The organism is Virgibacillus subterraneus, from assembly GCF_900110695.1.
Lineage (GTDB): Bacteria > Bacillota > Bacilli > Bacillales > Amphibacillaceae > Lentibacillus > Lentibacillus subterraneus.
In genome coordinates this window covers 1-43332 of sequence record NZ_FOEH01000011.1, presented here as the reverse complement: position 1 = coordinate 43332, position 43332 = coordinate 1, and the positions used below count along the sequence as shown (strand labels likewise).

The 43332-nt window shown below is 36.6% G+C and carries 40 protein-coding genes and 1 rRNA gene; 16 read left to right on the top strand and 25 right to left on the bottom strand.

Annotation, left to right across the window (positions count from 1 at the left end):
• Nucleotides 1-158: ribosomal RNA gene (locus BMY13_RS18875) — 16S ribosomal RNA — on the bottom strand; the annotation flags it as partial.
• A gap of 512 nt (nucleotides 159-670) precedes the next feature.
• Nucleotides 671-1540 (bottom strand): nucleotidyltransferase-like protein, encoded by an 870-nt coding sequence (locus tag BMY13_RS18870; protein WP_092494254.1) that lies wholly within the window; start codon nucleotides 1538-1540, stop codon nucleotides 671-673.
• Between the two features lie 218 nt (nucleotides 1541-1758).
• Here BMY13_RS18870 and BMY13_RS18865 point away from each other — a divergent pair, with 218 nt between their 5' ends.
• Both BMY13_RS18865 and pabB read left to right on the top strand, forming a co-directional pair.
• Nucleotides 1759-2151, top strand: a complete 393-nt coding sequence (locus tag BMY13_RS18865; protein ID WP_092494255.1) for a YgzB family protein — start codon at nucleotides 1759-1761, stop codon at nucleotides 2149-2151.
• 145 nt (nucleotides 2152-2296) lie between these two features.
• Nucleotides 2297-4018 (top strand): aminodeoxychorismate synthase component I, encoded by a 1722-nt coding sequence (gene pabB / locus BMY13_RS18860; RefSeq protein ID WP_092506474.1) that lies wholly within the window; start codon nucleotides 2297-2299, stop codon nucleotides 4016-4018.
• A 51-nt stretch (nucleotides 4019-4069) separates the two neighbouring features.
• Here pabB and perR read toward each other — a convergent pair whose 3' ends face one another.
• The 6 genes from perR to BMY13_RS18830 form a co-directional block, all read right to left on the bottom strand.
• Nucleotides 4070-4519 (bottom strand): peroxide-responsive transcriptional repressor PerR, encoded by a 450-nt coding sequence (gene perR, locus BMY13_RS18855; protein WP_092494257.1) that lies wholly within the window; start codon nucleotides 4517-4519, stop codon nucleotides 4070-4072.
• Nucleotides 4520-4702: 183 nt separating this feature from the next.
• Entirely contained in the window at nucleotides 4703-5260 is a 558-nt protein-coding gene (locus BMY13_RS18850; RefSeq protein WP_092506472.1) for a cob(I)yrinic acid a,c-diamide adenosyltransferase, read from the bottom strand.
• 1 nt (nucleotide 5261) lies between these two features.
• The gene (locus BMY13_RS18845; RefSeq protein WP_245736159.1) at nucleotides 5262-6209 is read right to left on the bottom strand and encodes a D-2-hydroxyacid dehydrogenase; all 948 of its coding nucleotides are present in this window, start codon (nucleotides 6207-6209) and stop codon (nucleotides 5262-5264) included.
• Between the two features lie 33 nt (nucleotides 6210-6242).
• Nucleotides 6243-6932, bottom strand: coding sequence for a sugar transferase (locus BMY13_RS18840; protein ID WP_092506470.1), 690 nt, complete (start codon nucleotides 6930-6932; stop codon nucleotides 6243-6245).
• Nucleotides 6933-7109: 177 nt separating this feature from the next.
• Entirely contained in the window at nucleotides 7110-7577 is a 468-nt protein-coding gene (bcp, locus tag BMY13_RS18835) for a thioredoxin-dependent thiol peroxidase (RefSeq protein WP_092506468.1), read from the bottom strand.
• A gap of 51 nt (nucleotides 7578-7628) precedes the next feature.
• Complete coding sequence (locus tag BMY13_RS18830) at nucleotides 7629-8066, bottom strand: potassium channel family protein (protein WP_092494261.1); 438 nt, start codon at nucleotides 8064-8066, stop codon at nucleotides 7629-7631.
• Nucleotides 8067-8245: 179 nt separating this feature from the next.
• On the opposite strand from BMY13_RS18830, the gene BMY13_RS18825 reads away from it, so the two are divergent.
• Nucleotides 8246-9541, top strand: a complete 1296-nt coding sequence (locus tag BMY13_RS18825) for a glutamate-1-semialdehyde 2,1-aminomutase (RefSeq protein WP_092506466.1) — start codon at nucleotides 8246-8248, stop codon at nucleotides 9539-9541.
• Nucleotides 9542-10383: 842 nt separating this feature from the next.
• Here the strand turns inward: BMY13_RS18825 and BMY13_RS18820 are convergent.
• From BMY13_RS18820 to mutY, 4 genes are all read right to left on the bottom strand, one after another.
• The gene (locus BMY13_RS18820; RefSeq protein ID WP_092494263.1) at nucleotides 10384-12150 is read right to left on the bottom strand and encodes an ABC transporter ATP-binding protein; all 1767 of its coding nucleotides are present in this window, start codon (nucleotides 12148-12150) and stop codon (nucleotides 10384-10386) included.
• Nucleotides 12151-12266: 116 nt separating this feature from the next.
• A complete protein-coding gene (gene ntdP / locus BMY13_RS18815) occupies nucleotides 12267-12794 on the bottom strand; it encodes a nucleoside tri-diphosphate phosphatase (RefSeq protein WP_092494264.1) in 528 nt (175 codons plus the stop codon).
• 268 nt (nucleotides 12795-13062) lie between these two features.
• The gene (locus BMY13_RS18810; protein ID WP_092494265.1) at nucleotides 13063-13239 is read right to left on the bottom strand and encodes a gamma-type small acid-soluble spore protein; all 177 of its coding nucleotides are present in this window, start codon (nucleotides 13237-13239) and stop codon (nucleotides 13063-13065) included.
• Nucleotides 13240-13612: 373 nt separating this feature from the next.
• Entirely contained in the window at nucleotides 13613-14689 is a 1077-nt protein-coding gene (mutY, locus tag BMY13_RS18805; protein ID WP_092494266.1) for an A/G-specific adenine glycosylase, read from the bottom strand.
• Between the two features lie 108 nt (nucleotides 14690-14797).
• Here mutY and BMY13_RS18800 point away from each other — a divergent pair, with 108 nt between their 5' ends.
• Nucleotides 14798-15784, top strand: coding sequence for a metal-dependent hydrolase (locus BMY13_RS18800; protein ID WP_092494267.1), 987 nt, complete (start codon nucleotides 14798-14800; stop codon nucleotides 15782-15784).
• A 38-nt stretch (nucleotides 15785-15822) separates the two neighbouring features.
• Here BMY13_RS18800 and BMY13_RS18795 read toward each other — a convergent pair whose 3' ends face one another.
• Nucleotides 15823-16155, bottom strand: a complete 333-nt coding sequence (locus BMY13_RS18795; RefSeq protein WP_092494268.1) for a YfhH family protein — start codon at nucleotides 16153-16155, stop codon at nucleotides 15823-15825.
• 91 nt (nucleotides 16156-16246) lie between these two features.
• On the opposite strand from BMY13_RS18795, the gene BMY13_RS18790 reads away from it, so the two are divergent.
• Entirely contained in the window at nucleotides 16247-16906 is a 660-nt protein-coding gene (locus BMY13_RS18790; protein ID WP_092506464.1) for an SDR family NAD(P)-dependent oxidoreductase, read from the top strand.
• A 51-nt stretch (nucleotides 16907-16957) separates the two neighbouring features.
• On the opposite strand, the gene recX is transcribed toward BMY13_RS18790, so the two are convergent.
• Nucleotides 16958-17770 carry a recombination regulator RecX gene (gene recX / locus BMY13_RS18785; RefSeq protein ID WP_092506462.1) on the bottom strand — a complete coding sequence of 271 codons (813 nt, stop codon included), beginning with the start codon at nucleotides 17768-17770 and terminating at the stop codon, nucleotides 16958-16960.
• Nucleotides 17771-17897: 127 nt separating this feature from the next.
• Here recX and BMY13_RS18780 point away from each other — a divergent pair, with 127 nt between their 5' ends.
• From BMY13_RS18780 to BMY13_RS18760, 5 genes are all read left to right on the top strand, one after another.
• Nucleotides 17898-18788: a TIGR01777 family oxidoreductase gene (locus BMY13_RS18780; protein WP_092506460.1), complete on the top strand. Its 891-nt coding sequence runs from the start codon at nucleotides 17898-17900 to the stop codon at nucleotides 18786-18788.
• A 68-nt stretch (nucleotides 18789-18856) separates the two neighbouring features.
• On the top strand, nucleotides 18857-18985 hold the full coding sequence (locus BMY13_RS18775) for a YfhE family protein (protein WP_092494272.1): 129 nt from the start codon (nucleotides 18857-18859) through the stop codon (nucleotides 18983-18985).
• A gap of 579 nt (nucleotides 18986-19564) precedes the next feature.
• A complete protein-coding gene (locus tag BMY13_RS18770; RefSeq protein WP_092494273.1) occupies nucleotides 19565-19783 on the top strand; it encodes a PLDc N-terminal domain-containing protein in 219 nt (72 codons plus the stop codon).
• Nucleotides 19784-20692: an ABC transporter ATP-binding protein gene (locus BMY13_RS18765; protein ID WP_092506458.1), complete on the top strand. Its 909-nt coding sequence runs from the start codon at nucleotides 19784-19786 to the stop codon at nucleotides 20690-20692.
• Nucleotides 20692-21468 (top strand): ABC transporter permease, encoded by a 777-nt coding sequence (locus tag BMY13_RS18760; protein ID WP_092506456.1) that lies wholly within the window; start codon nucleotides 20692-20694, stop codon nucleotides 21466-21468. Before BMY13_RS18765 ends, BMY13_RS18760 begins: the two co-directional genes overlap by 1 nt.
• 661 nt (nucleotides 21469-22129) lie before the next feature.
• Here the strand turns inward: BMY13_RS18760 and BMY13_RS18755 are convergent.
• From BMY13_RS18755 to BMY13_RS18725, 7 genes are all read right to left on the bottom strand, one after another.
• Entirely contained in the window at nucleotides 22130-22831 is a 702-nt protein-coding gene (locus BMY13_RS18755) for a hypothetical protein (RefSeq protein ID WP_092506454.1), read from the bottom strand.
• Between the two features lie 2 nt (nucleotides 22832-22833).
• Nucleotides 22834-23688 (bottom strand): ABC transporter ATP-binding protein, encoded by an 855-nt coding sequence (locus BMY13_RS18750; protein ID WP_092506452.1) that lies wholly within the window; start codon nucleotides 23686-23688, stop codon nucleotides 22834-22836.
• Nucleotides 23678-24052: a GntR family transcriptional regulator gene (locus tag BMY13_RS18745; RefSeq protein WP_092494278.1), complete on the bottom strand. Its 375-nt coding sequence runs from the start codon at nucleotides 24050-24052 to the stop codon at nucleotides 23678-23680. The genes BMY13_RS18750 and BMY13_RS18745 overlap by 11 nt, the downstream gene beginning before the upstream one ends.
• Before the next feature lie 308 nt (nucleotides 24053-24360).
• The gene (locus tag BMY13_RS18740; protein ID WP_092494279.1) at nucleotides 24361-24540 is read right to left on the bottom strand and encodes a type II toxin-antitoxin system antitoxin; all 180 of its coding nucleotides are present in this window, start codon (nucleotides 24538-24540) and stop codon (nucleotides 24361-24363) included.
• A gap of 15 nt (nucleotides 24541-24555) precedes the next feature.
• A complete protein-coding gene (locus BMY13_RS18735; RefSeq protein WP_092494280.1) occupies nucleotides 24556-25404 on the bottom strand; it encodes an SPFH domain-containing protein in 849 nt (282 codons plus the stop codon).
• Nucleotides 25405-25479: 75 nt separating this feature from the next.
• Nucleotides 25480-26352 carry a ComEC/Rec2 family competence protein gene (locus BMY13_RS18730; protein ID WP_092506450.1) on the bottom strand — a complete coding sequence of 291 codons (873 nt, stop codon included), beginning with the start codon at nucleotides 26350-26352 and terminating at the stop codon, nucleotides 25480-25482.
• A 191-nt stretch (nucleotides 26353-26543) separates the two neighbouring features.
• Entirely contained in the window at nucleotides 26544-28673 is a 2130-nt protein-coding gene (locus BMY13_RS18725) for an ATP-dependent Clp protease ATP-binding subunit (protein ID WP_092506448.1), read from the bottom strand.
• Between the two features lie 370 nt (nucleotides 28674-29043).
• Between BMY13_RS18725 and BMY13_RS18720 the strand changes: the two genes are divergently transcribed.
• From BMY13_RS18720 to BMY13_RS18705, 4 genes are all read left to right on the top strand, one after another.
• Nucleotides 29044-30078: an LCP family protein gene (locus tag BMY13_RS18720; protein ID WP_092506446.1), complete on the top strand. Its 1035-nt coding sequence runs from the start codon at nucleotides 29044-29046 to the stop codon at nucleotides 30076-30078.
• 201 nt (nucleotides 30079-30279) lie between these two features.
• Nucleotides 30280-31347, top strand: a complete 1068-nt coding sequence (locus tag BMY13_RS18715; RefSeq protein ID WP_092506444.1) for a Fe(3+) ABC transporter substrate-binding protein — start codon at nucleotides 30280-30282, stop codon at nucleotides 31345-31347.
• 244 nt (nucleotides 31348-31591) lie between these two features.
• Nucleotides 31592-33202, top strand: coding sequence for an ABC transporter permease (locus BMY13_RS18710; protein WP_092506476.1), 1611 nt, complete (start codon nucleotides 31592-31594; stop codon nucleotides 33200-33202).
• A gap of 1 nt (nucleotide 33203) precedes the next feature.
• Entirely contained in the window at nucleotides 33204-33914 is a 711-nt protein-coding gene (locus BMY13_RS18705) for an ABC transporter ATP-binding protein (protein ID WP_092494285.1), read from the top strand.
• Nucleotides 33915-34001: 87 nt separating this feature from the next.
• On the opposite strand, the gene mbcS is transcribed toward BMY13_RS18705, so the two are convergent.
• Nucleotides 34002-35579 carry an acyl-CoA synthetase MbcS gene (gene mbcS / locus BMY13_RS18700; RefSeq protein WP_092506442.1) on the bottom strand — a complete coding sequence of 526 codons (1578 nt, stop codon included), beginning with the start codon at nucleotides 35577-35579 and terminating at the stop codon, nucleotides 34002-34004.
• A 200-nt stretch (nucleotides 35580-35779) separates the two neighbouring features.
• On the opposite strand from mbcS, the gene BMY13_RS18695 reads away from it, so the two are divergent.
• Nucleotides 35780-38767, top strand: coding sequence for an EAL domain-containing protein (locus BMY13_RS18695; RefSeq protein WP_175476871.1), 2988 nt, complete (start codon nucleotides 35780-35782; stop codon nucleotides 38765-38767).
• A gap of 92 nt (nucleotides 38768-38859) precedes the next feature.
• A complete protein-coding gene (locus tag BMY13_RS18690; protein WP_092506438.1) occupies nucleotides 38860-40908 on the top strand; it encodes an ABC transporter permease subunit in 2049 nt (682 codons plus the stop codon).
• A 22-nt stretch (nucleotides 40909-40930) separates the two neighbouring features.
• On the opposite strand, the gene pdaA is transcribed toward BMY13_RS18690, so the two are convergent.
• The 3 genes from pdaA to BMY13_RS19620 all read right to left on the bottom strand — a co-directional run.
• Nucleotides 40931-41731: a delta-lactam-biosynthetic de-N-acetylase gene (gene pdaA / locus BMY13_RS18685; protein ID WP_092506436.1), complete on the bottom strand. Its 801-nt coding sequence runs from the start codon at nucleotides 41729-41731 to the stop codon at nucleotides 40931-40933.
• 55 nt (nucleotides 41732-41786) lie between these two features.
• Nucleotides 41787-43094 carry a Na+/H+ antiporter family protein gene (locus tag BMY13_RS18680; RefSeq protein ID WP_092506434.1) on the bottom strand — a complete coding sequence of 436 codons (1308 nt, stop codon included), beginning with the start codon at nucleotides 43092-43094 and terminating at the stop codon, nucleotides 41787-41789.
• Between the two features lie 51 nt (nucleotides 43095-43145).
• Nucleotides 43146-43332 (bottom strand): hypothetical protein (locus BMY13_RS19620; RefSeq protein ID WP_175476870.1); only part of this gene is annotated, 187 nt, incomplete at its 5' end.

The window sequence follows — 43332 nt, the reverse complement described above, 5'->3', positions numbered from 1 at the left end:
CCAGTCTTACAGGTAGGTTGCCCACGTGTTACTCACCCGTCCGCCGCTCGTTCCACAAACTTCACCCCGAAGGGATCCGTCTGCTTCCCGCGCTCGACTTGCATGTATTAGGCACGCCGCCAGCGTTCGTCCTGAGCCAAGATCAAACTCTCCATAAAAGTTAGTTTGAATATGATTGACACCAATCAATCATCTATTGTCTTAGCTTTAAAAATTGAAATCAGGGTTTAAAAGTTTAACTTTTAACCTGTTTTCTTGACATACTGGTTGTTTTGTTCAGTTTTCAAGGAGCAAATTTCATTTCCGTCGCTCAAAATGGCGACTTTTTAAATATACCATCTTTCAAAGATAATGTCAATAATATAATTGATTAATTTTTAAAAGATGTTTGCGTTGCCGAATACTTTTAAATGAGCAACGTTATTTAATTTACCACGATTTCTTTTCTTAATCAAGGTTAAATTTTAATGAGTTTTGCCAGCGAAATTCGTTATGAATTTTTGCGACAGAATTAACTTTACCATGGCTATTATTTAAAGTCAATAATTATCTTAAGGCAATGAATCGTGCGTAGTATCAACAATAGAAGAGCTACAGTTCTAAGAAACTGAACCATAGCCCTGTATACCAATTTTTAATTAGAGAATTACTAGATTCATCATTTCCATCACTAATCATTAATACGATACTCCCGTTGATATACTCCTGCACCTTTTGTTTGAATTCTTTCCGCAATAAGAATTCCTTTCTCGGTTAAATAACTAAGCATCGCAGTTAAGTCTAATTGATACGGTGAAACTTTCCCGTTCTGTTTTAGTTCACCATGAGACCAACCATCCTCTTTAGTTTCCATAATACATAATAAATGTTTTGCAGATACTTCTGCTCTCGTACTAATAACAAAGTCAGAAGCGATTATCATGAGTTGCAGTCGTTTAGAAATAGCTTCATCACTTTGTATTAATTCGTCATATAATTTATACACTTCAGGATCTATTTGTCTTACTTGATTCCACAATGTTACTTCTGGATGATACCCCTTTTCAATTACTGCTAGTCTTGCTAAATAATGTAGTGAATGTACCATTCTGCTATAAGCATCTTTATATTGTTCTGATGCATAGAGATCCTTAACTTCACTGTAACTTTTAACTAACTTACCAAATTCCATCGCCTTGCGTAAGTCTCTTTTTTCATGTGGAAAGTTTCTCAGTTGATCTTTTAACTGCGAAAGGTATTCATTCCGATCAAAGATAACTTTTCCATCAATTATCCATTCAACTGCCTTCCGATATCCACTCGTATCAATCCATTCCATTAACAACTTTTCTGTCACTGTGTGCATTGCTGCAATTTTACCATCAAATTCGTAATGCTTTTCCTGCCACTCGCTTTCAGATTCGTCAACTATAATCAGTAATATAACATCAAAATTATCTGTAATCGGACTGTTTGGTTTTGTTTTTTCTATTATAACGATTCCTAATGTACTAGCATTCCCAGCTCGTTCTTGAAATATCGGTCTCAATAAATCTTCCATGTCACAAATCCTCCATTTACTTGGCAGCTAAAGAAGTATAAATACTTTCTTACTGCATAAGTGCATCTAAGGCTTTCACCATTAAAGCTTGGTGATAAGCCAAGTTTTCTAAACTACTATAATATATTTCGTTATAATTTTGTGAAATCCTTTTTTTAAAATCAAAAAAAACATGAAAATATGCTATACTACCCATGTAACATATAAGGAGGACAAACATGGCGCAACAATTAGTCTATTCAAGTAAAATTAATAAAATCCGATCTTTTGCTCTAATTCAGATATTCATCGGATTTGCATTCATGTACGGAGGAATCTTAACGAAGAAAATTGAATGGTTAATGGTAACATTCTTTATAATAGGTGTATTATTTGTGATTTTCAGCTGTGTTGTTTATTTCTGGATTGGTTTGTTATCAACTAAGGCTGTTCCAATCATTTGTCCAAACTGCGAAAATCCAACAAAGATGCTTGGCCGTGTAGATGCTTGTATGCACTGTAAAGAACCGTTAACACTTGATAAGGATTTGGAAGGTAAAGAGTTCGATGAAAAGTACAATACAAGAAAATATCGAAAAGAAGCAAAAGCTAATACGAAGAATAATGAATAAATCCGTCACTATGGCGGATTTTTTTAACAGTTAAGAAATACTTTCTGCTAAATTTGTAATAATACAGGCACATCCTGAAGTAGTCCGTACAGAATACGGGCTTAAACTTTTGGCGAAATTTGATAAAGAAAGTGGGCGATAGCTTATGTGCAGATTAACGTTTGATTTTACTGATCATAATGGAAAGAAAAACCCAATACTTTTCAAGGACCCACTGGAAATTATCGATGCTACATGCATTGAGGAAGTAAAACCAGCACTGAAAAAAATCCAGGAAGCTATTGATTCTGGTTTCTATGCAGCAGGATATTTATCTTATGAAGCTGCACCAGCCTTTGATAACGCCTATCAGGTTAATTCAGATTCAAAAATGCCGTTGCTATGGTTCGGGATTTTTCAGGATGCAATTCATGAAATAGAAAGCAAAAAAGCTTCCTATAATGTTAGTGAATGGAAACCAACTGTAGGTATAGAAGAATATAATTCCAATATTGATAGAATAAAAAATCATATTAAATTAGGCGAGACATATCAAGTGAATTATACAATTCGTATGGAATCTGAATTTGAAGGGGATGCTACCGCTTTTTACAATCACTTAGCCAGTGCACAAACTTCAGATTACAGTGCGTATATGGATATTGGTGATTTCTCCATTTTATCCGCTTCTCCAGAGTTATTTTTTAAAATACGAAATGGAAAAATTACAACAAAGCCAATGAAGGGTACAATCGGGCGAGGAAAATCATACAGTGAAGATCTCAAAAACGCTGAATGGCTTCACCAATCAGAAAAGAACCGGGCTGAAAACGTAATGATTGTTGACTTATTACGCAATGATCTGGGTATGATTGCGAAACCGGGTTCTGTGAAGGTACCAAGACTATATTCAATAGAGAAATATCCCACTGTTTATCAAATGACCTCAACAGTAACTGCAGAAATTAAGGATGGCACAAAAATACTCGATATATTTAACGCATTATTCCCATGCGGATCTATAACTGGCGCCCCAAAAGTAAGTACAATGAAGATTATATCTACTTTAGAACCTTCACCACGTGAGGTTTATTGCGGAACTATGGGTTATATCACCCCTAACCAGGAAGCGATTTTTAACGTGCCAATTCGGACAGTCATAATTGATAACCGCGATGGCAGTGCTCAATACGGCGTAGGCGGCGGAATTACTTGGGACTCCACAAAACAAGGTGAATATGAAGAAATTCTACAAAAAACAAAATTGTTAACGATGGACAAATGTGATTTTCAACTTCTCGAAACGCTAGGATTAATCGATGGAAAGTATATCGTTTTAGATTACCACTTAGAACGATTAGAAAATTCAGCTGCCTACTATAACTTTCAGATTGATTTAGCACAGGTAAGGAAGAGATTGATTAAATTTGCAGAATCACTTCCTAAAGATGAATATCGCGTACGTTTACTCGTATCAGCAGATGGAGAAATCTCTATAGAAAGCAATGTTGCTACTGTCCTTGATAAGCCTGTATATGTAAAATTGGCACCTAATCCCATCAACAAACAGAATGAGTTTTTGTATCATAAAACAACTAACCGTACAGTATATGAAAGGTTCGACAAGACTGGTGTATTTGATGTTTTGCTATGGAACGAGGAACGTGAAATAACGGAATTCACCATTGGTAATGTTGTAATCGAATTGAATGACAAGCTATATACACCACCTGTTGATTGTGGATTATTAGCTGGAACGTATCGGAAATACTTATTAGAAGAAGGCATTATAATGGAACGAAAGATATTATTGGAAGAGATTCATTTATGTTCGAAGGTTTGGCTTATAAATAGTGTGCGAAAATGGGTGGAGGTCAGATTTGAATAATATAAATAAACCCAGTTGCCCTCATCAGGCATCTGGATTTTTTATTTTTAATTAATGCTTTTGTGTTTGTAATTGTTGGCAGTCTTCACATTTACCATATATTTCCATTCGATGATGACTAACATCAAAACCTGTTACCTGCTCAGCCAACGATTCCACTTCATCCAAAGTTGGATAATGGAAATCAACTATCCTGCCACATGCGTCACAAATAATATGGTAGTGTTCCGTTGTATTGCAGTCAAAGCGGCTTGAGGAATCTCCATAAGTAAGTTCACGAACAAGTCCAATCTCACGCAATACACGTAAGTTATTGTAGACTGTAGCAACACTCATGTTTGGGAACTTTCCTTCTAAAGCCTTATAAATATCATCAGCTGTCGGGTGAATAGTCGAGTTAAGAAGATAGTCAAGAACGGCATGACGTTGTGGTGTAATCCGAACGCCAGAGTCTTTCAACGTATTAATGGCTTCATTTAATTTATTTTCAGACACCGTCATGCACCTCACTTTCGATTGTATGGTCGAAACTAATAATATTCTTATATTATAATCTTTATAATTAGTTTACCTGCTCGTGCAGTATTCTGTCAATATAAGTATATTGGAACTTTAAAGTTATTATAACCTGAAAAGAAAAAACGAACGATTCCAATATTTGAAAAGCGCTCGCTTTTATATAAATTAGATGTCTGCATTTAATGGTATTTCTTTACCCTTCAAGCTTTGATTAACATACCTGGCGGCGACAAATAAAAAGTCAGATAATCGGTTTAAGTACGATACAACAAGTGGATTAACAGCTTCATCGCCCATTCCAACTGCTGTACGCTCCGCCCTTCTTGCCACAGTTCTTGCCGTGTGTAATGCACTTGATGCACTATGTCCCGACGGTAGAATAAAGTTTCGTAAGGGCTCAAGGGTTTTATCCCATTCATCAATTTGATCCTCAAGCTCCTGAATATGCTCTTTTTTCAGTTTCCAGGTAACTTCCTTATCCTTAGGCGTTGCAAGCTCCGCCCCAACATGAAATAAAATCGTTTGAATGCGGTGCATTTTTTCCAAAAACGCGTCCTTTTCCGACCAATCTTCTTTATCAAGAAAACTTAATGCCAACCCAATCATCGAGTTTGCCTCATCACATGTCCCGTAGGCTTCGACGCGTAAATCATCCTTCGGCACACGTTGTCCGTAAATTAACGATGTTGTTCCCTTATCGCCTGATCTAGTATAGATTCGCATATTAATACCCCCTGGTTAGATCAATTTTATTAACATAATCATTGCGATTTTCCAGATATGTTTGAAGATTTGTTTCAAAAATATCCAATGCACGAGTCTGGTAATGTGGTGAAATACCTGATAGATGCGGGGTTACCGTAACATTATCTTCCTCCCAAAGAGGATGATTTTCTGGAAGTGGTTCCGTTTCAAAAACATCCAATACTGCATGAGCTATTTCCTCTTCCTGTATTGCTTTTAATATATCATCTCCACGAACCGCATCTCCACGTCCCATGTTTAGGAACACTGCATGATTAGGCATCATTTGAAAGTGTTCAAACGTAAAAAAGTCCTTCGTCTCAGATGTGCTGGGCAAAACAGACACAACAAAGTCTGCTTCCTGCAACACTTCTTCCATTGATTCATTTGTAAAATTATAATCAAAATACTCTACTGGACTGCCACTTCTGGAAATGCCGTATGTTTTCATTTGAAACGCTTTCGCAAGTCGTGCTACTTCTTGTCCAATAGCACCTGTTCCAGCAATTAGCAACGTTTTCCCGGTGATTTCATTCATTCGAACTGATCTGTCCCATTTATTTTCTGCTTCATTTTGTATTAGCTGTTTTCCCTGACGATATACTTGAAGCAGCGAAAAAATAGCGTACTCAGCCATTGGTTGCTTATGTATTCCTCTGGCGTTTGTAACAAGAATACCTTTTTCATGAATTGCTTTGAATGGCATTTCGTCCATTCCAGCAGAAATTACCATAATCCATTTCAATTGTGTTGCCTGGCTGATTAAATTCGTTGTAAGATCTTCACCATATGTTAGTAAAATTTCTGCTTTGTCTAAGTGCTCTTTAGCCTCATCCATATTCTTACAAAAAATGAACACTTCATCTGGATATTTTTCGTTAAGTTTTGTTTTATGTTTGTCTGATAGTTTTGCTGAAGATAAAATCACCCAGTCCAATACCTCCTATGTCTCTGTCTACTTCTATAGTAACCGTTTTCTTTTAAAATTTCCATTGATGAAAATATGTTTAATAGTACGGTATTTAATAATCATATCAAATTTAAGCGAACAATTCTTAATATAAAAAAGATCGTCCCTAATTTTCTGATCATGATTTTGATTCGTATTGCCATTTACTTGAGCAAATCCGGTAATCCCAGGTTTCACTTGTAACCGTTGTGCCTGATATTCATTATAGTATTCGACAATCTCTATAATTTCCGGACTTGGCCCTACAAGACTCATGTCTCCTTTAAGCACATTATATAGCAGTGGAAGCCGATCAAGGCGATATTTTTTAAGCCATCTTCCAGTGTGTGTCACATTTTGATAAGGATCGCGGTTAAAATTAAACTGATCCGGAACCCCATTGTTCCATGATTTCGGAAATGGATGCGGTGGTAATGATCGAATTACCTTTGATGGATTTGTGAGCGTACGGAACTTTCTAATTAAAAAAGGGCGATTATCTTTTCCCATACGAACTTGTCGAAAAAGTATCGGCCCCCCATCTTTTTTTAATATCCGATAAAATATTATCAATAGCCATGGCCACAATATAAGTATCAGTATGAAACTTCCTATTATATCAACAACTCGCTTTACTATAAAAAACATATTGATATCTATATATGACGCAGGTTTAGATCGAACATTTTGACGAATTTCCATGCAACACACCCCGCTTTTATTGTATTCACTACATTTTATTCTGGTAAATGGGCTTGTATTACTATAGATACGAAAATGTAATATTAGAAAACCTGACTTTATGCAGTAAGTAAGAATTTATACGTATTTACTGCTAAAAAGAAGGCAGCCCATTTGAGATGAACTGCCCCCGCATAATTATTTATTTTCACGAATAAACTCCAACGCTTTTTCAACATGACCTTCAACTTTTACTTTACGGTATTCCTGCTGAAGATTGCCTTCTTTATCAATGATGAACGTAGACCGTTCGATACCATAATATTCTTTTCCAAAGTTTTTCTTCAGCTTCCAAACATCATAGTCTTCAGCTACCTTATGATCTTCATCTGCCAATAATAAAAATGGAAGATCATGCTTATCAATAAATTTCTGGTGTCGTTCAACTGGATCAGGACTAACTCCTATAATAACTGCATCAAGTTCGCTAAAGCTCTCTTGTGCATCACGGAAATCGCATGCTTCTGTTGTGCATCCTGGCGTCATATCTTTCGGGTAAAAATAAAGCACAACATGTTTTCCTTTAAAGTCGGATAAGCTAACTTCTTTTCCGTCCTGACTTGGTAATGAGAAATCTGGCGCTTGTTTGCCTATTTCTACACTCATTGTTATATCCCTCCATAAATTTTACGATTATCTTCACTATAGCATATCAGTCTACTCGTCTCTATTTTCTTGATTCGACTGTACAAGACGAAGTACGAAAGCAGTTGGAAGGATATAACCGATTATCGCCTGAACTAAGGCTATGAAACGTCCTACTCCAATTGGTGTAATATCACCATACCCAATTGTTAGCAATGTCACCCCACTAAAGTAAAGCGAATGACTGATAGAACCAATTACACTTACCTTCCTCAGCTCCCCATTCTCGACTAATAAAATATTGTTAATGGATAAAATAAAATAGATTAGACCAAAACCAAGAATAACAATAAGATAAATCACTAATAACGTGTAAAAAATTTCAGCAGAAAAACGGCTCTCACGCATCTGTATATTTACTCGCAATCTTCCTCCACGTATAAAATCGACAAGACTAGCCAGCAGTATAATACATATACCTATTATAATAATCCATAGAAATAAGCCCATAAGATCCCCCGCTCTACGATATACATATGCTTATCCACCTGTTCATTTGTCATTTATTTTTCGAGATTAATAAGATAGGATATAAATAGTTCCATAAAGGGGGTTCTCCCATAGAAAGTGGATTTCCATCCATAATACAGCAAAGCTAAAGAAAGCAATGTAATCTAGGAGGCATTTTAATGGATTTCACAAAATCAAAAGAACTACACGAGGAAGCACTTGAACATATTGTCGGCGGTGTAAACTCACCTTCACGTGCCTATAAAGGTGTTGGTGGTGGCACACCGATTTATATGGAACATGCTAAAGGTGCACACTTCTGGGATGTTGACGATAACAGCTACATCGACTATTTAGCGGCATATGGTCCAATTATCACGGGACATGCCCACCCACATATTGCAGAAGCAATAACACATGCTGCAACAAATGGTGTGCTTTACGGTACGCCTACGAGACTTGAAAATAAATTTGCAAAAATGCTTAAATCCGCTATTCCATCATTAGAAAAAGTGCGTTTTGTTAATTCAGGTACTGAAGCTGTAATGACTACAGTCCGTGTCGCCCGTGCATATACAAACAGGAATAAAGTTATCAAATTTTCAGGCTGCTACCATGGTCATTTTGACTCTGTATTGGTCGAAGCTGGTTCAGGACCAGCTACATTAGGAACGCCTGACTCAGCGGGTATCCCCAAGGCTGTAGCTGAGGATATCATTACAGTTCCATTTAATGATCTCGATGCATTCAAAGAAGCAATAGATCACTGGGGTGACCAAATTGCTGCAGTATTAGTCGAACCGATTGTTGGTAACTTTGGAATCGTAGAACCGCATGCCGACTTCTTGCAGGCCGTTAATGACATGACACATGATGCAGGTGCATTAGTAATTTACGATGAAGTAATTACAGCATTTCGTTTCACATACGGAAGCGCGCAGCAGGTTTATGGAATTGAACCTGACATGACTGCAATGGGGAAAATTATCGGCGGTGGATTGCCAATCGGTGCATATGGTGGCCGTCAGGATATAATGGAACAAGTGGCGCCGCTTGGACCAGCATACCAAGCCGGGACAATGGCCGGTAATCCTGCATCGATGGCAGCAGGAATCGCTTGCCTGGAAATATTGCAGGAAGTTGGTGTGTATGAAAAATTGGATCAATTAGGAGCTAGATTGGAAACTGGAATATTGCAAAAGGCTTCTGAAGTAAATATCCCCATCTCTGTAAACAGATTATGTGGTGCATTAACCGTCTATTTCGGTGATGGTGTAATCACAAATTATGCTCAAGCTGAAGCAAGTGACGGCGAGGCATTTGCTCAATTCTTTAAATTGATGCTTGACCAGGGTATTAATTTAGCACCATCTAAATTCGAAGCATGGTTCATAACTACAGAACATACTGAGGAAGATATCGACAAAACAATTGAAGCTGTTGGACATGCATTTCGTGTAATGGCTGACAAGTAAATCAATACTAATACACTCTCCATTGGAGGGTGTATTTTTAATTTACTCTTTTTGGTAAGGTAAGTAATTTAATGCCTCAGTAGATATAAGTTGTGACAAAATATATACCTATCCGGAAATATACTACGCTTTCCTTGGTCAACGCTTCATCTTTCTCGGAAGTAAAACCAGTTGCGTGGTCTCAGAGCCACACTACATACTACGAATTGGTTACACTTAATCTGTGTCGCAATAAATAGAGATAGCATCAGACTATACTAAAAGAGCCTTTACCTAACTAACACTTTAAAATAAAGTCTTCTTTTTACTAGAATCGAAACTCACAAAGAAAAAGTGGCGTCAATTGAAAAATTTTTTTCAGATGCCACTTTTTGCAGCTAGCGTTCGATAGTAGTTATAGATAATAGAAAAGCGGTTCTTTCACTATTATAAAAAAGTGACCTTTTCGAACTTATCCGGACACAGATGCCTTTATTTTAAATTTATCATGGTTAATATATGATATTTGTGTCAAATAAGGTCTCTGGTGTCCGCAAAATCTCCAATTTATTCAACATTATTTGTATGAAAAACACATCTCTAATTCGTTTACAACATTTTCATGATAGATGGTGGCTGCGCATTCAGCAGTCATGGTAGTTTCTTAACTTAATAGAGATTAGGCATTCGTTAAGAAGTTCTTATGAAAGTATATTTTGCTATCTTAGAACCCCTTATACTCATAAGTGCATGCCTTTGGGCGAATTGACTTCATTGCACTTATGCATTAGAAACTGCGAACCCAAAGTGGCTATTTACCAAAAAACCCCTCCACAATCAAATGTGAAGGAGCTTTCTCGAAATTACGTGCCTATAGATTCATGATCATCCAGGTTTTGAACCTGATACAATTTATAATAATTTCCTTTTCGCTTCATTAATTCAGCGTGGGACCCACTCTCCTGAATTTCACCGTTTTCAATGACGACAATTCGGTCAGCGTGGGTAATTGTTGCTAATCTGTGTGCCACAATAAATGTCGTACGATCAGATGCCAGCTTTTCGACGGCTTCCTGAATGGTGTGTTCACTTTCTAAATCAAGCGCGGAGGTCGCTTCGTCAAAAATTAGGATAGGCGGGTTCTTTAAAAATACACGTGCAATTGCAATGCGTTGTTTTTGCCCGCCAGAAAGTTTAACACCTCGTTCGCCAACAAGTGTATCATATCCATGAACTAATCCTTCAATAAAGTCATGAGCGTTCGCAGCCTTTGCTGCAGCAATAACCTCTTCATCTGTGGCATCAGGGTTTCCCATCCGAATATTCATTGATATAGATTCACTAAACAATGTATTATCTTGTAAAACCATTCCGATGTTATCACGTAATGACCTTGCCTTAACATCTCTGATATCATTACCATCAACTTTTATCGATCCTTTTGTTACATCATAAAACCGTGGAATAAGGCTAATGAGGGTTGATTTACCTCCTCCACTCATCCCTACAAACGCTATCGTCTCACCTTGTTGAACATTTAGAGAAACATTGCGTAATACTTCCTCTTCCTCTTCTTCATACTGGAATGAGACATTTTCGATATCAATTTTTCCATCAACACGACCAAGTTGCTTCGCATTTTCCTTATCGACAATATCATATTTTTCGTTCATTAACTCGAAAACACGGTCAATAGATGCAATTGACTGCGTTAGAACAGTTGAGGAACTAACAAGTCGGCGTAGTGGGCTATATACTCTTTCCATATATCCAACAAACGCAACCATTGTTCCCATTGTCAGACTGCCGCTAATAACCTGATAACCGGCGAATGCAATTACTAATAATGGTGCAAGATCAGTAATTGTATTCATTACCGCAAATGTCTTCGCATTCCAGTCTGTATGATTCAATGCTTTTTGTAAGAAATTATCATTCCGTGAATCAAATTGATCTTGCTCATATTCTTCCAAGGCAAAACTCCGTGTAACTGGAATACCTTGTACGCGCTCATGCAGATGGCCCTGGACTTCTGCAAGCGACTGCGAACGATCCCGTGTTAGACGCCTGAGTTTTCCATAAAAGTACTTAACGGAAAACCCGTATAATGGGAATAACATAATCGATACAAGTGTTAACCATACGTTCATTGTTAACATAATTATAATTGCAATTAAAATAGTAATCATATCTAGCCAAATATTCATTAACCCAGTTATCACGAAGGTTTTTGTTTGTTCGACATCATGTATTACCCGGGAAATAATTTCCCCGGTTTTTGTCTTAGAATAGAACCGAAGACTTAGCTTTTGAATGTGGTCAAACAGCTTATCCCTTACGTCATAAAGGATTGTGTTCCCTATCCATTGAGCCAAATATTGTCGAATGTATTCAATGGGGGGACGTAAAACAAGAAATATTACAAAAGCTCCACCCATTAACCAGAAAAGATCATTGAGTTTCGCAGCATCTGTCATATCTTCTGCATTAATAATATCATCAATAACATATTTTAAAATTAATGGCATTAACAACGGAATACCGAATTTAACGATACCTATGAGCACCGTCCAAAGTATTTTCCATTTATATGGTTTAACAAACTGTAAATATTCTTTAGTACTACTCATATACTTCGCTTCCTTATTTGATTAAGACTTTAATTGAAATGCGTTGTAACAAAGGCTTTTTTACACACTTCCTGCATTATAAGACTTTACTGATACGAATTCAATTAATCGGTTTATCACCTATATGTCAGATACCGTTCATACCACTGATCGATAAAGTCAGGTGAAAAAGGACCTTTGCGTTGTCTAACCCAGTGCAGTAAATATTCAATGTTATTATGCAAAATGCGATCTAGAACAGCGGGGTAATTCATCTGCTGCTTATGCTCTTCATATTCATCTTCATCGAGCAAATCATATGTCATATCAGGGTACACTTTTATATCTAAATCATAATCAATATACTTTAATGCCTCATCATCATATACAAATGGAGAACTAATATTACAATAATAGTGTATCCCATCATTACGCAGCATGCCTATAATGTTAAACCAATATTTTGAATGGAAATATGTAATAGCTGGTTCACGTGTGATCCAAGTTCTGCCATCACTCTCTTTTACCATTGTTTTATCATTTGCGCCAATTACAATTAATTCTGTTCCTTTCAAAACAAGACTGTTTTCCCATACACGATGTAGTTGTCCGTTATGTTTATAGCTTTGTATCTCCATTGTTGACCCTGCTTTTGGACAAGACATTCTATCTCTCCTTCTAATCACATCTCTTTATCCTTATATTATAAGGCCAAGAAAAGTATAGATAAAGCAAAGTCTTTTATAAGACTTGGCATTCGTTACAGCGATTCTTATGAAAGCATATTTTGCTTTCTAAGAACCCCTTTTACTTTGGAATGTATTCTTAATGGCAAGCGCCTTATTTGTACTATTTCAGAAAAATGTATTTAATGAAAAAAGAGCTTCCTGAGGCAGGAAGCTCTTTTGTGTCTAAAAATCGGGGATTGGTACGTTATTTTTTCTTTTGCTTAGATTGTTGGTTCTGCTTTCTAACTTCTTGAGCATTTGTTTCAGATGCAAATTCAGTACCGTACTGACCTTGCCCTTGTGCCGCTTTTTGATTTTGCTGTTTTACTTTTTGAACGTTTGTTCCAGCAGCTGATTTGTTAGGTTGTTGTTTCTTAGCCATCAGTATCACCTCCGCAATAATTAATTTCTCCATTTTAAAAATTGTTATCCATAATAACCGTAGTTAAAATTAACTTCAATTGGAATTAAATACCAATATCGAATAAAGGATGTATTTCTACATATAATAAGTAGTACAAGTATTCGTTAACGGAGGTTTTACAAATCGATACACCAAGAGATTTCGCCGAATTATCAATGATAAGCAAAAGACAGTGGAATAATAATGAATTGGATTATTTTCAGCATGCTCTCTCACAGCTTTTACCATATGTAAATGCAGAGGGATTGTCGATATTAAAGGAAATAAATAATGAAATGCATAGAAGAGGATAATCGTTCCATAAGTAAAGCTGCCACAATTAGATGGCAGCTCATTCTTCACGCATATATTTCATCATTTTTTGGTGCGAAACCGGGAAGGGATAATCAGCTAACCTATTTTTATCGACCAACTCAACCCTTTTATCAGTGACCTGTACACTTCCTGTAGTTGCTTCAATAATATCGAGTTGCCATATAAGATGAGAAAATACATGCTTTAATTTTCCTAACTTATTTCCTAAGTCAACCTGTACACCGTATTCCATCTCAACCCAATTTTCGATATGGTCCATCCCAATTTCATCTATAGGCACCATCGGAAATTGCCACATATTAGCAAGAAGACCTGTTTCGGAACGTTTTTCAATAACATATTGGTTCTTTTCATTTCGAATTAATAATGCAACATACGGAATTGTCTTCTGCTTTTTAGCTTTTGATTTTATTGGTAATTCCTGTTCAACACCTTCTTCAAATGCCCTGCATTGCTCTTGAACGGGACACAACATACACATAGGAGATTTTGGTGTACACACTAAGGCACCCAGTTCCATTATCCCTTGATTAAATGCAGATGGATCTTCATCCGAAATCATTTTTTTTGTATAACGCTCAAAATGCTTTTTCACTTTAGGCTGAGCAATATCCTCTTCTATTTTTAAAACACGTGATAATACACGCATTACGTTCCCGTCAACCGCCGGCTCAGGCTGATTGAAAGCAATTGATAGTATAGCCCCTTGTGTATATGGACCAACACCTTTTAAAGCGCCCAATTCTTTTGGATTAGCAGGAACTTTACTTCCATAAGCAGAAACAACTTCTCTGACAGCGTTTTGTAAGTTACGAGCTCGGGAATAATATCCAAGACCTTCCCATGTTTTTAAAACATCTTGTTGGTCAGCATCTGCTAAATCTTGTAACGTTGGATACTTTGTAATAAATCGTTGAAAATAAGGGATAACTGTATCAACTTTTGTTTGCTGCAGCATTATTTCAGAGACCCATACTTTATATGGATCCTGATCTTTGCGCCATGGAAGGTCACGTTTGTTGGCATGATACCAGTTAATTAAATTAGCCTGAAATTTAAAAATGTCGAAATTCTGTAATGTCTTATCAATCATACCTTTACATCCTTTATGTTATAATTATTAAGTGAAAAGTAATTCTCGACAAGTGACAGGCACCACCCGAAATTTGTCGAATTTTTTTGTCTAGGAGGGCCTGGTTTTATGGATACTGGTACCCATATTGCTATGGGCGTTGCACTTGGTGGTCTAGCAACGTTAGACCCAGCAGTGCAAAGTGATCCTACATTGTTCAATGCTATACTTGTCGGTACAATTGTAGGTTCACACGCGCCGGATTTTGATACTGTCTTAAAACTTAAAAATAACGCTGTTTATATACGTCATCATCGTGGGGCAACTCACTCTATCCCGGCTGTGTTAATGTGGGGAGTCGTAATCGCTGGTCTTATCCATGCAGTCTTTCCAAGTGTTAATTTCTTACACCTATGGGCTTGGACTGCTCTGGCTGTCATCATCCACGTCCTCGTTGATATTCCAAATGCCTATGGAACACAAGCATATCGGCCATTCACAGATAAGTGGGTTGCAAAAGGGTTTATCAACACGTTTGACCCATATATTTTCCTGCTTCATATTGGAGGAATTGTTGCCTGGATGCTTGGTGCAAACCCTGGATTCACTATGTTAGTCATCTACGCGGTAATTTTATTATATTATATTAAACGTTATATAGATAAAAAAGATATCGTTCAGAAAATCCATGATTATTTTCCAGATACCGAGCAAATCGCAACTTCGCCTACCATAAAGCAAAATGAATGGCGTGTTGCTATTACAACAACAGACAAATTTTATGTAGGTTCAGTAATACACGGACACATTGAGATATTGGAAGAATTTGAAAAAGTCCAATTACCAAATAACAAATTAATGAATTTAGCCAAAAAAGATAAAAATATCTCAGCCTTTTTATCATTTTCACCTGTTTATCGGTGGGAAATTAATGATTACGATGATTTTACCGAAATTCGGTTTATAGATTTGAGATACCGTTCCAATGAGCATTACCCGTTTGTAGCCGTCGTACAAATAGACGATAACATGAGAATAATGACCTCCTATACTGGATGGATCTTCTCCGAACAAAAATTACAGAATAAATTAGATGTGGAAAATAATCCAATTTAAACAACAGCACGGAATACCCCCGCGCTGTTGTTTTACTTTTACTCCACTTTATCGCCTAGTAGTGAAATTGGAATAGCTTCTTCCTTTTCATACGTTTCATTTAGTAAATTAACTCGATGTCCCCAGGCAAACACACCATTTATATAATTTATTTTAAATTTATGACCAGGATCACCATTCAATTGATGTATGTCTGTAGCTTTAAAATCTTCCGGGTTAAGCATATAAGCCATTGCAACCTGTAATTTGCGCTCATAGATTGCCACTTCACTTATATTACCAAGCTGTTCAGCCTTCTGTGCTTTTTCCTTAAACTTTCCAATCTCTTCTCGCAATTGTTCAAGCGAGTAATCACTATATCTTACATCCATTTTTGCATACTCCTTTCCTATCAGTTTACATTTTACCAAGAGTTTAAGAAAATAGAAATAATGATACTCACTATTCTAAGGAGGAAACTATATGCCAACTGTTGCAATTACAGGTGCAGGTAGTGGTCTAGGACGTGCACTTGCCTTACAATATGCCAGCCATAATTATAAAGTATTTTTACTGGGAAGAACCGACACAAAATTACATATGGTTCAAAATAACATCCTGAAAGGCGGCGGCCAAGCAGAGGTGATCCTCTGTGATGTTCAAGAACCAGCGTCAGTAAGTATAGCATTTCAACAAATAGGTGAACTAAATGTCTTTATCAATAATGCGGGAATTGGTATTTTCGGTCAGGTAGAGGATTATTCAATTGATGATATCGAATCAACATTGGACACTAATGTTAAAGGCACGATTTTGACAGTACAATCTGCTCTTCCGCAAATTCGTTCTAGTAAAGGACGGATATTAACGATTATTTCAACTGCAGGATTACGAGGGAAAGTAAATGAGTCAATTTATTGTGCGAGTAAGTTTGCTGTTAAAGGGTTCACAGAGAGCCTACAAAAAGAGTGGGAGAATGACTCCATTGCGATCACAGCAGTTTATATGGGTGGTATGAATACACCATTTTGGGATAAATCAACACACGTTGCCGATGCAACAAGCTTAAAAGGACCCGAAGTAGTTGCTGCGCAAATCTTCAGGGAAGATGATGGCAGGAAGGAAATATTTATTGATAAATAATTCCTTCACTTACTTGGATTAGGGGGGAGTTAATGAGCGAACCCCCTATCCTCACTCATCAAGCGAGGCCTCTAGGAATGTATCAATTAAATCGAAAGTAAACCCTTTTCTATACAAAGCTTCTTTCATCTTATTGCGTAATTCATAGCCTTCAAACTTCTGCTGGTGTTTACGAAGAAGCTTTTCACCTTGTTTCACAATCGCATCCCATTCAGCATCGTCATTTTTTTCTTCTTGTACGTCCGCCAGCACGTCCTTGATAACATCTTGTGTGAACCCTTTTTGCATTAATGTTGATTGCAGTTGCTGAACCTGTTGCTTAAATGAGTTGCTTTTACTTGTATTCAGTTTTTTCTCAACCCATTTTGTTGCTTTCACATGCTGTTCCTCATAGGTGAACAAATCAACCGCTTCACTAGCAATTAATTTGGAAACACCTTTATCCATTAATTCTTTTTTTACAAGCATCGGTCCCTTGCTTGCTGTTTGAATTCTTGTTCTGACAAATGAGTCAGCGAACTGCTTATCATCTATTAACCCCTCATCGAGGAGCTTGTCCATAATTTTCGTAATATGCTCTTCATCAACTTCTTTTTTAACAAGATAATCATAAATTTCTTTTTTTGTTCGCATTCGGTAGCTTAAAAAGTTTATTGCAAGGGTATATGATTTATGTAATGTATCTTTTTGGATAAGTGTGGCGATCGTTGTATCGTCTAAATCAAGGTCTTTACGAAGCTTATGCTCGATTAATACCGCTTCATCTACACTGAAGCCGTATTTTTCACCTTGGCCCTCATCCAGAAAGATATTGAACCGATTCTTACGTTTTTTTTGTGTAGTGATCCGGGTAATTTTTGTCAATGTTTCTCACCCCTTTCCCTAATGATAACATGATTTTTTGCCCGGACACTACTGTAAGAATCGATATACTAAAAGCTCTAAAATAGAATAAACTAATATAATAGTGATTAATTACTGGAGTGATAAAATGAATATATTAATTACAGGTGGAACCGGTTTTGTTGGCAGCCACCTTACAAAAGCTTTGAACGATAAAGATCACCACGTTTACATACTCACACGCTCTCCTGAAAAACATACAAACAGCGAAAAAACTTCTTTTATAGGTTATGATTATCAAGTTGAAAAACTCCCTACAATTCATGGAGTTATTAATCTTGCCGGAGATTCCTTATTTGGTTACTGGTCTAAGAAGAAAAAGGATGCTATTATAACCAGCCGAATAGAGACCACACAAAAAGTTATTGATATTATGAAACAGATGGACAAAAAACCAGACGTATTTATTACTGGATCAGCAATCGGTTATTATGGAACGTCAGAGGATTCTATTTTTACAGAAAATACGACAGAACCAGGTGATGACTTTTTAGCTAAAGTAGTAGTGGATTGGGAGAAAACTGCAAAACAGGCTGAACAATTGGATATTCGAACGGTTTACACTCGATTTGGCGTCATTTTGGGTAAGGAAGGTGCCCTCCCTTACATGAAGCTTCCAATTAAAATGTTTGCTGGGGGGAAAATAGGTAATGGAGAGCAGTGGGTATCATGGGTTCATATTGAAGATGTTATCCAACTTATTCAATTCTGCTTATTTAATGCGCATATAAGTGGAGCTGTTAATATCACTTCCCCGTATCCAAAGCGTAATAAAGATTTCACTAAAGTATTGGCAAAGGTACTAAAACGCCCATATTGGGTCTCTACCCCATCCCCTATAATCCGGACGATAATTGGGGAAATGAGCCACCTGATTACAAAGGGACAATTCGTTTTACCACAACAAGCAAAAGATAATAATTATCAATTTTCATATCCATATCTTGAGGAGGCATTACGGGAAACAGAACGTGAATAGGTTGAAATGTATATATTTGTTTGTTGTGGATAATCCTAACACCAAAGCGTAAGCGAGGGGGTTGTCCTATGAAAAGTAAGCCAAAAGACCAGCGTGAAAAGTTTTTGTCCAAAACACAGGAAGTACTTTATCAGAAGGAATTTAAGCAGGCTGACAAGATACATGGTCAGTTATCTCAAAGAGGAAACCAAAGGTAATTCTTTGGTTTCTTTTTTATTTGGCTCTTTTCGTATAAGTCTCGCATATTCCAACTGCTGGTTTAAATGGTTTAATATCTTACTTTATCCATATGTGAATTTTTTTAGGATCAAACGAGTCAAATCCAGCGCAGGAAATACACGGAGATTCCTGTGGGAACAGCAACAGCTGAAGATCCCGCAGGAAGCGTTTTTTGCTTCCGAGGAATCTGAGGCGTTGGCCACGGAAAGCGAAGTGTATTTCTGGAGCGGTGTCATAGCACTCGAGTTTTTTGGCATTATGTCGCAGTTTATATCTGTAGCAACAATCTTTTATAAAACAGCCTCCTATTTATCCACAAATTTAATAACAGTGTTAATAACTCTTCAAAATCCCTCCACATATATGCCACTTATTCACAGTCTAGTTGTGCATAAAATTTTATCATCATGTTTATATTGTGGATATTTCACTAAAACGTTGTGTGTAAGTTGGCTTTAATGTTAATAACCTTGTGTATAATTATTTTCCTATTAAATTGAACCTTTTCACGTCATAATTCGTATATAGACTATCAACAACGATTGGAGTGAAATAACATGGAAGAAGCAACAATAATAGATATATTTAGCGAAATTAATTGGGCCATTATTGCACCTATAATTGTTATTCAGGGAATTTTACTTATTATTTCTGTAATTGATTTAGTGAGAATCGAAAAAACAAACGGACCTAAGTGGCTATGGTTCATTATAGTTATCTTCATAAACATAATTGGACCAATTATCTATTTTATTTTCGGGAGGAGACAGGATTAAATGGCGTTACTTACGGTTAATAATTTAACTAAGAATTATGACGGAAAACCTGCAGTTAATGAGATAAATTTTCAATTTCAGCCTGGTAAATGTATTGCTCTTATTGGACCAAATGGTGCTGGAAAGACAACAACGCTACGCATGTTGTCGGGATTAATTAAACCTTCCAGTGGATCAGTTGCGTTTTCTGGTATGAAACAAAATGATGACATTAGAAAATACATTGGCTACCTCCCACAATATCCAGTCTTTTATGCATGGATGACCGGGAAAGAATTTCTGATCTATGTCGGTCGCCTTGCACATTTATCCAAAGAGGAAGCGAACAAGCGCACAGAAATGCTTTTGGAACGTGTTGGTCTGACTGAAGCTAAGAATAGGCGAATCGGTAAATATTCTGGTGGAATGAAGCAACGCCTTGGCATAGCCCAAGCTATGATTCATCATCCAAAGCTTCTGATGCTTGATGAACCGGTATCATCATTGGACCCGATTGGGCGCAGGGAAGTCCTAACCTTAATGGAAGAGTTGAAAGAAGACATGACGATTTTATTTTCTACCCACATTCTAGGGGATGCAGATGAAGTAAGTGATGAGCTCTTGCTTCTACATGAAGGAAAAATAGTCGAATCTGGTTCCATGGAAGAACTTCGTCATAAGTATCAGACAGCTAAGATAGAACTAAGATTTCAGGATGATCTAGTAAACTATCGTGCCAAAATAGATAACCTGCCATCGGTCGTAACATGTTCCATGGATCGGAACACAATCCATGTGACGGCAACGGATATTTTAAGTGCGCGCAAAGAAATTCTCGCAGCTGCTTCTAAAGAAGAATGGCCACTAACATCTTTTGCTATTAATCGCGCGTCTCTCGAAGACATGTTTATGAAGGCGGTGAGCAACTAATGCAATGGATGACACTTTTTAAAAAAGAACTTTTAGAAAATATCCGGAATTTCAAATGGATATGGGTACCTTTAGTCATGATTTTAATCGCCACCATGGATCCAGTCTCGAGCTATTACTTACCACAGATTATTGATGCTGTTGGTGGGATGCCAGAGGGAACTGAATTCCAGCTACCCGATTTCACTCCAAGTGATGTTGTTATGATGAGTTTATCGCAAATAAGCAGTATTGGTGTACTTGTTATCGTACTTATGTCCATGGGGACAATAGCAGGTGAACGCAAAAGTGGAGTTTCTGAACTAGTTTTGGTTAAACCAGTATCTTATACAAACTATATTACCGCCAAGTGGGCTGCAGTACTATTATTAACTCTGACTGCCCTGGCATTAGGAATGCTTTCCAGTTGGTATTATGTAAATCTTCTGTTTGGTGAATTATCTTTTGGTGAACTTCTGCAAATTATTTTCTTTTATGGACTATGGCTTGCATTAGTTGTGTCCTTATCCATCTTTTACAACACATTATTAAAAATACCTGGTCTTGTAGCATTTCTTACGATTGCAACGATTCTGGTAATGAAACTGATTACAACTATCTTTTCACATCTACTCGAATGGAGTCCTAATAATATTTCAGGATATATTAACCAGATGCTTGTATCTGGCAATGTTCCATATGAACTAACAGGTACCGCAATTGTAACAACAGTTATAATTATTTTGTTAGTAGCAGGCTCGATTTTCACATTCAAGTCAAAGGAAATGGCAAGTTAAAGAAATGAGACAGGGACATAACTAAAACTTTAAAGATGGATAATAACAGGCTAGGATGTTTAGAAAGTTCATTTTCAATGGTTGGATCTATTACGTGGTTGATATAAACTGCGAAGTAACTTTATGTAAATTCCTTCTATTCTTTATAAGATGAGTGCTAATCCAACGCTGCGGAAAAATACTCGCTTTACATGGGGAACGCTTCAGCCTCCTCACGAGCAAAAAGCGCTCAGTACGCGGGGTCTTCAGACTGTTCCTTTTCCCATAGGAGTCTCGCATTTTTCCGCAGCTTAGAATAACTCAACGAAACGTTAATTCTAAGGACTATAATTACTCATTAATCAGGAAATCTCTATCAGTGAAGGCAGAATACGTAGACTCCTATGGGGAAACACGTTCCGAAGACCCCTAAATCGAAGCAATCAAACATCATTAGAACAAAAAAAACCTCCACTAATTCGCAGTTTATATCTAATCAGCAACATTAGAAAATTAACATTCACCAATCCTTTTGGTGAATGCCTAGTTGCACTTAGCAGTAAGAAAGTAGTTATAGTTTCTTAACGGCAAAATAAATCCGAACTAATTCGAATTCTATTTCAAGAATAATGAATAATAGTTCGGATTTTACCCTGACTAAAACACCTTAGTTCCAGCCTCTCTATTTTACTTTCACAGTTGTAATCCTTCTTAAGAATAAAAAGGAAACACAATAAACTACGATTCCTAAACCTAACATTTGATAAAAGAATGCCAAATCAATCTCTGAAAATAGGTTAATAAAGAAATCGACAATCCAGCCCTTAGCAATACCTATAAGTAATAAAACTACTAATACTCCTAAAAAGCTTCCGCCTCCTGCAAGCCCATATTTAAAGAATAATAGCCCCACTACAAACATGAGTGCAAGAAAGAAGAACATGATTGATGTATCAATAAGGATTCTCGTATACCATGTGTTATCCACAAAATACGCCAGATGAAGAAATGAAAATGTATCAACGCCAGTCATCTCTGCCAATACTTTTACAATCTCCTGAAGAATACTAGCTGCTGTACCCATAAATAATGAGATAGCCAGAAAAAATATCCCTAAGCTAATAAATACGCTTTTACGAGTTGCTCCCATCTTTATGGAAAATGGAATTGATTCTTTTACCGTTAAGAACCCTAAGATTCCACAATAAATATACATTGGTACAGTTAAACTAAACGTCATCATTCCATTCTCTACATCCATTAAAAAATAAGCGAATGCAAGTGAAACTACTAATATGCTTAGTAAAATCGTCCAGAATATTAGAAGTGAATAGCGAATATCAGTAATAAAGAAATAAAGTAGGCCTTTTAATTGTCTGCCCATCGTTATGCCCCCTTCTTTTCCGTTAAATAAATCATCAGTTCCTGAATAGGAATTCCCTCTGCAGATAGGCCTGCTGATTTTGCTTGTTCTATACTTCCATACACATAGGCTGTCATCATCCCAGCAAGATTCTTACTCTGAATTACTTCCTTACCGTTAACAAATTCTTCTACATCCTGAACTGTTCCGGAAACAGCACATGTATTGTTACGCAATTCTTCTGCTTCTTCTTTTAATACTAATTTTCCATCCTGCAGAATAAGAACTTCTTCAAACATTAGACTAACTTCATCAATTAAATGTGTGGAAAAAATAATTGTTCGTTTTTCAGATTCATATTCTTCCAATAAAATTTCATAAAACTTCTTACGTGCTGCAGCATCAAGTCCAATGTATGGCTCATCGAAAATTGTAATTGGTGCTTTACTTGCCAGCCCAACTATTATCCCTAGAGCTGATACCATCCCTTTTGATAAAGCTTTTACTTTGGCATTCAGATTTAAGTTATATTCAGCTATTAATTCATCAGCCAGCTCCTGATCCCATGTTGGATAAAAATATGAGTAAATACGGAGCACATTTTTTACTTTTAAATCTCTTTTAAAGTTGTTTCCTTCTTTAATTAAACAAATCGCTTCTGTTAATCGCTGGTTATCAAAAGGAGGCTCTCCATCTATCAAAATCTGTCCTTTCGATGCTAATATTTGTCCTGATAATATTTCCATAAAAGTTGTTTTTCCTGCACCATTCCTTCCAAGCAATCCATAAATTTTAGGTTCATTAAGCGTGAAAGAAATATTATCAAGCGCATTTGTATCTTTATATTTTTTAGATACGTCTTTAACTTCAATTTTCATGATTTTCCCCTCTTTCCACCATTTCCAATAATTCTTCCTTACTGATGTTCAATTTGTTCGCTTCATTCTTAAGAGGTAGCATGTAGTTTTCATAAAAAGTTTTCTTCCGTTTCTTAATTAAAATTGTCTTAGCATGTTCTGTCACAAACATCCCAACACCCCTTCGTTTAACTAAAATTCCTTCATTAACAAGTTCATTTATCCCTTTTGCAGCTGTTGCTGGATTGATTTGATAGTAGCCTGCAAATTCATTTGTGGAAGGGACCCGTTCGCCCGGCTTAACCGATTCGTTGATGACTGAGTCTTCCAGCTGTTCTTTAATCTGAAGGAAAATAGGTTTAGTTTCATCTAACTGATTTTTCATAAATAAGCCCCTTAGTTATTCGGTTGATTAGTTATGCAACTAACTATATAACCATGCTGATCATTTGTCAATAAAAATTTTAGAAAACTTTTACAAAACTAAAAGTGAATTGTGATTGCATAAGTAAATTAGATAATTTGTCATTCGCGTTCAAGGGTTTCTTATGAAAGTATATTTCCTAAGGAACCCGGTCCTGTAAGTTGGAGCTGGACATGACTGATTCGGAAGTCTAGCTCCACAGCACTTAAATTTTATAGTTTCTTAAATTACAAAAAAATAGGCCCTGTACATATAAAATGCAGAGCCTATCAATCTTCTCCTATTTTTTTATCTTCCGTTTTTGGCAATCTTCCGGCTTTCATAGCTGATTCGCGAAGTAAGTATTCCACATGACTATTAACACTGCGGAATTCATCCTTGGACCAGGACTGTAAAATGTCATATAACTTCGGGTCTATTCTTAGCGGAAAGTTCTTCTTTTTAGCCATAGAATCCCTCTTTTTCTATTGATAAAGTGAACCTGTATTAACAACCGGCTGTGTACCGTTATCTGAAACGATTGATACTAGTAGATTATTAATCATCGCAGCACGACGTTCTTCATCCAATTCAACAATTCCATCTTTCTCGATCTGTTTAACCGCATCCTGTACCATTCCGACTGCACCTTCAACGATTTGCTTACGCGCAGCGATAATCGCACTCGCTTGTTGGCGTTGCAGCATAGCTTGTGCTATTTCGGTGGAGTATGCAAGGTGTGTTAAGCGTGCTTCGATAACATCAACACCTGCTACTTTTAAGCGTTCCTGCAGTTCTTTCGTTAGCTGGCTTGAAATTTCTTCAGCATTACCACGGAGTGTTAATTCTTCATCAGTAAAAGTATCATAAGGGTATTTGGTTGCAACTGCCCGAATAGCAGTTTCACTCTGGATTTCCACAAATTCCTCGTATTGGTCAACATCAAATACTGCTTTTGCTGCATCGACAACTTTGAATACTATTACTGCTGCAATCTCTATTGGGTTACCATTGACATCATTGACCTTCAATCGTTTACTGTTAAAATTACGTACCCGAAGTGATATTGTACGTCTCAATGAAAATGGAACTGTAACTACAATACCTTCTTTTCGTATACTTCCCATGTATTTTCCGAGAAAAATAACTACTACTGACTGATTGGGCTGTATTAAGGTGATGCCACTGCCCAAAATGATCGCAATAGCTAAACAAATGGCACCAATAACATATAATTCTTGAAAGAAGCTAACTACTGTAACGGCCAGCAGAACTGCAATAGTCAGGATACCAACATAGCCATTCATCATCCATGCATCTTTTTCACGTAACATGTTAACACACCTTCCCCAGAATAGTTGTTTTATTTTAATATTATAATGATATCATAATTGTTTAAAATTGTAAATTTATCCTGTGTTCAAATTACTTGTTGGATGCTTCTCAGTTTCAATCAGGTAACTTTCACCATCTGTACTAATCGTAATGTCGCCGAATATTGCAGTTGAGTATATAGCTGCATTAACATTGATTAAATTTTCGATAACTCGATCAACTGGGTGACCATAGTCATTCTTCTTACTATATGTAAGAATTGCAAGTTCCGGATTTACTTTATCTAAAAAATCCGACGTGGTACTCGTGTTTGAACCATGATGAGCCACTTTTATGATTTCGGACTGCAGATTATATTTTTTCGACAGTTTCTTCTCTTGTTCTTTTTCGACATCGCCCATAAGCAAAAAGTCTATTTCCTTAAAGCTGATTTTTAATGCAATCGATGAATCGTTATTATCTTTATTTCCAGTATGTGTATTTAAAATTCGTACTTTAAAAAATGGATCAATTTGAATCAGAGCATTTTGCTTAGCTATTTCAATAGGGATCCGTTGTTTCAGTATTTGACTGATATACTTGGCATATGTTTTGGTTGAATATAGTTTTCCCGAGTCAATAATCCGATCTACTTCGAATGACTTCATAACATGTGTCAGGCCGCCAATATGATCAATATCAGGATGTGTAGCAATAAGTAAATCAATTTTTTCAACGTTATGGTCTTCTAGGAACCCAACTACTTTTTTCCCAGCTTCAGGAGGTCCACCGTCAATCAGTATATTTTTATCAGAAGGCGTTTGTATCAAAATACTATCCCCCTGGCCAACATCAATGAAGTGGACATCCATTTCGGTTTGTTCCCCATATACGTTATGACCAGAACCGGTTAAAACAAAGAACACCAACAACATGGTCAAAGCACTCACTCGTACGTATCTCTGCATGAAAGACATCCTTTATCAATTTTTAATCTCTTTATAGTTTTTCACCGAAGTGGATTAATAATACGTAGTACCGTGGTTATTGCGGTGTCAATTAACGAAACTTCTTGAGGCAGGATTCGATAGTTGAATAAAGTCCTCTGCACATAAAAAGCCGCTGACACCTTATGTCAGCGGCTTCCCATTGTTAAATGTTATTCACTTTTTACGACAACAATGTCGCCATTTGTTACTTCTACTTGAACAGCCTTAACTATTTCTTCTTCCAAAATCAGATCTGTTAATTGATCTTCAATTTTATCTTGGATAACTCGGCGTAAAGGTCTTGCACCAAAACGGCGGTCATAGCCAAGTCTTGCTAATTCTCTTTTTGCATCATCAGATACTGTTATACTAATATCGTTTTCCTCAATTCTTTCTTCTAGTTCTGCAAGCATTAGATCAACAATCTCAATTAAATGATCCTCAGCTAGTTCATTGAAGTTAACAATACCATCGAAACGGTTTAAGAATTCAGGTTTAAAATAATCACTTAAGTTTTCAAGTGTTGAAACTGATTCATGTTCATCTTTGTTAAATCCAACATTAACTTCCTTCACACCAGTTCCAGCATTACTTGTCATGATAATTACGGTGTCTTTAAAACTTACTGTTCGACCATGTGAATCAGTCAAATGGCCATCTTCCATAATTTGCAGGAACATATTCTGTACATCTGGATGTGCTTTCTCGACTTCATCCAGCAAGATGATTGAATATGGGTTGCGTCGAACACGTTCTGTTAGCTGCCCCGCTTCTTCATGCCCCACATAACCTGGTGGTGACCCAATAATTTTAGACACTGCATGCTTCTCCATATACTCACTCATGTCAAGACGAATTAAGCTTTCACGGGAACCGAATAATTCTTCGGCGAGTGCTTTAGTCAATTCGGTTTTCCCTACACCAGTTGGACCAACAAATAAGAATGATCCAATTGGACGATATTTTGATTTTAAACCTGCACGACTGCGGCGAACTGCTTTGGCTACTTTGTTAACTGCTTCCGGTTGTCCGATAACTTTTGTTCCAATATTTTCTGCGATATTTTTCATTTTCTCTTGCTCGTCAGTTTGCAGCTTTGTTACGGGTATACCAGTTTTTTCTTCAATAATTAATTGAATATCAGCTACATCAACATCGACAACCTGTTCGTCGTTTTTAGCTGTTTCCAGTTGCTTTTGCAATTGAATTTCCTGATAGCGTAAATTCGCTGCTCGTTCATAATCTTCTTTTTCTGCAGCTTGTTCTTTTTCACTAACAATTTCGTCTATCTTTTGCTGAATTGAATTGGAATCTTTTTCTGCATTTGAAAGATTTAAACGTGAACCAACTTCATCCATAAGATCAATAGCTTTGTCTGGTAAGAAGCGGTCCTGAATATAGCGCTGTGATAATGTTACAAACGCCTTAACTGCCTCTTCAGAGTATCGAACTTCATGGAAGCTTTCGTAACGAGATTTTATTCCGTTTAGTATTTGAATTGCCTCATCTGCTGAAGGCTCTTTCACGATAATTGGCTGGAAACGACGCTCAAGTGCCGCATCCTTCTCAATTTTACGATATTCCTTTAATGTTGTAGCACCTATCAATTGCATTTCGCCTCGAGCTAATGCAGGCTTCAGAATATTTCCTGCATCCATCTGCGAGCTTTCTGCAGTACCAGCTCCTACTAATAAATGAATCTCATCAACGAATAAGATTACATTTTTACGTGATTGCAACTCTTGAACAAGTTGCTTCATGCGTTCTTCAAATTGTCCACGAACACCTGTGTTTGCTACAAGTGAAGCAACATCTAATAGATATATTTCCTTGTTCATAAGTTTGGCAGATACATTTCCCTCAGCAATTCGGAGGGCTAGTCCTTCAGCAATAGCTGTTTTACCAACACCAGGTTCACCTATTAGAACAGGATTGTTCTTATTTCGACGATTCAATGTTTCAACGACTCGTTTCACTTCATTGTCACGGCCGACAACTGGGTCAATTAAGCCAGCGCGTGCTGCATCTGTTACGTTTTTACCAAGCTGATCCAATAATCCATCGCCATTACCTGTTTGTTGTTGTGTCTTTGTTCCGGTATAGCTTTGACCATTTCCTTGGAAAAATTTATCCGAAAAACTATCTTGATTATTCTTAGCGGATCCATAACCACCGTTCATTAATTGACCTTGTATCTCTTTGAAACATTCATTACAAACGTGCATATGCATTTTCTCATTGTTGATTTGCATGGCTACATTAATTGATGCTGGGTGAATACCACATTGTTGACACTTCATATGTCACTCCTCCTTGTGATTTCAATTTATTATAAAAAGGTTTGACTTTGACTATATTTGACCTTTAACTTTATTATACTCTGACCAATTTTGACTTTCAAGTATTAAAGATTAATTTTTATTAAAAATCTTGATCATTATTTTGATATATCCGATCACTGATATTCTAAAACATATCTAATTGTTATTTTCCTTTTAATTTACATATAATAATGATTAAAACATTCGTTAAAGGGTTCTTATGAAATCGTACCCCTTCAACTTTGAGGACAAGCCTTAAAATTGATAAACCTTAGTTGCACTTATGCAGTAAGAAAGTACCTATCAAAAAGACTAACTTTCGTCGGCAGCCTGAAGCGGAGGAATTATTGTGCACGATTTAAGATTGGAACGAAGGAAACAAAAAAGATCAAAAAAGCGAAGGAAACAATTACTGTATTCAGTTATCTTTCTTATAGTAATTATTATTGGAATTGGAAGTTACTTATTACTTCAAACATACAATTCTGCTAAAGACTCCTATAGTGGATTAGATCGACCTGGAGGGAAATCCGAACTGCGGAGCGATACAGTAAAAATCGGAGAGGATCCTATTTCAATTTTGTTGATGGGGATTGAAAACTATTCTTCCGGCGGGAAAAATGGACGTGCCGATACGCAAATAGTCGTTACACTCAATCCAGACACGAACAAGATGACAATGACATCGATTCCAAGAGATACCAGAGTTGATTTACCGACAGAAGCTGTGGGACAGGAAAATGCAGGATCTCATAAAATTAATGCGGCATATACTTATGCCTCCCTTTCCGGTTACAGCGCACCAAAACTAACGGTCGAAACAGTGGAAAATTTGCTTGATATTCCAATTGATGAGTATGCTGTAGCCAACTTCGAAGGTTTTCGTGATATTGTTAATGCACTTGGGGGTGTAACAGTAGACATTAAGAAAGGTTTTTGGGAGAAAAATATCTATAATAATGATAAGAGAATTTATTTTACGGAAGGTACCACAAATTTAAGTGGTGAAGAAGCACTGGCTTTCGTCCGAATGCGAAAAAGAGCAGTTAATAATACTTACCCTCGCGATGAAAGACAGCGCCAGTTTATTAAAGCAGCTATTAGCGAAGCAATATCAGTTGGTACTATTTTTAAAGTTGGAGAAATAACAGATATACTCGGTGAGCACGTTAAATCCAGCTTAAAACCAGCTGAAATTTATGCTCTAGAAAAGGAATATTCCTCAATAGATGCCACAGCTATTAAAACATTTGAAATATCAGGATCCAATCACCGGGTAAATGGGATATCTTTTTTCATCCCTACTGATCAAGACCTTGCCGAGATATCCAGAAAACTAAAGAAGGAGTTGGGGTTGCCTGCTGATAAAGTTCAGGATGAATGATAATGATAAGAATAGAAAGTTCCAAACGTCGATTCCCCTCATTTTTATGACGTTTGACTTTAACTATTTCTTTTACTCACCAGCTCCTAATTAATTTGCATAAACCCATTGACTTGTTTTCTTTTTTCTGTAAAATAATAATTGAAAATGAAATTCATTATCAATTAAGTACATACACTTAAAACAAAAGGAGATTACTATATGAATAACAGATTCTTTATAATCAGCATGATCGGTTTATTATCTATATTTTCATTAGCTGCATGCGGAAATAATTCAGAGGATGGTGATTCTTCTGTGGAGTCTAGTGATGCTAAAGGAGAAATTAATCTTTATACAGGGCGTCATTATGAAACTGACCAAGAATTATATGACCAGTTTACAGAAGAGACAGGAATCCAAGTTAATGTTATTAAAGGTAAAGATGATGAGTTAATAGCACGTTTGGACCGTGAAGGAAAAGCATCTGAGGCTGATCTATTTATTACAGCTGATGCAGGACGTCTGCACATTGCAAAAGAAAAAGGGATACTGCAGGAAGTAAAAAGTGACAAGGTTAATAAAAATATTCCAGATAAGTATCGTGATGAAGAAAATAATTGGATTGGATTAACGAAGCGAGCTCGTATAATTACTTATCATAAAGACCGTGTTAATCCTGAAGATATTCAAACATACCAAGATCTAACATCCGATACTTTCCAGGATAAAGTTCTAATTCGTTCATCTTCTAACATATATAACCAATCTTTATTAGCATCACTAATTGCTATCAATGGTGAGGAAGGTGCTACAAAATGGGCTTCAGGAATTGTAGATAATATGGCAAGAGACCCAAAAGGTGGAGATCGTGACCAGGCAATTGGAGTTGCTGCAGGTGAAGGTGATGTAGCAGTAATGAACACCTATTATTTAGGTAAAATGCTGAATTCTGAAGAGGAAGAACAAGTAAAAGCAGCTGAACAGCTTGGTATCATTTTTCCAAATCAAGAAACAACTGGCACCCATGTAAACATTAGTGGAATCGGTTTGACAGCAAGTAGTAAGAATAAAGAGAATGCTATTAAATTCATAGAGTTTTTAACAACTAAAAATGCTCAAGAGCAATTTGCCAAAGCTAACTTTGAGTACCCTGCCAATCCAGATGTGGAACCTACTGAGCTATTGAAATCATGGGGTGAATTCAAGGAACAGGATCTTAACCTAACTGAGTTAGGAGAAAATAACGATACAGCAATTAAGATAATGAATAAGGTTGGATGGAAATAACTTCACTTATCACTCATCCTTAATGGTGAAATTATAAATGACTTATGCAGCAAGAAAGTATTTCCTTAGCTGCTTAAAAATACTGCATCAGTATTTGAAAAAGATGCAGTATTTTTATATACATTATAATTGAGAACTGTTATCATTGATATATTAATACCTTTTTTATTATCATGTGTAGAACCTCATCCATGACTAAGGGAAGTGTACGTTTTTGAAGCTGTATCGAAAGTTACCTGGTTATATGAACTTATGGACATTTTTATCCTTATTTATTGTTATTCTGATTCTGCTACCAAACGTTTCAATTTTATTGAACTTTTTTACGCAAGAAACTTCTAATTGGGAGCATATACAAGAATATATCCTGCCTCTATTGTTAAAAAACACTTCTATCATTATACTATTCACAGGCATACTTACTATTTTAATCGGAACCAGTTTAGCATGGCTTATCTCAGCTTATGATTTCCCGCTAAAACGTTTTTTTAAATGGGGGCTAATTTTACCGTTAGCAATCCCACCGTACATTGCAGCATATACGTATAATGGGATACTAAACTATACAGGAACCCTTCAAACAATATTACGGAATAAGTTTGATGTAACCGTAAATCAGGACTACTTTGATATAATGACATTACCTGGCGCAATTTTTATTTTCACAATATTTCTGTATCCATACGTATACATGATAACCCGTACTTTTTTAGCTAACCAGTCTTCTTCACTGATTGAAAATGCCCGATTACTTGGGGGAAATGCTTATACCGTTTTCTTTCGGATCGTTCTTCCAATTTCCCGAAGTGCAATTGTTGGAGGAGTCAGTCTTGTTTTACTGGAAGTATTGAATGACTACGGTGTTGTCAAATACTTTGGTATTCAAACTTTTAGTACGGCTATTTTTCAAACCTGGTTTGGAATGGGTGATTTAAATGCTGCTATTAAATTATCAGCAACACTTATGTTTATCGTCTTCTCTATTCTAATTATTGAAAAGCTCCTTCGTGCTCGTAAACGGTATAGTCAGACGTCTGCTAAAGTACGCCCGCTTTCCACAATACAATTAAATGGATGGCAACGCTGGATTGCATTTAGTTATTGCTCAATCATATTTGGGCTAGGGTTTTTAATTCCATTTATCCAATTGATTGATTGGATGCTTTTAACTTACAGAAAAATTATTGAACCAGCATTTGTAACATTAATTGGCAATTCAGTATTTGTAGCATTTGTTGGGTCACTTATTATTGTTACATTTGCTGTTATAATTGCTAATTTTGCACGTATGCATCAGAGCTTTGTTGCCAAGACTTCTTCACGTATCACTATACTTGGTTATTCAATTCCTGGCGCTGTAATTGCAGTCGGCATTATTACTGTTTTTATAAAGATTGATAATTTACTTTTTGGTGTTTATGAGTCTATTGGAATGCAACCTTCGCTATTCTTGAGCACTAGTTTGTTTATGCTTATATCTGCATATGTTGTCCGATTTCTGGCGGTTGGATTTAATGCGATTGAATCCGGTTTTGATGAGATCGGGAGTAAATATACAGAGGCATCACGTATATTAGGCATGGGAATAACAAAGACTTTTATTAAGATTGATTTCCCTTTAATAAAAGGTGCGATTCTTAGTGGGTTTTTATTATCTTTTATTGAAATACTAAAAGAACTCCCACTAACTTTAATCTTACGACCATTTAATTTTGATACACTATCGACTAAAGCATTTCAATATGCTAGTAATGAGCAGATACAAGAAGCTTCTTTAGCATCTATTATTATTATTATAATCAGCGGGATTGCGATTTATATATTTCACCAAGTTTTAGAAAAGGGGCCAAGATAACATGTATATTCAAATCAAAGATGTTTCCTTTTGCTACGCAAACTCAAAAGAGAATATTATACATCAATTTAACCTTGATGTTACCAAGGGAGAAATTGTCTCTATTCTTGGTGAAAGTGGTAGTGGAAAAAGTACTGTACTGCGTCTGCTTTCGGGACTTGAAGCTCCATTAAAAGGTTCAATTACAGTAAACAATGAAGTTATGACAGATGATTACCATTTTGTTCTACCAGAAAAAAGAGGCGTCGGTATGGTATTCCAGGACTATGCATTATTTCCTCATATGACTGTATCAGAGAATATTCAATTCGGTTTGAAGGGCCATACCAAGAAGGAAAAGAAGCAGCGTGTTGACGAAGTGCTTGGATTAGTCAACATGGCCAAATATAAAAAGCGCTATCCTCATGAACTCAGTGGTGGTCAGCAGCAGCGTATAGCATTAGCAAGAGCGATAGCTCCTAAACCCTCACTTCTATTGCTCGATGAACCATTCAGTAATTTAGATGCTGATTTACAAATTAGAATTAGGAATGAATTAAAAGATATAATTAAAAAGACGGGTATTACATCTATTTTTGTAACCCATGACAGAAGGGATGCACGTGCAATTGCTGATCGCATCATTACAATGCGTGACGGTGCAGCTTATGAATGGGAATCTATTTGTACCACTCATACTGTCGATAAAAAACGGTTAGAAGCAATTAAATGAATGACGAACTAAAATAACCCAACTGCTCTGATTAATGAGCAGTTGGGTCTTATTAACAGTAAAGCAGTAATCCCAAGTTTTCTGAACTTATTTTTTAATGCTTTCTTTCTTCCTCAACTCTACTCTTCTAATCTTCCCAGAGGTAGTTTTCGGCAATTCGTCAATAAAATCAATTTGTCTTGGATATTTGTATGGTGCTGTTAATTCTTTTACATGATTCTGAAGTTCTTGAACCAGATCAGGACTGGTTGGATCAACACCTGCTTGCAGTACAATAAATGCTTTAACTATATTTCCGCGAATTTCATCTGGACTTGCTACAACGGCACATTCTTGTACAGATGGGTGTTTAACCAAGGCATCTTCCACTTCGAAAGGTCCGATAGTATAGCCGGAACTAATAATGATATCATCACTTCGTCCTTCAAACCAAAAGTACCCGTCTTCGTCCTTCGATGCCTGGTCACCTGTCACATAATACTCTCCACGCTGTGACATTTTTGTTCGTTCTGAATCCTTGTAATATTCTCGGAACAGTGCAGGACAATCCAGTTTAACTGCAATATCACCGATTTCATTAGCTGGTAACGGGTACCCATTTTCATCAACGACTTCTACATCATTCCCTGGGGTTGGTTTACCCATTGATCCAGGTTTTACTTTCATATCCTTCATAAAACCTAACAATAATGTATTCTCAGTTTGCCCATAACCATCACGAACGGTCACGTCAAAATATTTCTGGAACGTATCGATAACTTCCCTGTTTAAAGGTTCGCCTGCTGAAACCGCACTGTGCATTGCAGGCAATTGATATTCAGTTAGATTATCAACCTTCGCCATCAAGCGGTACTCAGTTGGCGTACAGCACAATACATTAATGTCATTATCCTGTAAAAGACTTAAGTATGTTTTCGGATCAAATTTACCATTATAAACGAACCCGGTTGCACCTGTACCTAATACAGATAAGAATGGACTCCAAATCCATTTCTGCCAGCCTGGACCTGCTGTAGCCCATACCTTATCACCTTCATTAATACATAACCAATTTTCGGCAGCTGTTTTCAGGTGGGCATATCCCCAGCCGTGTGTATGTACCACTCCCTTTGGATTCCCGGTTGTACCGGATGTATATGGCAGAAATGCGATGTCATCACTTTTGGTATCAGCCATTTCCAATTGATCAGAAGCCTGTTCTTTTAATGAATCCAAATCATGCCAGCCTTCAACTTGTTTCCCAACTGAAAACAATGCTAATTGATCATATTCTTTAATGTCTTTGTACTGATCTACAAATGGATAATAACTTACTACACCACTTACCTCACCATGGCTAATTCGATATTGCAGGTCTTTTGTTTTCAGCATTTCGGAACTCGGTATAATTATAATTCCCGTTTTCAATGCCGCCAAGTATACCTCATACGCTTCTATCATTCTGGGAATCATGATTAGGATTTTATCTCCTTTTTTTAAACCATTTTCCAAGAAGGCGTTTCCAATTTTATTTACATTCTTCATCAACTGTTCATAGGTAATCTCTTTTGATGCACCTTTATCGTCTTTCCAAATCAAAGCTTTTCTAGCTGGATCCGTTGCAAAACGCTCCATTTCAATTACAATGTTATAATCTTTAGGAGCAATTAAATCATCTCTGTTCATCTTATCAACTCCAATACTAGGTTATTGTAATAGTATAGCAAAAATTTAAGAAAATTTTAAATAAATTATAGACACAGCTACAGAATTCGACTTATATCGACAAATTTTTCAAAATACTATTTCAAACATAAAGCTTCTGTATTACAATATAGTACATAATGGTAATTTTATACCATTGCGGTGAAGAAGGGATGATTAGTGTGGGAAACAATTCTGGCAAGCATGGGGCAAATCAATTATCATCATTATTCAAGAACAAGAAGGATATAACAGCAGAAGATAATACAGACAAGAATCTGTTGCAACACTACTCTGTCTCACTAGCAATGTATCACCCGGACCTAATTGTAGTCCTTTCACCAAACGGGGAAATCCTCTCTCAAAATAGGGGCAGTATAAATGAATTCTTTGGGTATACTCCAAGTGAATCATTTGACCATGAAGAATTGTTGAGTAAAAAAGACTATCATCAATTAAAATCGGCACTCTATCAAGCATTAAAAGGCAAAACAATTAGAAATGAAATGACTTTTTTAAATAAATATAAAGAAACGTTACATACAAATCTTACGTTTATTCCTATTAAACATTTAAATGGAAGTATTGAAGGAGTAAGTATCATTGTTCGAGATAACACAACACATCAACAAACACTGGCAGAATTAGAGTTAAACAAAAGTCATCTGGAACATGCCCAGCAAATTGCTAAAATTGGTAGCTGGGAATACGTAATTGATGATGATGAAATATTCTGTTCTGACTACACCTATGACATTTTTGGATTAGATAAAAGTCAATCTACCGTATCAATGGATACCCCATTTGAATTTATGCACCCGGATGATTACGAAAAGTCAAGAAATATCGTTGAAAGTGCAATCGCAAAGGGAACAAGTTATATTTCTGAGTTTCGAATTTATCATGGGAAGACTAATAAAATACGCTATTTAAGAGTACAAGCTGAAGTGATGTGGAAAAACAATAAACCATATAAGTTTGTAGGAGTTGTAAGAGACTATACAACCCAGCAACTATTAGAAATTAAAATGGACGAATCAAAACGAAACACCAGACGTCTACTTGATTATTTAGCAGTTGGGTTTTGGCTGAAAGAATACGATACAGGTAAAGTAGAGTATATTTCAAAAGGAGCAGAAGAGATTCTTCAATATCCATTAAAAGAGTTATACAACGACCCAAAAATCTGGCTAAACATTGTTCACTCTTCAGATAAAGAAAAAGTGATGGAAAAACAAAGCATATTAACCAAGGGTAAATCACTTTCGCATAAATACCGTATTAATTGTGGGGACGGTACTACCAAATGGGTTTATGACCAAACAGTACCTTGGTTTAATGATGAAGGTGAATTAACCCACTTATTTGGAATGCTTGCTGATGCTACTAGTGAAATTGAAATGCAAGAACAGCTGAAACATTTTGCAACCCATGACACATTAACAGCTCTTCCAAATCAGCGCAGCTTATATGAAAAAGTAGATGATTTATGCAAGGATGAACCATCCAATAATTTTGCTTTATTTTACCTCGACTTGGATCGCTTCCAACTTATCAATGATTCACTTGGATATCAGATTGGTGATGAAGTCCTTAAAAAAGTCGCAAGCAGATTATTATCAGCAATACCAGATGGAGGCTATCTTGCCCGTATCAGCAGTAATGACTTTATTGTCCTTTTTGAAAAATACTCTTCAAAGGAGTTCATTTTTAACTTGGCTGAACAAATTATTGAAGCGATTGAAGAGCCAGTCACTGTTGATGGATACGAAATGTATGTAACAACGAGTATCGGTATTAGCTTTTTTCCAGAGGATGGCGATAACAAGCTCACCTTAATTGAGAGTGCTCATGCTGCTTTATTCCACGCTAAGCAACTAGGAAAAAATAATTACCAGTTGTACTCATTCACACGAGATATTACCTCATATAAGAAATATGTACTTGAAAAAGATATGCGTAAAGCCATTGAAAAAGAAGAGTTTGAAATATATTATCAACCCCAAGTTGCGACCTCAACTGGTGTCATTAAAGGTGCAGAGGCGTTAATTCGGTGGAATCACGAGGAATGGGGAATGGTGTCACCTGGAGAATTTATTCCATTAGCTGAAGAAAATCATCTTATCCATCAAATTGGTGACTGGGTAATCGAAAATGTCTGCAAACAAATACGGATATGGAAAGATAAAGGATATACTGTTCGCCCTATTTCAATCAATGTATCGCCAATCCGGCTCATGAAAAAAGGATTGGTTGAATTTGTGGCAGACCTGCTCAATAAATATGATGTGCCCGCAAAATTCCTCGAGCTTGAAATTACGGAAGGGTCCTTATTGAAGAGCGAAAAGAATGTATTAAACACCCTTGACGGTTTGAGAGAATTGGGCGTTAAAATCGCTATCGATGACTTTGGAACCGGATTTGCATCGCTTACGTATTTAAGGGAATTTAATGCTGATACAATTAAGATTGACCAGGTTTTTGTCCAGAATATAAACGAGGAGAATAAAAAGGACACCGCTATTATTTCTTCCGTTTTACACTTGGCAAAAGGCATGGATATGAAGGTTATAGCTGAAGGCGTGGAAGAATATGAACAGCTTAATTTCCTGAAACAAAAAGAATGCGACGAAATACAAGGTTACTTATTCTCTAAACCAGTTTCATTGGATATATTTGAACAGATGCTGGAAACAGGTTATATTAAACCTACAAAACCTAAAGTAAATAAAATGCCTGAGGATGAACGGAGAAGTTTTTACCGATTGAAATTCCCTACTCCAGCCCTTGGCGAAATGACGATTATGGAAGTAAATGAGAAAAAGGTTAATTTGGGATCCGCTCAAGTATTGGTTGAGGACATTGGTCTTGGTGGACTAAAAATCCTTTCATCACTTAAGCTTCCGGTTAGTTCTACTATTAAACTTACCTTCAATATTGAATTAATGGGTGAGGACTTTCAACTTTATGGGTTGTTAGTTTGGAAAGACGAGGCTAAGCGAGATACATTCCATTACGGCATAGAATTTAACATTAGCGAACCTGAAGAAGATCGTTTAGCAGGCGTGATTAATAAAATGAGTGTTCTGCTCCGGCTGAATCACACAATACCTGACACAAATTTTATTAACCAAAATCCCTATACGTATATCCAAAAAAACAATACTTAATGTGTAATAGAGCTGTAAGACAGCTCTATACACTTTCATTTATTTTCGATATACTAGATATATTATACTACTGAAAAGGTGCTTTGGAACAAATGATAAAGTTAGCTAAACTACTACTTTTTTATACACTTGGAGTTTTCGGAATTATTTGTATAAGTGTCTTCCCACAATTTTTTCAGACATCAGGTCTGTCTAATCCGCTGAATTACTTCAAGGATCTTAGCACATTTCTCGTTAAATTCGTCCAGCCAGAATCCTGGGTTTATCAAGTACCAAATTCACCGGGACAATTTCCGCTTATCGGAACGTTGTGGGAACCTTTTATTTATTCTATGCAAATACTTATTGGTGCTCTGCTACTAGGCTTCGTGCTCGCATTCAGTTTCGCCTTAATTACAAACTTCTTACCTAAAAGAGTACTACATATTGTTAAGAGACTTCTCGATTTTCTTGAATCTATTCCTGACATCGTCATTGCAGCTGTTCTGCAGATGATTGTTATCTATGTTAAACAGACATATGAAATTGAACTATTCCAGGTTGCGACCTATCTGGATGACAAAGCATATGCTGGCCCCATTGTGACATTAGCAATTTTACCAATGGTCTCCTTGTTCAAGATTCTATTGTTGATGATTGAAGAGGAATTCACGAAGGATTACGTTATATTCCTGAAAAGCAAAGGGATTAAGAAATTCAGCGTACTTGTACGGCACATATTAAAAAATATTCTTCCAACAACGTTTCATCACACTAAAATAATACTTTGGGCAACACTTTCAAGTCAGTTTATTATCGAGCGCATTTTTAATGTACACGGATTCAGCTTCTTCATAATTGAAAGTTTCACACCTATGACAATTGCTGTATCACTAATTTTGCTGTTTACGCCTTTCTTTTTAATCTTCCGGCTGGTTGATTTATGGACAGGGCAGGATATCCATTTGTCTGGAGATGAAACACCAGTTAACAGAAAATCCATGTTATCTTTCTTCTCCATCAACCAATTATTTAGGCGACTCCGCAAGTTTAACTGGAGTAGATTTAAACCTTGGAAGCAATTATTTGCACCATTCTTGTTGTTCTTCAGGCATATGAAAAACTGGAAATTTGCGGTAGGAAGCCTATTTTTTATCGTGCTGATCAGTTACAGTGCTATTTATTCTATTACTACCGATAATCATATTGATAAGACAAGAATTGTTTATGAAAATGATGGTGTAACAATTCAAAGCACGCCTCCTCATCCACCGCCAGATCCCTTTCTACTCGGGTCTGACAAGTTAGGATTCAGTATTTCTGACATGCTAGTTATCGGAGCAAAATATACATTAATTTTCGCTCTGATTATTGCTTTTCTCCGAGTAATTATCGGAATGATTGGGGGAGTAATGTTTGCATTTACACTGGGACCCAAAAGGCAAAATTGGATTGAAAAGACAGTTGATTCCATTCACTTTTTGCCGTTAAGCTTAATTGCATATTTATTGCTCAGACCAATTTTAATGGAGCAATTTAATGGATTTGCTTATTCATTTACAGAACGAATAATATACGAAATCATCATCCTAACAATACTGGTTGTGCCGTTAACCTCTGTGCTTTCAGGAAATGAGATGAAGCGGGTACTAAATGCTGAGTTTATCAAAAGCGCCCGGGTACTTGGGGGAGGTAGATTCCATATCTTTTGGCGGCATGTTTTACCACATATCGGACCACGGATGACAATCCTATTTGGACAACAATTTATCCAGGTTCTTGTCATCTTTATGCATTTAGGAATTTTTAACTTTTTCTTCGGAGGGACAAACATTTCCTTTGGGGCTGTCAAGGATCCCCCAAGGTCGATTACCTATGAATGGTCGGGAATGCTCGGTTCAACAGCAAATGCCCTTTCGTCCGGGAAATACTGGATAATTGCTTGGGTACTGATCGCTTTTATCTTAAGTATTTTCGCTATGCAGTTCATCATTCAAGGGGTAAAAGAGATACAACAGACTAAAGTTGGGGTAATTTATAACTTGCGTAAGATTAAGAAAAAACGCAGTAATCGTCTACCTGAAAATAATCCCGACTATGAGATTAATTCCAATAGTTTCAAAATCATTAAATATAATATAAAAAATAACGGTACTCCATAATTGGGATACCGTTATTTATTAACTAATAGCCATATATAGGTGCTGGCAACATATTTTTTAATACTAAATGGTCTAAGCTTTTAAATGTATATCCTTGCTTTTTCAATTCGGTAATTAATTTATCCAGTGCTTGGGCATTATCAGAGGATACGGTATGGAGGAGGATTACAGCCCCAGGATGAATTTGTTTCATAATATTTTCATATGCGTACTTCCAGCCTTTTTGCTCACTGGTATTCCAATCAGTAAATGCCAGCGACCAGAAAATATGGATATACCCTAACTCATTTGACCACTTAAGTGTCTTTTTATTAAAAACTCCTTTGGGCGGGCGTAAGTATTTTAGCTCCTTCTGGGTTGAAACATCAGCCACAGCCTGCTCCAAAGTTTCCAATTCCTTTTTCATCGTTTCCTTTGACACTATAGTAAAATCTGGGTGATGGTACGAGTGATTCCCAATAATATGCCCTTCATCAACCATTCGCTTCACAAGGTCTGGTTGGCTTTTTACATAATGGCCTGTCAAAAAAAATGCAGATGGAACGTTTTCTTTTTGCAGGACATCCAGAACTTCATCAGTATAGCCTTGCTCATAACCATTATCAAAAGTTACATACAGCACTTTTTCACCGGAATCATCCGCATAATAAGATCCGAATTCATCCAATATTTCTTTGTACTCTCCTATATCCGGAATTTTATGTTCTGTATTCTTTTTAAATCCCCATCCATAACCACTACTCGCAAGAATTTTCTCAGTATATGAAAAAAAAGTAAGGATAGACAAGAAGATAATTAATGCTGAAAAACCACATTTTCGCATAACAACCCACCCATTTTTTCCTTACTTTCTCCATTTCAACCGTTAATTATTCATTTTATAAAATGATTGCACCAATCCAACCGAATATAAACAATGGAATGTTAAAGTGTATAAACGTCGGAACACAAGTATCCCAAATGTGGTGGTGCTTTCCATCTGCATTCAGCCCTGAAGTTGGTCCAAGTGTACTGTCTGATGCTGGTGATCCCGCATCACCTAATGCTCCGGCAGTTCCGATTAATGTAGCTGTCGCCATCGGTGAAAATCCTGCAGCAATACAAATTGGTACATAAAGTGCCGCTAAAATTGGAATGGTACCAAACGATGACCCGATACCAATTGTAACCACTAACCCAACAAGTAATAGTATAAATGCTATTAATGGTTTATTGTTCCCAAGAAACCCAGAAGATACTTCAACTAATGCGTCTACTGCACCTGTTTCTGTTAAAATTTTTCCAAATCCGGAAGCAACAAGCATAACAAAGGCAATTGTCCCCATCATGGAAATTCCATCGCTAACAACTTTATCTCCATTATTAAATGGTACAACAAGAAGTAAGAACATGAGAACAAGACCAGTTAATGCACCGACAATTAAATTCTCAGTTATTAATTGGACAGCTAATGCAGCTACAATAGCAACCAATGTTAGGAGATGGCTTTTATTAAATTTAATTTTTTCCAATTTAGGAGCTGTGAAATCAACTTCCCCACCAGCTCCAGGAACCGATTCACGATTGTTGCGATACGTAATAAACACAGCAATCAATAAACCAACTATCATACCGGAACCAGGTATTAACATCGATAACGCTGATTCTGAAATCGTTATGTCAACTCCGCTTTGCTCCATCCCTTTAACTATTGCTTCGTGAAAAAGGAGGCCGAACCCTGCGGGAATCATAACATAAGGTGCTTTTAGACCAAATGTCAGGGCAGTTGCAACACCACGCCTGTCCATTTTCATATCATCAAAAAGCTTTAATAATGGTGGAATTAAAATTGGTATAAATGCAATATGAACTGGTACAAGATTTTGAGATAATGATGCCACACCAGCAATTGCCAGTAATGTCATTGTTTTCTTTCCAGTTAAAACACGAATTAAATAATTTACTAGAATAGTCGTTATCCCAGTATAACTAATTGCAACAGCAAAAGCCCCAAGCAGGACATAACTTAATGCTGTGCTCGCTTGACCACCCATCCCGCTAACTAACATTTCAATTGATTCAATAGTGTTCAACCCAGACATTAAACCAGCTGTAATTGCTGCTGCAATAATTGCAATAATTACATTTACTCGCAGCAAGCTTAGAATCGTCATGACTAGCACTGATACAACTACTACCCATTCCATAATCTATTTCCCCTCTCTCTATCTATTACCTTAACTTTTATAATCATTATTTTAACACTTCATCATGATAAAGTAATAAAGTGATAAAATCAACCCCTTTTTTATAAAATTATCAGATTGTGTCGATTCTTCTGCTGACTGTTTTCGTTTTCCGGTTGATATGTTCGTTTTCCGGTTGATATGTTCGTTTTCCGGTTGATATGTTCGTTTTCCGGTTGATATGTTCGTTTTCCGGTTG

Bases quoted from the DNA above. Each gene is read 5' to 3' on its own strand.
- BMY13_RS18740 (WP_092494279.1), bottom strand. From the start codon at position 24,540: ATGGCTAAAAAGAAGAACTTTCCGCTAAGAATAGACCCGAAGTTATAT.
- BMY13_RS18775 (WP_092494272.1), top strand. From the start codon at position 18,857: ATGAAAAGTAAGCCAAAAGACCAGCGTGAAAAGTTTTTGTCCAAAACA.
- BMY13_RS18715 (WP_092506444.1), top strand. From the start codon at position 30,280: ATGAATAACAGATTCTTTATAATCAGCATGATCGGTTTATTATCTATA.
- BMY13_RS18680 (WP_092506434.1), bottom strand. From the start codon at position 43,094: ATGGAATGGGTAGTAGTTGTATCAGTGCTAGTCATGACGATTCTAAGC.
- mbcS (WP_092506442.1), bottom strand. From the start codon at position 35,579: ATGAACAGAGATGATTTAATTGCTCCTAAAGATTATAACATTGTAATT.
- BMY13_RS18795 (WP_092494268.1), bottom strand. From the start codon at position 16,155: ATGGATGTAAGATATAGTGATTACTCGCTTGAACAATTGCGAGAAGAG.
- BMY13_RS18780 (WP_092506460.1), top strand. From the start codon at position 17,898: ATGAATATATTAATTACAGGTGGAACCGGTTTTGTTGGCAGCCACCTT.
- BMY13_RS18735 (WP_092494280.1), bottom strand. From the start codon at position 25,404: ATGTTACGTGAAAAAGATGCATGGATGATGAATGGCTATGTTGGTATC.
- BMY13_RS18755 (WP_092506454.1), bottom strand. From the start codon at position 22,831: ATGGGCAGACAATTAAAAGGCCTACTTTATTTCTTTATTACTGATATT.
- perR (WP_092494257.1), bottom strand. From the start codon at position 4,519: ATGACGGTGTCTGAAAATAAATTAAATGAAGCCATTAATACGTTGAAA.
- BMY13_RS18820 (WP_092494263.1), bottom strand. From the start codon at position 12,150: ATGAGTAGTACTAAAGAATATTTACAGTTTGTTAAACCATATAAATGG.
- ntdP (WP_092494264.1), bottom strand. From the start codon at position 12,794: ATGTCTTGTCCAAAAGCAGGGTCAACAATGGAGATACAAAGCTATAAA.
- bcp (WP_092506468.1), bottom strand. From the start codon at position 7,577: ATGAGTGTAGAAATAGGCAAACAAGCGCCAGATTTCTCATTACCAAGT.
- BMY13_RS18725 (WP_092506448.1), bottom strand. From the start codon at position 28,673: ATGAAGTGTCAACAATGTGGTATTCACCCAGCATCAATTAATGTAGCC.
- BMY13_RS18825 (WP_092506466.1), top strand. From the start codon at position 8,246: ATGGATTTCACAAAATCAAAAGAACTACACGAGGAAGCACTTGAACAT.
- BMY13_RS18830 (WP_092494261.1), bottom strand. From the start codon at position 8,066: ATGGGCTTATTTCTATGGATTATTATAATAGGTATATGTATTATACTG.
- BMY13_RS18850 (WP_092506472.1), bottom strand. From the start codon at position 5,260: ATGCGAATCTATACTAGATCAGGCGATAAGGGAACAACATCGTTAATT.
- BMY13_RS18790 (WP_092506464.1), top strand. From the start codon at position 16,247: ATGCCAACTGTTGCAATTACAGGTGCAGGTAGTGGTCTAGGACGTGCA.
- BMY13_RS18765 (WP_092506458.1), top strand. From the start codon at position 19,784: ATGGCGTTACTTACGGTTAATAATTTAACTAAGAATTATGACGGAAAA.
- BMY13_RS18840 (WP_092506470.1), bottom strand. From the start codon at position 6,932: ATGGAAATTCGTCAAAATGTTCGATCTAAACCTGCGTCATATATAGAT.
- mutY (WP_092494266.1), bottom strand. From the start codon at position 14,689: ATGATTGATAAGACATTACAGAATTTCGACATTTTTAAATTTCAGGCT.
- BMY13_RS18705 (WP_092494285.1), top strand. From the start codon at position 33,204: ATGTATATTCAAATCAAAGATGTTTCCTTTTGCTACGCAAACTCAAAA.
- BMY13_RS18730 (WP_092506450.1), bottom strand. From the start codon at position 26,352: ATGCAGAGATACGTACGAGTGAGTGCTTTGACCATGTTGTTGGTGTTC.
- BMY13_RS18710 (WP_092506476.1), top strand. From the start codon at position 31,592: ATGAACTTATGGACATTTTTATCCTTATTTATTGTTATTCTGATTCTG.
- BMY13_RS18865 (WP_092494255.1), top strand. From the start codon at position 1,759: ATGGCGCAACAATTAGTCTATTCAAGTAAAATTAATAAAATCCGATCT.
- BMY13_RS18690 (WP_092506438.1), top strand. From the start codon at position 38,860: ATGATAAAGTTAGCTAAACTACTACTTTTTTATACACTTGGAGTTTTC.
- BMY13_RS18870 (WP_092494254.1), bottom strand. From the start codon at position 1,540: ATGGAAGATTTATTGAGACCGATATTTCAAGAACGAGCTGGGAATGCT.
- BMY13_RS18760 (WP_092506456.1), top strand. From the start codon at position 20,692: ATGCAATGGATGACACTTTTTAAAAAAGAACTTTTAGAAAATATCCGG.
- BMY13_RS18770 (WP_092494273.1), top strand. From the start codon at position 19,565: ATGGAAGAAGCAACAATAATAGATATATTTAGCGAAATTAATTGGGCC.
- BMY13_RS18745 (WP_092494278.1), bottom strand. From the start codon at position 24,052: ATGAAAAATCAGTTAGATGAAACTAAACCTATTTTCCTTCAGATTAAA.
- BMY13_RS18810 (WP_092494265.1), bottom strand. From the start codon at position 13,239: ATGGCTAAGAAACAACAACCTAACAAATCAGCTGCTGGAACAAACGTT.
- BMY13_RS18800 (WP_092494267.1), top strand. From the start codon at position 14,798: ATGGATACTGGTACCCATATTGCTATGGGCGTTGCACTTGGTGGTCTA.
- pabB (WP_092506474.1), top strand. From the start codon at position 2,297: ATGTGCAGATTAACGTTTGATTTTACTGATCATAATGGAAAGAAAAAC.
- pdaA (WP_092506436.1), bottom strand. From the start codon at position 41,731: ATGCGAAAATGTGGTTTTTCAGCATTAATTATCTTCTTGTCTATCCTT.
- BMY13_RS18750 (WP_092506452.1), bottom strand. From the start codon at position 23,688: ATGAAAATTGAAGTTAAAGACGTATCTAAAAAATATAAAGATACAAAT.